38 protein-coding genes and 3 pseudogenes are annotated in these 45,439 nt (G+C 70.5%); 22 read left to right on the top strand and 19 right to left on the bottom strand.

Features of this window, described 5'->3' with window-relative positions:
* The 11 genes and pseudogenes from AC07AB_RS16055 to AC07AB_RS16005 all read left to right on the top strand — a co-directional run.
* A pseudogene (locus tag AC07AB_RS16055) lies at positions 1-437 on the top strand (hypothetical protein); the annotation flags it as partial.
* A gap of 64 nt (positions 438-501) precedes the next feature.
* Positions 502-1,221, top strand: coding sequence for a Flp pilus assembly protein CpaB (gene cpaB, locus AC07AB_RS16050; protein WP_478566264.1), 720 nt, complete (start codon positions 502-504; stop codon positions 1,219-1,221).
* A gap of 14 nt (positions 1,222-1,235) precedes the next feature.
* The gene (locus AC07AB_RS16045) at positions 1,236-2,942 is read left to right on the top strand and encodes a CpaE/TadZ family protein (protein ID WP_478566261.1); all 1,707 of its coding nucleotides are present in this window, start codon (positions 1,236-1,238) and stop codon (positions 2,940-2,942) included.
* Positions 2,939-3,493, top strand: a complete 555-nt coding sequence (locus AC07AB_RS16040; RefSeq protein WP_478566258.1) for a TadE/TadG family type IV pilus assembly protein — start codon at positions 2,939-2,941, stop codon at positions 3,491-3,493. Before AC07AB_RS16045 ends, AC07AB_RS16040 begins: the two co-directional genes overlap by 4 nt.
* Positions 3,490-4,857 (top strand): CpaF family protein, encoded by a 1,368-nt coding sequence (locus AC07AB_RS16035; protein ID WP_478566255.1) that lies wholly within the window; start codon positions 3,490-3,492, stop codon positions 4,855-4,857. Before AC07AB_RS16040 ends, AC07AB_RS16035 begins: the two co-directional genes overlap by 4 nt.
* 6 nt (positions 4,858-4,863) lie before the next feature.
* Positions 4,864-5,811 (top strand): type II secretion system F family protein, encoded by a 948-nt coding sequence (locus tag AC07AB_RS16030; protein ID WP_478566252.1) that lies wholly within the window; start codon positions 4,864-4,866, stop codon positions 5,809-5,811.
* A gap of 17 nt (positions 5,812-5,828) precedes the next feature.
* The gene (locus tag AC07AB_RS16025; RefSeq protein WP_478566249.1) at positions 5,829-6,716 is read left to right on the top strand and encodes a DUF5936 domain-containing protein; all 888 of its coding nucleotides are present in this window, start codon (positions 5,829-5,831) and stop codon (positions 6,714-6,716) included.
* Positions 6,717-7,386: 670 nt separating this feature from the next.
* Positions 7,387-7,554: pseudogene (locus AC07AB_RS16020) on the top strand (pilus assembly protein TadG-related protein); the annotation flags it as partial.
* A 27-nt stretch (positions 7,555-7,581) separates the two neighbouring features.
* Positions 7,582-8,091, top strand: coding sequence for a hypothetical protein (locus AC07AB_RS16015; protein ID WP_478566331.1), 510 nt, complete (start codon positions 7,582-7,584; stop codon positions 8,089-8,091).
* A gap of 31 nt (positions 8,092-8,122) precedes the next feature.
* The gene (locus AC07AB_RS16010) at positions 8,123-8,701 is read left to right on the top strand and encodes a hypothetical protein (protein WP_478566246.1); all 579 of its coding nucleotides are present in this window, start codon (positions 8,123-8,125) and stop codon (positions 8,699-8,701) included.
* Positions 8,698-9,336, top strand: a complete 639-nt coding sequence (locus AC07AB_RS16005; RefSeq protein WP_478566243.1) for an OmpA family protein — start codon at positions 8,698-8,700, stop codon at positions 9,334-9,336. The genes AC07AB_RS16010 and AC07AB_RS16005 overlap by 4 nt, the downstream gene beginning before the upstream one ends.
* A 59-nt stretch (positions 9,337-9,395) precedes the next feature.
* Here the strand turns inward: AC07AB_RS16005 and AC07AB_RS16000 are convergent, their stop codons facing one another.
* The 4 genes from AC07AB_RS16000 to AC07AB_RS15985 form a co-directional block, all read right to left on the bottom strand.
* The gene (locus AC07AB_RS16000; RefSeq protein ID WP_478566240.1) at positions 9,396-9,869 is read right to left on the bottom strand and encodes a hypothetical protein; all 474 of its coding nucleotides are present in this window, start codon (positions 9,867-9,869) and stop codon (positions 9,396-9,398) included.
* 92 nt (positions 9,870-9,961) lie between these two features.
* The gene (locus AC07AB_RS15995; protein ID WP_478566237.1) at positions 9,962-11,641 is read right to left on the bottom strand and encodes an alpha/beta hydrolase; all 1,680 of its coding nucleotides are present in this window, start codon (positions 11,639-11,641) and stop codon (positions 9,962-9,964) included.
* On the bottom strand, positions 11,638-11,946 hold the full coding sequence (locus tag AC07AB_RS15990) for a hypothetical protein (RefSeq protein WP_478566234.1): 309 nt from the start codon (positions 11,944-11,946) through the stop codon (positions 11,638-11,640). The genes AC07AB_RS15995 and AC07AB_RS15990 overlap by 4 nt, the downstream gene beginning before the upstream one ends.
* 223 nt (positions 11,947-12,169) lie before the next feature.
* Complete coding sequence (locus AC07AB_RS15985; RefSeq protein ID WP_478566231.1) at positions 12,170-13,099, bottom strand: hypothetical protein; 930 nt, start codon at positions 13,097-13,099, stop codon at positions 12,170-12,172.
* 201 nt (positions 13,100-13,300) lie between these two features.
* Here AC07AB_RS15985 and AC07AB_RS15980 point away from each other — a divergent pair, with 201 nt between their 5' ends.
* Entirely contained in the window at positions 13,301-14,596 is a 1,296-nt protein-coding gene (locus tag AC07AB_RS15980) for a hypothetical protein (RefSeq protein ID WP_478566228.1), read from the top strand.
* 41 nt (positions 14,597-14,637) lie between these two features.
* On the opposite strand, the gene AC07AB_RS15975 is transcribed toward AC07AB_RS15980, so the two are convergent.
* Positions 14,638-14,985, bottom strand: coding sequence for a DUF192 domain-containing protein (locus tag AC07AB_RS15975; protein WP_478566225.1), 348 nt, complete (start codon positions 14,983-14,985; stop codon positions 14,638-14,640).
* A gap of 54 nt (positions 14,986-15,039) precedes the next feature.
* On the opposite strand from AC07AB_RS15975, the gene AC07AB_RS15970 reads away from it, so the two are divergent.
* Entirely contained in the window at positions 15,040-15,771 is a 732-nt protein-coding gene (locus tag AC07AB_RS15970; RefSeq protein ID WP_478566222.1) for a prepilin peptidase, read from the top strand.
* 735 nt (positions 15,772-16,506) lie between these two features.
* Here AC07AB_RS15970 and mgrA read toward each other — a convergent pair.
* A complete protein-coding gene (gene mgrA, locus AC07AB_RS15965; protein ID WP_478566219.1) occupies positions 16,507-17,517 on the bottom strand; it encodes an L-glyceraldehyde 3-phosphate reductase in 1,011 nt (336 codons plus the stop codon).
* Between the two features lie 110 nt (positions 17,518-17,627).
* Here mgrA and AC07AB_RS15960 point away from each other — a divergent pair, with 110 nt between their 5' ends.
* From AC07AB_RS15960 to AC07AB_RS15945, 4 genes are all read left to right on the top strand, one after another.
* The gene (locus AC07AB_RS15960; protein WP_478566216.1) at positions 17,628-18,389 is read left to right on the top strand and encodes an isoprenyl transferase; all 762 of its coding nucleotides are present in this window, start codon (positions 17,628-17,630) and stop codon (positions 18,387-18,389) included.
* A 398-nt stretch (positions 18,390-18,787) separates the two neighbouring features.
* On the top strand, positions 18,788-20,110 hold the full coding sequence (locus AC07AB_RS15955; RefSeq protein WP_478566213.1) for a PhoH family protein: 1,323 nt from the start codon (positions 18,788-18,790) through the stop codon (positions 20,108-20,110).
* A 412-nt stretch (positions 20,111-20,522) separates the two neighbouring features.
* Positions 20,523-21,242 (top strand): aggregation-promoting factor C-terminal-like domain-containing protein, encoded by a 720-nt coding sequence (locus AC07AB_RS15950; protein WP_478566210.1) that lies wholly within the window; start codon positions 20,523-20,525, stop codon positions 21,240-21,242.
* Between the two features lie 145 nt (positions 21,243-21,387).
* The gene (locus tag AC07AB_RS15945; protein WP_478566207.1) at positions 21,388-22,944 is read left to right on the top strand and encodes an AI-2E family transporter; all 1,557 of its coding nucleotides are present in this window, start codon (positions 21,388-21,390) and stop codon (positions 22,942-22,944) included.
* Positions 22,945-23,282: 338 nt separating this feature from the next.
* Here the strand turns inward: AC07AB_RS15945 and AC07AB_RS15940 are convergent, their stop codons facing one another.
* On the bottom strand, positions 23,283-23,816 hold the full coding sequence (locus tag AC07AB_RS15940) for an alkyl hydroperoxide reductase (protein WP_478566204.1): 534 nt from the start codon (positions 23,814-23,816) through the stop codon (positions 23,283-23,285).
* Positions 23,817-23,822: 6 nt separating this feature from the next.
* On the bottom strand, positions 23,823-24,377 hold the full coding sequence (locus tag AC07AB_RS15935) for a peroxiredoxin (RefSeq protein ID WP_478566201.1): 555 nt from the start codon (positions 24,375-24,377) through the stop codon (positions 23,823-23,825).
* Between the two features lie 146 nt (positions 24,378-24,523).
* On the opposite strand from AC07AB_RS15935, the gene AC07AB_RS15930 reads away from it, so the two are divergent.
* Positions 24,524-25,468 (top strand): LysR substrate-binding domain-containing protein, encoded by a 945-nt coding sequence (locus tag AC07AB_RS15930; protein WP_478566325.1) that lies wholly within the window; start codon positions 24,524-24,526, stop codon positions 25,466-25,468.
* A gap of 165 nt (positions 25,469-25,633) precedes the next feature.
* Here the strand turns inward: AC07AB_RS15930 and AC07AB_RS15925 are convergent, their stop codons facing one another.
* The 5 genes and pseudogenes from AC07AB_RS15925 to AC07AB_RS15905 all read right to left on the bottom strand — a co-directional run bounded on the left by AC07AB_RS15925 (position 25,634) and on the right by AC07AB_RS15905 (position 30,710).
* Complete coding sequence (locus tag AC07AB_RS15925) at positions 25,634-28,051, bottom strand: ABC transporter permease (protein WP_478566198.1); 2,418 nt, start codon at positions 28,049-28,051, stop codon at positions 25,634-25,636.
* Complete coding sequence (locus AC07AB_RS15920) at positions 28,048-28,734, bottom strand: ABC transporter ATP-binding protein (protein ID WP_478566195.1); 687 nt, start codon at positions 28,732-28,734, stop codon at positions 28,048-28,050. Before AC07AB_RS15920 ends, AC07AB_RS15925 begins: the two co-directional genes overlap by 4 nt.
* The gene (locus AC07AB_RS15915) at positions 28,731-29,255 is read right to left on the bottom strand and encodes a PadR family transcriptional regulator (protein ID WP_478566192.1); all 525 of its coding nucleotides are present in this window, start codon (positions 29,253-29,255) and stop codon (positions 28,731-28,733) included. The genes AC07AB_RS15920 and AC07AB_RS15915 overlap by 4 nt, the downstream gene beginning before the upstream one ends.
* 250 nt (positions 29,256-29,505) lie before the next feature.
* Positions 29,506-29,793 (bottom strand): annotated as a pseudogene (locus AC07AB_RS15910) (type II toxin-antitoxin system antitoxin); the annotation flags it as partial.
* Complete coding sequence (locus AC07AB_RS15905) at positions 29,739-30,710, bottom strand: SPFH domain-containing protein (protein WP_478566189.1); 972 nt, start codon at positions 30,708-30,710, stop codon at positions 29,739-29,741. The gene AC07AB_RS15905 and the pseudogene AC07AB_RS15910, both read right to left, overlap by 55 nt.
* A 241-nt stretch (positions 30,711-30,951) precedes the next feature.
* Here AC07AB_RS15905 and AC07AB_RS15900 point away from each other — a divergent pair, with 241 nt between their 5' ends.
* A complete protein-coding gene (locus AC07AB_RS15900) occupies positions 30,952-33,186 on the top strand; it encodes a transglycosylase domain-containing protein (RefSeq protein ID WP_478566186.1) in 2,235 nt (744 codons plus the stop codon).
* 135 nt (positions 33,187-33,321) lie between these two features.
* Here the strand turns inward: AC07AB_RS15900 and AC07AB_RS15895 are convergent, their stop codons facing one another.
* From AC07AB_RS15895 to AC07AB_RS15875, 5 genes are all read right to left on the bottom strand, one after another.
* Positions 33,322-34,788, bottom strand: a complete 1,467-nt coding sequence (locus AC07AB_RS15895) for a catalase (RefSeq protein WP_478566183.1) — start codon at positions 34,786-34,788, stop codon at positions 33,322-33,324.
* Between the two features lie 235 nt (positions 34,789-35,023).
* Complete coding sequence (locus AC07AB_RS15890) at positions 35,024-37,252, bottom strand: SpoIIE family protein phosphatase (RefSeq protein ID WP_478566180.1); 2,229 nt, start codon at positions 37,250-37,252, stop codon at positions 35,024-35,026.
* Positions 37,253-37,309: 57 nt separating this feature from the next.
* On the bottom strand, positions 37,310-37,984 hold the full coding sequence (locus AC07AB_RS15885; protein ID WP_478566177.1) for a class I SAM-dependent DNA methyltransferase: 675 nt from the start codon (positions 37,982-37,984) through the stop codon (positions 37,310-37,312).
* 158 nt (positions 37,985-38,142) lie between these two features.
* Positions 38,143-38,829, bottom strand: coding sequence for a cytidylyl-2-hydroxypropylphosphonate hydrolase (gene fomD / locus AC07AB_RS15880; protein WP_478566174.1), 687 nt, complete (start codon positions 38,827-38,829; stop codon positions 38,143-38,145).
* Between the two features lie 76 nt (positions 38,830-38,905).
* Positions 38,906-40,330: a class II fumarate hydratase gene (locus AC07AB_RS15875; protein ID WP_478566171.1), complete on the bottom strand. Its 1,425-nt coding sequence runs from the start codon at positions 40,328-40,330 to the stop codon at positions 38,906-38,908.
* Positions 40,331-40,438: 108 nt separating this feature from the next.
* On the opposite strand from AC07AB_RS15875, the gene AC07AB_RS15870 reads away from it, so the two are divergent.
* Positions 40,439-41,965, top strand: coding sequence for a ricin-type beta-trefoil lectin domain protein (locus AC07AB_RS15870; RefSeq protein WP_478566168.1), 1,527 nt, complete (start codon positions 40,439-40,441; stop codon positions 41,963-41,965).
* A gap of 113 nt (positions 41,966-42,078) precedes the next feature.
* Here the strand turns inward: AC07AB_RS15870 and AC07AB_RS15865 are convergent, their stop codons facing one another.
* Positions 42,079-43,779: a fumarate hydratase gene (locus tag AC07AB_RS15865; RefSeq protein ID WP_478566165.1), complete on the bottom strand. Its 1,701-nt coding sequence runs from the start codon at positions 43,777-43,779 to the stop codon at positions 42,079-42,081.
* A 280-nt stretch (positions 43,780-44,059) separates the two neighbouring features.
* Here AC07AB_RS15865 and AC07AB_RS15860 point away from each other — a divergent pair, with 280 nt between their 5' ends.
* Together AC07AB_RS15860 and AC07AB_RS15855 are read left to right on the top strand one after the other, a co-directional pair.
* Positions 44,060-44,689 (top strand): DUF1707 SHOCT-like domain-containing protein, encoded by a 630-nt coding sequence (locus tag AC07AB_RS15860; RefSeq protein WP_478566322.1) that lies wholly within the window; start codon positions 44,060-44,062, stop codon positions 44,687-44,689.
* A 281-nt stretch (positions 44,690-44,970) separates the two neighbouring features.
* Entirely contained in the window at positions 44,971-45,327 is a 357-nt protein-coding gene (locus AC07AB_RS15855; protein ID WP_478566162.1) for a WhiB family transcriptional regulator, read from the top strand.
* Positions 45,328-45,439 lie beyond the last annotated feature (112 nt).

Genomic DNA, 45,439 nt, shown 5'->3' with positions numbered 1-45,439 from the left:
GTTCTGCCGTACTCTCCTGGCCGTCCCCACCCCTCGTCCTTTTCGACGGCGCCCTTCCCCCCCCCCCCCCCCTCCTCCCCCCCCCTCCCCCCCCCCCCCCCCCCCCCCCCCCCAGACCCGGCCACGAGGACTGGGTCACGGACGTCCTCGCGCCCGCCTGGCGCGTACAGGCCGTCCAGGAGACCGCGCTGCCCGCCGAGTCGGCGCGCTGGTGGGCCACCCGCAAGACCGTCGAGTTCGCCGCCGCCATCCCGGACGCGACCGTGCTCTACCAGCTGGTGGCATCCGTGCGCAGAGAGGAGTGCCGCTGGTGCGGCCTCGAACTGATCGGTGACCGCTGCGCGTTCTGCTCCGCCGCCGTGGAGCGCGCCGAGCCGCCCGGACCGCGCGCAGCCGCCCTCGCACCATCCGTACGAGCCGCCCTGACCAGCCGGTAGGCCGCCGACCAGCGAGCCGCCGACGCCCCGCCGGCCCACGTCCCCGAACGAGGTTGCCCGTCCCATGAATTCACGCCAGCGCCGCGGAGTCATCCTGCTGCTCCTGTCGGTCCTGTGTGCCGTCGGCGCGTTCGTCGGGGTGTTCTCCGTCCTCCACGACGTGGAGTCGAAGGTCGGCCCGGAGACCACGGCGTACCGGCTGAAATCGGATATGCCCGCTTACAAGGCCCTGGACACCGGCCAGTTCGAGCGGATATCGATGCCCAAGCGCTGGCTCCCGGCCACCGCCGTCACCGACCTCGGCGACCTGCGCGGCAAGATCGCCGTCACACCGCTGCGCAAGGGCTCGCTGCTCCAGGACGACATGATCGTCTCGCGGCCCGCGCTCCGGCCCGGCCAGCAGGAGATCGCCATCATGATCGACGCGGCGACCGGCGTGGCCGGGAAGCTCAACCCCGCCGACAAGGTCAACATCTACGCGACCTTCGACGGCAAGGAACAGGGCACCAAGCCCGTATCCAAGATCATCGTCAGCGGCGCGCAGGTCCTGGCCGTCGGCAAGCTCACGGCGCTCGACCCCAACACCGACCACAGCTCCAACCCCACCACCCGGCGCGCCGGGGAAGCGGTCCCCATCACCTTCGCCCTGGACACCAAGGACGCCCAGCGCGTCGCGTACGCGGAGTCCTTCGCCTCCCACGTCCGCCTCGCCCTCGTCGCCCCCGGCGGCGACGACACGATCAGCCCGGGCGACCGCACCTACACCCTCGACGGCGACAAGTAGAGGCAGGGGACACGGTGACGATCAGAATCCTCGCGGCCGTCGGCGACCCGGACGTCGCCCGCGCCATCAGCGGGACGCTCGGCCAGCTCCCCGGCGTCGAACCCATGGAGCCGGCCGACGACTCCGCCCGCCTCCTCGACGTCCTGGCGGCCCTGGCCGCCATAGCCGTCGAGGAGCTGCCCGAAGTCGTCCTGGTCCACGAACGGCTCGGACCCGTCCCGGCCCTGGAGGCCATCCGCGAAGTCGCCCTGCGCTTCCCGGCCGTCGGCGTCGTCCTCGTCACCGCCGACGCCGGACCCGCCCTCTACTCCGCCGCCATGGACTCCGGCGCGCGCGGCATCGTCGCGCTCCCCCTCTCGTACGACGAACTCGGCACCCGCGTCCAGGCCGCCGCGCACTGGGCGACAGGTGTCCGCCGCCACCTGGGCGCCGGCCCCGAGGGGGCTCCCGCCGGGGCCGGGGGGCGGCTCGTCGCGGTGATCGGCGCGAAGGGCGGCGTGGGCACCACGGTCACGGCCGTACAGCTCGCGCTCGCCGCGCACTCGGCGGGCCGCAGCGTGGCGCTCGTCGACATGGACCTCCAGTCCGGCGACATCGCCTCCTATTTGGACGTCCAGTTCCGCCGCTCCATCGCCGACCTGGCCGGCATCAGCGACATCTCGCCGCGCGTCCTCCAGGACGCCGTCTTCCCGCACCCCACGGGGCTCGCCCTGCTGCTCGCACCGGGGGAGGGGGAGCGCGGCGAAGAGGTCGGCGACCTCGCCGCCCGGCAGATCATCGGCGCCCTGCGCGCCCGCTACGACCTGGTCGTCATCGACTGCGGCACCCAGATCACCGCCGCGGGCGCCGCGGTCGTCGAAGCCGCCGACCTCGCTCTCCTCGTCACCACCCCGGACGTGGTGTCCGTACGGGCCGCCAAACGCATGGTCCGGCTCTGGGACCGGCTCCAGATCCGCAAGGCGGAGGACACCACGACGGTCGTCAACCGCCACACCCGCGGCGCCGAGATCCAGCCCTCGCTGGTGGCCCGGACCACCGGCACCCGCACCGCCCGCACCCCGATCCCCGCGGGCTACAAGGAACTGCAACCGGCCGTCGACTCCGGCCGCATGCAGGACCTGGACGCCAAGTCGGCCGTCAGGCAGGCGCTGTGGGCGCTGGCCGGCGAGCTGGGCCTGATCGAGGCGCCGGACGGCGGCGGACGCCCCGCGCGCGGCGGCAGCCATGCCGACCGCTCCGCCGAGCGCGCGTCCGTGACGGCCGGGCTGCGGCGACGCCGGGCCATAGGGAGCGGCGGTGACGGCGAGGGAACGGGCGCGGACCAGCTCTCTCCCGTGCCCACCGGCAAGTTCCGCAAGCGCCTGGGCGGTGACCGGGGGCAGGTCGCCGTGGAGTTCGTGGGCGTACTGCCGCTGGTGCTGGTGGTGCTGGTGGTCGTCTGGCAGTGCGTCCTGGTCGGCTATACGTACTCACTGGCCGGAAACTCGGCGGACAAGGGAGCGCGCGCGGGCGCCACGGGAGGCGCGGCGGCCTGCTCCGGCGCGGCCCGCGAGGACCTGCCGGGGGCGTGGTCCGCGGGGACGGTCGACTGCGGCCCGGCCGGGGACATGGCGCGGGCGTCGGTGGACCTGAAGGTCCCGGTCCTCTTCCCCGGCGTACTCGACTGGCCATGGTCGGTACGGGGCTCGGCGGCGGCTCCCAGGGAGGACCCGCGGTCATGACGAGGGCTGAGCGGGTGGGGGGCGCCAGGGGCGGCTCGTACGGCGACGGGGCCGGACCTTGCCGCGGAAGGGGCGGGCCGGGGCGCCGCCGCCCCACCGGCCGCTCCCGCCCCGTCGGCCCCGCGCGTCGCTACCGGCGCTGCGACGTGCTCCGGGGGAGGCGTGGCCGACCGCACCGGGCCCACCGCGACCGGGGCTCCGCCGCGATCGAGTTCCTCGGGTTCCTGCCCCTGCTGCTCGTCATCGGGCTGGCCGCCATCCAGCTGGGCCTGGCCGCGTTCGCCGCGCAGCAGGCCGGGAGCGCGGCGCGGGCCGCGGCCCGTACGGCCACGCTCGACGACTCCCGGATGTCGCCCGGGGCCGCGGGCAAGGCCGCCGTGAGCGGCTGGCTGGCGAGCCGCACCGACGTCGGCGCGGCGCTGTGCGACGGCGGCGGGCAGACCACCGGCAGCGCCACCGTCGAGATCCCCGCCGTCCTCCCCTTCGACTTCGGTACGGCCACGCGCACCGCCACCATGCCCTGCCCCGCGGACCCCAGGAGCACCCCATGAGCCTACGGGCGCGAATCGCCGCCCCCGAAAGCCCCGCGGACGGGCGGGAGTCGAGCCATCTCGTCCCCGTCTACCGCGCGAAGCTCCTCGAAGAGATCGACCTCGCCGAGATGTCCTCGCTGGCGGCGGCCGAGCGGCGCAGCCGCCTGGAGCGCGTACTCGGCCACATCATCAGCCGCGAGGGCCCCGTCCTGTCCACCGTCGAACGCGACCGGCTGATCCGCCGCGTCGTCGACGAGGCGCTCGGCCTCGGCGTGCTCGAACCGCTCCTCGAAGACCCCTCCATCACCGAGATCATGGTCAACGGGCCCGACCAGATCTACGTCGAGCGGGCGGGGAGGGTCGAGCCGGTGCCCGTACGGTTCGCCTCGCACGAGCAGCTGATGCAGACCATCGAGCGCATCGTCTCCACCGTCAACCGCCGCGTGGACGAGTCGAATCCGATGGTCGACGCCCGGCTTCCCTCGGGCGAGCGCGTCAACGTCATCATCCCGCCGCTCGCCCTCAACGGCGCCACCCTCACCATCCGCCGCTTCCCGCGCGCGTACACGCTGCGCGAGCTGATCGGCATGGGCACGCTGGACGCGACGATGCTGACGCTGCTGGGCGCGCTCGTACGGGCCAAGTTCAACGTGGTCGTCTCCGGCCCGACGGGCTCCGGCAAGACCACCCTCCTGAACGCGCTCTCCGGCCTCATCCCTGAGGGCGAGCGCATCATCACCGTCGAGGACGCCGCCGAACTCCAGCTCCAGCAGGCGCACGTCATCCGCCTCGAATCGCGCCCGCCCAACGTCGAGGGCAACGGCCGCATCACCATTCGCGACCTCGTACGGAACTCCCTGCGCATGCGCCCCGACCGCATCATCGTCGGCGAGGTGCGCGGCGGCGAGACCCTCGACATGCTCCAGGCCATGTCCACCGGCCACGACGGCTCGCTCGCCACCGTGCACGCCAACAACGCCGAGGACGCGCTGATGCGGCTCCAGACGCTGGCGTCCATGTCCGAGGTGAAGATCCCGTACGAGGCGCTCCAGGACCAGATCAACAGCGCCGTCGACTGCATCGTCCAGCTCACCCGCGCCGCCGACGGGACACGGCGGGTCAGCGAGATCGCCATCCTCGACTCGCACGGGCACGAGGACTACCGCATCGCCACCGTCTCCCGCTTCGACGCCGAACCGATGGGCGCGGACCGGGTCGTACGCGGCCGGTTCGGCCACTTCCCGATCCCCGAGCGGGTCGCGGAACGGCTGCGGCTGGCGAACGAGCCCGTGCCGCCCGGCTTCGGCATCGCCGCGTTCCCCGCGGAGCTGCACACCAGAGAGGCGAGGCAGTTCCACACCAGAGAGGCAGGTCAGAGGTAGCCACCCATGGACGATCTCGGCAAACTCGCACAGCTGACGGTCGGCACCGCCCTGGTGTGCTGCGCGCTGGCCGTCGCGGGCGTGCAGGTGTACGCGGCCGGCAGGGCACAGCGCCGCGCGCTCATCGACCGCCTCACCGGGTCCCCGGCCCTGCCCCCGGCCGGCCGCGCACGGCACTTCGCGGCCTTCGACCGGCGGCTGCGCGCCACCCGCGCCGGCCGGCGGCTGACACGCCGCCTCGCCTCGACCGGGCTGGCGGTGACGCCCGGCGAGTTCACGGTGTACACGGCGGGGGCGGCGATCGGACTGTGGCTGGTGGCGGCGGGGGCGCTCGCGCCGTTCTTCGGACCGCTGGCCGCGATCGTCGCCGTCTGGTCGGCCTTCGCGTACCTCGGCTGGCAGCGGCGCAAGCGCATCGAGAAGTTCATCGGCCAGCTCCCCGAACTCTCCCGCATCCTCGCCAACGCCACCCAGGCCGGGCTGGCGCTGCGCACGGCGCTGAGCATGGCGGCCGACGAGATGGAGGCCCCGGCCGGCGAGGAACTGGCCAAGGTCTCCGACAAGCTGGCGATCGGGCACTCCATCGACGACGCGCTGGGCGAACTCGCGGAACGCCTGCCGTCCCGTGAACTGATCGTCCTGGTCACCACGCTGGTTCTGGCGAACCGCGCGGGCGGCGCGGTCGTCAGCTCGCTGCGCAACCTCACGCAGACGCTGGAGGAGCGCAAGGAGACGCGGCGGGAGGTCCGTACACAGCTTTCGCAGGTGACCGTGACGGCCTACGTCGTGCCGCTGATGGGCATCGGCACGCTGCTGCTGATGGACCGGATCGCGCCGGGCTCGATCGACCGGATGACGGCCTCGTTCCTGGGCAAGGCGGCGGTCGTGGCCGCATTCGGCCTGTACGGGCTCGGCTTCTTCCTCATCCGGCGCATGTCGAAGATCGACGTCTGAGGAGGCGGCGACCACCCATGGAACTCCTGCTGGCCCTGGTCATCGGCGTCTCCGTCGCGGGCATCTGCTACGGCATCGCCCTCTACCGCAGCGAGGTGAAACTCCCCGCCGACCTCGCCCTCGCGCTGGAGGTCGGCGCGACCCGCACGACGGTGGTCGGCTCCGCCGTGGACCGCCTCGGCATGCGGTACGCGCCCCTCGTGCTGCGCCTCATGGGGGACAAGCGGGTCGAGCGGGTCAGACGGCGCATCGACCGCGCGGGCAACCCGGGCGGCCTGACCGTCGACCGGTACGCGGCCCGGCGCGCGGTCTACGGCGGGCTGGGCTTCGGCGGCGCGCTGGTCATGCTCGTACAGGGCCGGCTGCTCCTGGCCCTGCTGCTGATCGCCTTCGGCCTCTTCTGGATCGAGGTCGGCATCTGGGCGGCGGTGCGCGAACGCCGGGACGCGATCGAACGGACGCTGCCCGACTTCCTGGACGTACTGGCGGTGGTGGTGAGCGCGGGGCTCAGTTTCCGCCAGGCTCTCGACCGCGTGTCCGAGAAATACGAGGGCCCGTGGTCCGACGAATTGCGCATCACCCTGCGTCAGATGGATCTCGGCGTAAGCCGCCGTCAAGCCTTTGAAGAGCTACGCAAACGCAATGACTCCGAGCAGGTCGCCCAGTTCGTCACCGCCTTGCAGCAGGGCGAGGACCTGGGTTCGCCGATCGTGGAGACGCTCATCAGCATCTCCAACGACATGCGCCGCACCGACGCCCAACTGGCCCGTAGGCGCGCCGCCCGGGCCGTGCCGAAGGCCACGATGGTCATCACGACCTTCATGGTCCCGGGAACGATGATCCTGCTCGTGGCGGGCTTCTTCCTGGGCTCCGGCATGGATTTCGGCTCCATCGCGGGGGATTGACCGCCAGCGCCTACCGAGAGGACCCCCACATGCCCCCCCTTCCGCCGCCCCGCCCCCTCCCCGCCTCCGCCCGCCCCTGCCGCTTCCCCGCCGCGCCCCGCACCGGTAGGAACTCGGCCGACTTGCGCCAAGCACCTTCGCGTCTGCAACCCCGTGTGGGACAGTCATGGACCGAGAACTCCTCCACGGGCGTGGCCGAGCGGGGGTGAGAACGATGAGCCGCGAGATGCGTAAGAAACGCATGGGGTCTGTGGTGTTCCAACTCCCCGAACGGGGAAGGGAATGGTGCCGGGTGCACTGTTCCGCGCCTGGTGTTTCGGCGTACTTTTCTCGTGTCACGAGCGGCATGACGGGGACGCACACCACGCGGACTGACTCGCCGGACCGGCCGAGGCGGCCCGGCCATGGAGGGGAACACGATGGGCAAGCGCTTCTGGGGAGTCCGGGTGATCCGGGGAGTTCGAGGAGTCCAAGGAGTTGGGGGAGTCCGAGGAGTTCGGGGAGTTCGGGGAGTTCGGGGATCGGCTCGGAGAGGCGACCGGGGCCAGACGTCGATCGAGTATCTGGGGATCATCGCGGTGGTGGTGGCGATCATCCTGGTGCTGACGACGACGGACTTCGGCACAATGATCGCGAGCGCCATCACCAACAAGATCAGCCAAATCACTGGCTGACCGCCGCGAAGTTCGTACGGATTCGCGGTGACCGGGGGCAGGCATTCCCGATCTACATCACAGCGGCGGCCGGCCTGCTCTTCCTGGCGCTGCTGTTCTTCGCCGTAGGACAGGCGGGGGCCGCGAAAGGCGGTGCCCAGACCGCCGCCGACGCATCGGCGCTCGCCGCGGCCCAGAGCTACCGGGATCAAGTGCGCACCACGCTCATCGAGGCAATCGGCGGCGGCGCCCCATGGGACGACATCGTTCGCGGCGACCGGCCCCCCTTCGGGCAGGAATGCGCCGACGCCGCCGAGTTCGCCGCGGCGAACGGCGCTCAAGTAAGCGCCTGCGACGCGGCCGGCCCGCCCGTGTCGTTCACGGTCAGCGTCGAGTCGCTCAAGTCCGTGGGCAAGTCCGCTGTACCGGCCACGGAGACCACCCACGCGAAAGCCACGGCGAAGGCCGTCGTCAGGCCCCGTTGCAGCGTCATCGCGAGCGAGCCGCCGCCCGAGCCGAAACCGAGCGGCGAGGGCAGGGACACGGACGAAGAGAAGGGCGATGGCAAAGGCGAGGAAGGCGACAAGGGCGCCGACGGCGGCGGGGCGGACAAGAAGCCGATCGAACTCTCCTGCTCCGACGGGAAACTGACCATCGACCCGGAGCACCTCGAATCCTTCCCGGCTGCCAAGGACCTCTTTACCGTGCATCTTGCCGACTGACCGTCGACCGACGAGCGAAGGAACGCCCCTCATGAGCAATCGGCACATGACGAAGGCCCGAAGGAGCGCGGCTGCCCTGGCCTTCGCGGCCGGTATGGCCCTCGCTGTGACCGGCTGTGGCGGTGACGGCTCCGGGCAGAAGTCCGAAGGCGGGTCATCCCGGAATTCCCCCGCTCCCCGGGGCGAAGGGAAGAACAAGCCCGCCGCCCAGGCGGCCGAGACGATCGGCGAGATCAAAGGGCCGGACGGCATCGCGGTCACCATCAACTCCGCGAAACGGGACAGCGGCGGATTCGTCACTGTGAACGCGACGGTCACGAACCACGGGGACAAGCCCTTCACGCCGCTCACTTGGCGATCCAAGGAGACGGAGATGAAGTCCCAGTCATCCGTGTCCGGGGCGTCCCTCATCGACTCCGCCGGGAAGAAGCGCTATCTCGTACTCCGCGACACGGACGGCGAATGCCTGTGCACGACGGGGCTGGTCAACATAAGGCCCAACGAGAGCCGCCCCATCTTCGCCCAATTCCCGGCCCCGCCGCCAAGTGTCACGCAAGTCGACTTCCAACTCCCCTCCATGCCCACCGTCGACATCAAGATCTCCGGATGAGCGTCCCCATGACCACGCCCCGGTCCACCCGCCACGGCACGCTCCTCACCGTCGCCCTCGCCACCACGCTCATGGCCGTGACCTGGCCGTTCTCGGTCGCCCGCGCCGACAGCGGCCCCGGCGCCCAGGCCGGCTCCAAGCCCCCGGTGAAGATCGACGGCACCGACCCGGACCTGAAGATGCGGGATGGTGCCAAACTCGCACCCGGCCGGGTCCTGGACATCAAGTCCGTCGTCGAGACCGACAACGGCGACGAACGCCGCGAGGACACCAACGTCAACGTCACCTTCGCCCTCCAGGCGGAAGTGCTCTTCGCGAAGGACAGCGACAAGCTCAGCAGCGAGGCCAATGCCCGTATCCGGGCCATCGCCGACGAGATCAAGAAACTGAACGCCACCAGCCTCCGCGTCTTCGGCTTCACCGACAACCTCGGCTCCGCCGCCCACGGCATCGTCCTGTCCAAACAGCGCGCCGACGCCGTCCAGCGCCAACTCGCCCAGGATCTGGGCTCGTCGTCCATCTCCTACCAGATCCGCGGCTACGGCGAGGGTTACCCCATCGCCGATAACTCCACCGAGGACGGCCGAAAGAAGAACCGTCGCGTAGAGGTCAGCTTCCCGCGCTCAAAGGGCTGACTGACGTTCTGACAGGTCTGACAGAGGGGAGCACGGCGGGTCGCAGGTGTCCCGCCATGTCACTGATGGCTCTGCGTCGCGCCCGGTGGGATCATGCAAGGGGAGTTGATCCCAAGTGCGATCTCTTGATATTTGTCGTCGATCTTCGCGGATTCGATCCCGATGAAGAACCCCTCCTTCGCCGGCCGTGCCTCCAGGATCATGCCCTGCTTCCCGGCCTTGTGCGGCCGTTCAGTGGTGATGGTGTACCCCTGGTCCACCAGGGTCTTTCGAAGTTTTTTCGCGGCCTCGTTGTGCTGCTCCGGAGGGACCGTCACCCACGCGCTGTACATCAATACGAATCTATCGTCCGTGGCCTCCTCACCGTTTTTACCCGTACACCCCAGAAAACTGACGTCCGGGTGACGTGAGTTGATGGGTTTACCTATTACTTTCGCCAGACGCTTGGTGAAATCGCGGGCCCAGTCCTGTGCGTGCTCCTGACTCATGCGGGGCAGTGGGTCGTTCTTGCCTTTTTCGCTGGCTTCGGACATGCATCCCCCCAGTGTCCATACGGCGATAGTCATCGCGATAATTGCGCGAGACGCTTTGAACGCGGCACCTCGGGCAGGGTTCCGATTGAGCATCACTTGATTCCTTGCGGGACATTGGGGAAGGGGTTCGGGATGTTTCCGGAGTAGTGATCCGGATTCCTGGCCGGGGTGGAGGAGATGGGCTCGCCAGTGATGATGCGTCCCTGGTTGGTCAGGCTTTCACTGGGTTGGCCTCCGGTGGAGTCCCAGTAGCCGCTATGCCCGCTGGTGTCCACTTTGAAGTGCTGTGCGCCAAACGTATCGTTCCGGGTGTCGCTTCCCAGGGCAGTGCCGGCGAAATTGTTGATGATGGGATCATCTTTTGCCGCGCCGATATATACGTGCTTGGGGTCGATATTCAGCTCCCTGGCGTGCTCCACCGTCATACCGGGGCTGCCGACCGCGATAATATTGTCGGCGCCCAGGCCATGCCCGCCTGCCGCTCCCGCGCCAACTGTCGTGGATCCATAACTGTGGCCTATGACAGTGAGGTTGCTATGGTGAATCCCTTGTGCGGCCCGCGTGCCCGCCGTAAAGTGTCGCAGCGCTTCCCCGCCTTCCTTGGCGCGATCCTGAGAGATGACTCCGATGTCTATATCAGAATCGGCCAATTTCTCGTTGGGCGGGTCATAGTCGAGCCAGGAAATTACCGCGGTTGATTCGTCGGGGTGAATCTTGTGTGCAGAGGCGCGGAGCGAATTGATCCGGTCTATCTCGCCCCCCGTCCCCCTGAGGTCCGAGTTGACCCCGGGAACCAGCACAGCGGTGTTCTTCGCGGTGTCGGGGTTGCCCATGGCGACGATGGCTCTGCCGTCGCCTTTGGGCCGGAGCTTCAGTAGATAGAGCTCTTTCCCCTTGGGCGCTCCGTCGGCGGCGTTGAGCTTCTCCTTGAGGGCTCGAAGTCCGTCCTGTTGCTTGTTGAACTCGTCGGTGTTGATGGCGTGGTCCGGCGGCGCCGGATTGAGGTACTGGTCCAGCAGAAGACGGTTGGCGTCGTCGCGGGCTACCGCCGGCAAGCCGTCCAGGGCGCCAATCTGTTTCGGGTACATCGCGATGTACGTCTGCTGCTCGTCGTGGCTGAGGCCCTTCCACCACTCGGCGTTCTCTTTGACGTCCTTGCCGTCCGGAATGCCGTACGCACCGATGCCCAAGTCCTTGGCCACGTCGCGCGCCTCTACTGCCGTCTGGCCGAGTGCGTCCTCCTCGTCCAGCAGTTGCGCCCGGACCTCACCGATCGCCTTTTCCCCGTCGTCGCTGGCCTTCTTCGCGTCTTTGATCGCCTGGTTGATGTTGTCCTGATGGCCTGTCATGGCCTTGGTGTAGTCAGGCAGCACCGTGGCCTGGTCAGGGTCGTGGCGGGCGTCGAGCAGCCATTGGGGCAGCGAGACCTGCCCTGTGGTGTCGTCGATGACGTAGTCGTCCTGCTCCGCGCTCTTGATGGCGTTCTTCAGGTCCGTCTGCGCCTGCTTCATCCTCACGCGGGTGGTGTCCAGGACCTGGGCTATCAGAATCGCATCCACATGCGCCGCCTCAAGCTGCCCCTGGAGGCTGTCCAGGACCGGCTTTCCCGCCTTGGCACTGTCTCCGTGCCACTTGGCCAAGGGGCCGGTGACGTGTCTGCGGTGGTCTCTGTGCGCGGTTTCGAGCTTGCCTGCCAGGGACTCCCAGGCCGAGGTGGCCGTCTCCAGGTCGGTGACGTCGAGCTTGAGCAGAAGGTGATAGGGAGTGCTCACCGCTTCAGGTCCCCCGAGAATGTGGTGTAAATGTCGTGGTCGTTCCATGTGTGCATGTCGGCGATGTCCCCGAGCAGGTCTCCGCTTCTGGCGATGCGCTTGCGCATGGCGCCCAGTGCCGTCTCCCATTCCTCGGCGCTCGTCTCCAACGCCTTCCCGAAAGACCAGCCTTTCAGGGAGCTCGCCGCGTCCTTGCTCTTGTTCACCGCCTTCTTCACGCGCGGTTCAAGGCCCCTGGCTATGCGGCCGGCGGCTCCAGCGCTTGCCCGCAGGTCATGCGGAGGGATACCCAGCTTGTCGCTCACGGCGCCCCCTATCTCTCTGCCGATGCCGCACAGGACATGGCGTAGCAATGACATCCGACCGGCCAACACGCGCACCTTTCAGTGGCGTTCGACTTTGTGATGGGTAGTCAACTCTCTCAGTTGGCATCCACTGACAGCACGGACGGCGTCCCTACGCGCATGAGTACGGATGCTCATGGACTCAGCACCTCCCCGCTGCTATCGCCGTCCGTGGCCGGGGACGTCACCCCGGCCAGTCTCTGTCCAGATGGGAGAGGGCGTCCTGGACGGAGCGGATGAAGAGGCGGGGGCGGTACAGGATGTCGTCGCGGGTGAAGCGCAGGAGCCGGCGGATCTGCGGGGAGGACGTGAGTTCGTTGAAGCGGATGGTGTCTTCCTGGTGTGCCGCTCTGGAGCCGTGCCACGTGAACCCCTCGATCTCCACCGCCAAGCCCTGTTCACGGAAAAGGAAATCCACCCGCCGGGTGCGACCCTGCGCTGTGACCACCTCGGCTTGGGAATCGGGGTGCAGACCCGCTTCGTGCATCTCCAACCGCGCCTTGGACTCCGCCGGTGAGCCCGACGACGGGTCGGCCAGGGCCAGGGCCCGTTGGGCTGTGCCGGTCCGGGCGCGGCGCGGCCCGGCGGTGAGGGCGTCCGCCACCTGCCGGAGGTCCGCCATCCCCCTGGCGAACACCGAGTCGGCCGCGATGACCGCCGCGTGGCGGGGGAGAGTGCGGAGCAGGTCGCAGATGGTCCGTACGACAGTGGTGACCCGGATGCCGTCGACGTCCGTGATCTCCTCCTCGGCCAGTGGAAGGCGGTGCACCCTCGTGCCGCACACCCTGACCGCCCCCGCCCCCGCGCCCGAGGCGTCTGTCAGCTCTATGGGGTGGGGCCCGTGCTCCACCTCGATGCGGTGGGCGGCTGCCGCCGTGCGGTGGCTGGCGGTCAGCCGCGGGCGCTGCAACTGAATGGCCCGGAGTCTCAGCCGTAGATCGATGTCCTTTCCGGGCGCCGCCCACGCGCCCCGGTACATCGCGGTCCAGCCCGCCCGGCGCAGCAGGCGCGTGGCGCGCGAGGAGTTGAGGCCGAAGGCTGCGGCCTGCGAGGAGAAGAGGATGCCGCCCTGAGCCATCGCCAGATCGTGCAGGGTGTCGTTGTCCGCCGTCATTGCTCAAGCACAGCGCACCTTCGCGGCCTCCGCGACCCCTGTGGATAACTCCGGCCGCACGACGCGGCACCACGCCACACGACGCGGCACCACCCCAGGGAGCTCCCCCGCCCCGGCCACCTGCCTCCAAGTCGGGGTGTCCGGCACCGTGCTCGGTGGGCAGGATGGGCCTACCGGGGGATATTGGTGAGGGAGGCGGAAATGAAGGGCCGCAAGAGGGCGTTGGCGATGGCGGGGATAGTGGTGACGGGCCTCGGGCTCTCCGCCGGGCCCGCCGGGGCCGCCGGCGTCGTCGATGCCGACGGCGGGGCGCCGGCCTCGTACCGGATGGCCCCGAACGTCGCACCCGTCCGGGGCTCGGCGGCAGGTGACGCCGGTCCGCGGCTGCGTCCCGGCGCCCACACGTACAGGGACAGCATCAAGCCGGGCGAGAAGAAGTACTACAGCGTCGGCCTGGACGCCGCCTCCAACGCGTATGTGTCGGCCGTCGCCGTGCCCCGGCCCGGTGCCACGATGGGGCTGCGGGACGGCATCGACGTCTCGCTCCAGACCGCCGACGGCATGCAGTGCGGCATCAGCCACCACCGTGCCTTCCTGACGACGGGCGGGGCGTACCCCGTCAGCGACTACGCGGACCGCGTGATCAAGCAGGGTGGGGCCTGCCAGACGGCGGGCACGTACCGCTTCGTCGTCGAACGCGGGGAGGCCGCGGGCGGGGACACCGCGGCCATGCCCGTCGAGCTCAAGTACGCCTCCGTGCCCCTGCGCAAGCAGCGGCAGACCGCGAAGCCGCCGGGCCCCGAGCCCGTCGCCCCGTCCGGAAGCGCGCCCTCCGGCACTGCTCGCAGCATCTCCGGCGGTACCGGATTCAACGACGCCCCTGCCACGCCGAGCGGAGTGTGGACGGACACCATCCGGCCCGGCGAGACGCGCTTCTACCGTGTTCCCGTCGACTGGGGGCAGCGGCTCTACGCCGACGCGGAGTTCGGGGCGACGGCATCAGGGGGGTCCGCGGGGAAGGCATACGTGATCAACGGTGTGCGGATGGGTCTGAACAACACCGCGCGCGGCTACGTCGCCAACAAGACCGTCGGCTACCAGGGCAGACCCGCTGCCCTCTCCCTCGACACCGTCCCCGCCGACCCCGGCAACGCCTCCGGAGCCGCGCTCGCCGAATCGGCCAAGGCCATGCGGTTCGCCGGTTCGTACTACCTCCAGGTCAGCGTCAACCCCAAGGTCGCGGACGGGGGTTCGGGAGCCATCCCCGTCACGCTCCGGATCGACGTCACCAAGGGCGGCGAACCGAGGCCGACGCACAGCGCGACCGCCGGCGGCGGCGCCGCCCCGGGGGCCGGTGCCGGACAGCAGTCGGTCGGGGCGAGCGGCCGGAGCGGCGGGTTGCGGGTCGTCGGGTACGCGGGGGTCAGCACCGGTTCCGCGCTGCTGCTCGGGCTCGGCGGCTGGGCGGTCGCGGCGCGCCGCCGGGCCCGGGCTTAGCCCACGGACGCGGGCGGAAGGGCCCCGTTGACGCGCGCCGGTCAGGCGCGAACCGCTACGCGCACCCCCGCGTGCAGGCCCCAACGGGCCATCGCGCCCGCCTCCGCCTCCAGGATGTGGCGGGAGCGCGGGCGGGGTACGCCGAGACGCCCGGGGCGCATGGTGCGTACGGCCAGGACGGTCAACTCCCGGTCGAGGTAGGCGACGTCGATGGGGAACCGCATCCGGAAGGTGTGCACGCTCGTGGCGGGGGTGAGGAGCAGCGCGCCCCCGATGCCGTCACGGCCGAGCAGCCCGCGGGTACGGGCGCGGTACGACGCGGCGATTTCCAATGGCACTGCCACGTCGGGAAGATGAAGTTGGGATTTGCCGTCCTGCCAGCGGGCCATGGCATTCGTTCTATCAGACGGTCACGCCGCGCACCGGGTCCGTAGGCTCGGTTCGTGCACGCGCTGCTGCTGTTCCTCGCCCTGCTCTACGGCGCCGTCGCGGGGGCGCTCCTGCCGCGGCCCCTGTACCGGCTCGCCGTGGAGCCCGGTCGGCCGTGGCGTTCGGCGTGCCCGCGCGGGCACCCGATCGCGGGATGGGCGGGACGCGCGGTGTGCCCGCGGTGCCCGGTGGGCTTACGGGCGTACGGACCGGGGCCGTGGCGGTGGGCCGTGGCCACCGCCGTCGTGTGCGCGGCACTGGCGGCCGCGGTGGGGGCGCGGCCCGAGCTGGCGGTGTGGCTGCTCGCCGCTCCGGTCGGGGCGGTGCTGGCCGGGGTGGACCGGGCGGTGCGGCGGCTGCCGGACGTACTCACGCTTCCGCTGGCCGCCGGGGTGGCGGCGCTGCTGGGGCTGACCGTGCCGGTCCCCGGCGCCGCCGGGTCGTGGACGGGGGCGCTGCTGGGCGGGGCGGCCCTGGCCGGCGGGTATTTCGTGCTGTTCCTCATCAACCCGAGCGGTATGGGCTTCGGCGACGTGAAGTTGGCCATCGGGCTGGGGTGCGCGCTGGGCTGGTACGGCTGGAGCGTGCTGTTCGCGGGCGCGTTCCTCGGGTTGCTGCTGGGGTCGGTGTACGGGGTGTGGCTGATGGTGTCGGGGCGCGGGCGGCGCGGTACGACGATGGCACTGGGCCCGTACATGATCGCCGGTGCCTGGCTGGGGCTGCTGCTGGGCGGGGCGACGGTGTGACCGGAGTGACTGTTCGGCCGGGGGCGACTGTTCGGTCGGGCCGGCGGTTTGACCGAGACGGCGGTTTGACCGGGGCGGCGGGCGGCGCCGGTCGCACGGGGCGTCGACAGTGCGCTCCCGGGCGCGGGGCCGGGACGCCGGGCGTGGGCGGCGAAAGTCCTATAGGAGTCGCGGGGCGAACGCATGAACGCCTTGGATGTCCTGGTTGCGACTGAATTCGGCGCGGAGTAAACGAATTGCCGCATAAGGTAGTTCATACGGGCGTATGTGCCCTACAGTCGCTTACGCACTGCTCACACGCGACCGCTGGAAGTGCATCGCGCGGGCCTGCCTGGAATCTCCTGCCCTGGGAGAGGCGGACCCGCGTCAGGGAGACGAGCCACCAGCTGTCGCACGTGTGACGTCAAGGCGATGATGACGATGGGGGACGCTCTCGGGTGGGACGGCTGAAGGGGGCGCCGCGCGGGCCCGTTCTACGGCGTACGCCCTTCGGTGGCCGGGCGGGCGAGGGGTGAACCCGCCCCCGCGGAGCGCCCGGCGAAGATCGACTACGGCCCGGTCCGTCAGCGCGACACGCGCCGTCACCCGCGTCGATGCGCGGAGCACGTCCTCCGAGCGGTTATGGTGGAACCCCCCCCTCGGGCCGGTCCGTAACCCCCCCCCCACGGACCGGCCCGCTTTTTATGGGCCCCTGGTCAAGCCTCCTTTTTGCGACCCGCCCGCCCCGACGGCGACTCACCCGGTGCTCACCGCATGGGAGTCGATCTCCGCCAGCTCCTCCGAGGTCAGCTCCGGCGCGCCGAGCGCCGCCACGTTCGCCTCCAGCTGCCGCACGCTCGACGCGCCGATCAGCGCCGAGGTCATCCGCTCGTCGCGCAGCACCCAGTTCAGCGCGAGCTGGGCCAGCGACTGGCCGCGCCGCTTCGCGATCTCGTTCAGCCCGCGCAGCCGCCCCACGACCTCGTCGGTGAGCGCCTTCGGGTCCAGCGTCTTGCCCTGCGCGGCGCGCGAGTCGGCCGGGATGCCGTCCAGGTACTTGTCGGTCAGCATCCCCTGCGACAGCGGTGCGAAGGAGATGCAGCCCATGCCCTCCGCCTCCAGCGTGTCGAGGAGCGAGTCCTCCTCGGTCCAGCGGTTGATCATGGAGTAGGAGGGCTGGTGGATCAGCGCCGGCACGCCCATGTCGCGCAGCAGCCGCGCCGCTTCACGGGTCTGCTCGGAGGTGTACGAGGAGACGCCCGCGTAGAGCGCCTTGCCCTGCTGGACGGCGGACGCGAGCGCGCCCATCGTCTCCTCCAGCGGCGTCTCGGGGTCGAATCGGTGCGAGTAGAAGATGTCCACGTAGTTGACGCCCATGCGCTGGAGCGACGCGTCGAGCGAGGACAGCAGGTACTTCCGGGAGCCCCACTCGCCGTACGGACCGGGGTGCATCTGGTAGCCGGCCTTGGTGGACAGGACGAGCTCGTCGCGGTAGGCGCGGAAGTCCTGGGCGAACAGCTTGCCGAAGTTCAGTTCGGCCGAGCCCGCGGGCGGGCCGTAGTTGTTGGCCAGGTCGAAGTGGGTCACGCCCAGGTCGAAGGCGCGGCGCAGGATCGCGCGCTGCGACTCCAGGCCGCGGTCGTCGCCGAAGTTGTGCCACAGGCCGAGGGAGATCGCGGGGAGCTTGAGGCCGCTGCGGCCCGTACGCCGGTACTCCATGGCGTCGTAGCGTTCGCCGGCGGCGCGGTAATGCGAGGGGTCAGTCATGTTGATCTGCCTATCACGGAGTTGTGACAGGGCGGGTTGGGTGAGGGCCGTGTGCTGGCAGTAGGGTTGCGCCCTCGGGGCGATTGCCATGCACGGAGGGGCTAAAAGACGTGAACTTGCGCGACCTGGTGTACGGGCTCTACGCCCGCCGGGTGGAGAACCGCCTCGACCACGCCCAGGTGCCCAAGCACATCGGCGTGATCCTCGACGGCAACCGCCGCTGGGCGCGGGCCGACGGCCGTACGACCGAACAGGGTCACCAGGCGGGCGCCGACAAGATCAAGGAACTGCTGGGCTGGTGCGCCGAGACCGACGTCGAGGTCGTCACGCTCTGGCTGCTGTCCACGGACAATCTCGACCGGCCCGAGGACGAACTGCTCCCGCTGCTGGGCATCATCGAGAACACCGTGCGCGGCCTCGCCGCCGACGGGCGCTGGCGCGTCCATCACGTGGGCACCCTCGACCTGCTGCCCGAGCGCACCCAGACCGTGCTCAAGGAAGCCGAAGAGGCGACTTACGACAAGGGCGGCATACTCGTCAATGTCGCCGTCGGCTACGGCGGGCGGCAGGAGATCGCGGACGCGGTGCGCTCGCTGATCCTGGAGGCGGCGGAGCGCGGCAGTTCGTTCTCCGAGCTCGCCGAGATCGTCGACGTCGAGCACATCTCCAAGCACCTCTACACGCGCGGCCAGCCCGACCCCGACCTGGTGATCCGCACCAGCGGCGAACAGCGGCTGTCCGGCTTCATGCTCTGGCAGAGCGCGCACTCCGAGTACTACTTCTGCGAGGTCTTCTGGCCCGCTTTCAGGAAGGTCGACTTCCTGCGCGCGCTGCGCGACTACGCGGCGCGCCATCGCCGCTACGGCGGCTGACGGCCGCCCAGCGGCGCGGCACGGGACGGGGAATGCCGGCCGGTGCGCGGGTGACCCGTCCGGTCGTACGGGCCTCCGTACGGACTACGGCGTACGGGCTCCGCACGAAGCGGCCAGCGCGGTGATCGAATCGTTCACCTGCTCGTCGCATATGCCGTTGCATGGTCGCGCACGTTAGAGGGAATATCCCTGTCAGGTCGACGGTCTGTCCAAGATCGCCGAACTGCCAGTGGGCGGCATGGGGCCGCCTGCCCGGGAGGCCCTTTGCAAACGGACGACCGTGCGGATCGTACGGACGACGCGGAGGGCCGGCGTCCGGCCCTCGTAGGGCCAGGACCCGGTCCATTCCCGCGCGACGACGTCGCACCCCGACCTCTCCCGAGGGGGTTCGTCCACCCGTGGTGACCAGCAAGAAGCGCCGTGAGCACGACCGGCGCACCTATGTCCTCGACACCAGCGTCCTGCTGGCCGACCCAGGTTCGATGTCCCGCTTCGACGAGCACGAGGTCGTGCTGCCCGTCGTCGTGGTCACCGAGCTGGAAGCCAAGCGGCACCACCCGGAGCTCGGCTACTTCGCCCGGCAGGCACTGCGCCTGCTGGACGGGTACCGGGTGCAGTTCGGGCGGCTCGACGCGCCGATCCCGATCGGCGAGTTGGGTGGGACGCTCAGGGTCGAGCTCAACCACTCCGACCCGGGCGTTCTCCCAGCGGGCTTCCGGCTCGGCGACAACGACTCGCGCATCCTGGCGGTCGCACGCAACCTCCAGGCAGAGGGGCACGACGTCACCGTCGTCTCCAAGGACCTGCCACTGCGCATCAAGGCGTCGTCCGTCGGGCTGCTCGCGGAGGAGTACCGCGCCGAGCTGGCGATCACCGACTCCGGCTGGACGGGGATGACCGAACTGGCCGTCACCGCCGAGCAGGTCGACGAGCTCTTCGCCGACGAGAGCGTGTCCGTCCCGGAAGCGGCCGAACTGCCCGTGCACACCGGACTGGTGCTCCAGTCCGAGCGCGGCAAGGCGCTCGGCCGGGTCGCGGCGGACGGCTCCGTCCGGCTGGTGCGGGGCGACCGGGAGGCGTTCGGCATCCACGGCCGCAGCGCCGAACAGCGCATCGCCCTCGATCTGCTCCTGGACCCGGACGTCGGCATCGTCTCCATGGGCGGGCGCGCGGGTACGGGCAAGTCGGCGCTGGCGCTCTGCGCCGGACTGGAGGCCGTGCTGGAGCGCCAGCAGCACCGCAAGGTGATGGTCTTCCGCCCGTTGTACGCGGTCGGCGGCCAGGAGCTGGGCTATCTGCCGGGCAGCGAGTCGGAGAAGATGAGCCCCTGGGCGCAGGCCGTCTTCGACACGCTCTCCGCGGTGACCAGCGCCGAGGTGATCGAAGAGGTGGTGGGGCGCGGCATGTTGGAGGTGCTGCCGCTCACCCACATCCGGGGCCGGTCGCTGCACGACGCGTTCGTGATCGTGGATGAGGCGCAGTCCCTGGAGCGGAACGTCCTGCTGACCGTTCTTTCGCGGATCGGCGCGAACTCGCGCGTCGTGCTGACCCATGACGTGGCGCAGCGCGACAATCTGCGGGTCGGCCGGTACGACGGCGTGGTCGCGGTCGTCGAGAAGCTCAAGGGCCACCCGCTCTTCGCACACGTCACGCTGAACCGGTCGGAGCGTTCGCCGATCGCGGCGCTGGTGACCGAAATGCTGGAGGACGGGCGGATCTAACGGAGTTCGCACCCCAGGACGCCGCGCGGCGGAGCGCAGGAGCTTAGCCGCGCGGCGTCCTGCTGCGCTGCCCTTTCCGTTAAACAGACCCGGCAAACGGGGTGTGAGCTTTCCCACGCAACCGGGAATTGCCTAGGAGCGTGGAGTTCCGGCAGAGTCTGGGTCCTGTCAGGCCCCGCATACGGCACACGAGCACCCCCAGCGGTGCGACACCACAAGAACTGAACAGCGTCGCCGTATGCCGCCCGAGTACCACGCGGACCTCCTTCACCGGAGGGCCCACCGGGCCCGCGCCTCCTGTGACCAGCCGGCCCCACCGCTCTTCGGGGACCGGGACCAATCGGAGGCCAGCGCCAGGGGCACGATTGCGTCCGCACGGTCACCTATGCGGGCGACGCTGGAAGGAAACCGTGTGAGCCGGATTTCGGTCCGGGGATTCGCCGTGGCATCCGCCACCGCGGTCACCACAGTCGGCGCCGTCGTCGGTGTCGCTTCGGGCGACGAGCAAGGCACGACCAACCCGGTCGAGGCCACCGCCGCCGATTCGACCATCCTCGCGGACATCCCCACTGGGCAGAACGTCCAGGCGCAGACCGCTTCCCTGACGCAGCAGGCGGACACCCAGTCCGCGGCCGCGGCGTCCGATGCCAAGAAGGCCGCCGAAGCAGCCGCCCGTAAGAAGGCTGCCAAGGACGCGCAGGCCAAGAAGGATGCCGCGGCTGAGAAGGCGAAGAAGGAGGCCGAGGAAAAGGCGAAGAAGGAGCACGAGAAGAAGGAAGAGGAGGCCAGCCGCTCCGGTGGCCACGACGACCTCTCCAACCTCTCCGCCAAGGGCTCCTACTCCACCGCCGAAGTCAAGGCCATGGCGCAGCAGATCGTCCCGGCCGACCAGTTCCAGTGCTTCAGCAACATCGTGAACAACGAGAGCACCTGGAACTACAAGGCCGTCAACGCGTCCTCCGGCGCGTACGGACTCGTGCAGGCGCTGCCCGGTACCAAGATGTCCTCCGCGGGCGCCGACTGGCAGACCAACCCGGCCACGCAGATCAAGTGGGGCCTGAGCTACATGAACGACCGCTACCACAGCCCGTGCGGCGCGTGGGCGTTCTGGCAGGCCAACAACTACTACTAAGCCGCTCCGCTCACCATCACTTCGCCCCCGACCTCAACCGGTCGGGGGCTTCGTGTGTCTTCAGGGGCGACACGTGCCGTGCCGGAGGCCAGGTCACGGGTAACGTCGACCCGTATGGCCGCGGGGAGTGGGGTAGAGGAAGAGAATGTCCAGATTGCCAGAGTGGGTCGGCGGCTTGGGGGCCGGGCTGTCGCGGCTCGCCGAGCGGTTGGAGCAGCAGCGCAGGGAGGCGTCTGAGGACGCCGAGCAGGGCCGGCCCGACCAGGAGGGTCCCCGGTACGGGACCGAGCGCACCGGCTCCGCGCCGCGGGAGGCCGCGCCGGCCGATGAGGGGGACGCGGCGTCCGACCGTACGGGCGCGTTCGCCGAGCCGACCCACGACCTCGCCGACGAGGCCCGGCTGAAACGGTTCGCCGCCTCGCGGGAGAAGGACCGGGACGAAGTGACCCCGGTAGACCCGCCGCGCGACGACGCCGAGCCGCACGAACCGGAACACGTTCCCCCGCCGCCCGCCTACGCCCCGGCCGTGGCGCCCCGGCCGGACCCGGTCGCCGCCGTCCCCTGGGGCATGCGGGTGGCCGCCGAGGTCGGCTGGCGCCTGCTGGTGCTGGCGGGGTCGGTGTGGGTGCTGATGCAGGTCATCAGCAATGTGCAGTTGGTGGTGCTCTCGTTCGTCGCGGGGCTGCTCATCACGGCGATGCTCCAGCCGACCGTGGCGCGGCTGAAGCGGCGCGGAGTGCCGCGCGGCCTCGCCACCGCCATCGTGTTCATCGGCGGCTTCGTCGTCATGGGGCTGGTCACCTGGTTCGTGGTGTGGCAGGTGACGGAGAACATCGACGACCTCACGTCCAAGGTGCAGCACGGCATCACGGACCTGAAGCACTCGCTCCTCGACAGCCCGTTCCATGTCACCGAGGACCAGATCAACAACATCGCCGACAACCTGAGCAAGGCCATCGGCACCAACTCCAAGGACATCACCTCGGCCGGCATCGAGGGGGTGCAGGTCGTCATCGAGATGTTCACCGGCATCCTGCTGACGATGTTCTCCACCCTCTTCCTGCTCTACGACGGGCCGAAGATCTGGGGCTGGCTCCTCAAGCTGCTGCCGGGCGCCGCCCGTGAGGGCGTCGCGGGCGCGGGCCCGCGGGCGTGGGCGACGCTCACCGCGTATGTGCGTGGCACGGTGATAGTGGCCCTGATCGACGCGATAGCCATCGGCATCGGGATCTACTTCCTGGAGGTGCCGATGGCGGTGCCGCTGGCCGTGTTCATCTTCCTGTTCGCCTTCATCCCGATGGTGGGCGCCGTCGTCTCGGGCGCGCTCGCGGTGATCGTGGCGCTGGTGACGCACGGGGTGTTCACGGCGGCGATGGTGCTCGTGGTGGTTCTCGCCGTGCAGCAGATCGAGGGCCACATCCTGCAGCCCTTCATCCTGGGCCGCGCGGTGCGCGTCCACCCGCTGGCCGTGGTCCTCTCCGTCGCGACGGGCTCGCTGATCGCGGGCATCGGCGGCGCGGTGGTCGCGGTGCCGCTGGTGGCGGTGACGAACACGGTGGTCGGTTATCTGCGCGCGTACTCCAAGGAGCAGGCGCTGCGCGCCGCCCCGCAGTCGCACGCGCCGACGCCGGCGGACCGGGCCCCGGCGGCGGACCGGCCCTCGGCGGCGGACGGAGCCGGAGTCGCGAGGGCGAGGGAGTAAGGACCGGGGAAGCAGGGACGGGCGGCCTCTCCCGGGCATCTCCGGGCGGGGCCGCCCGTCGTATGTATCCGTCGGGCAGTTGTACTGGTCGGGCCATGGCGCTGTACGTACGGCCCGTGAGCCCTGGGGCCCGCGCGCACTGGTCCCCAGGGCCCACGGGCCGTACGTACGGAACACACGGGCCGTACGTACGGAAGCTGAGCCTCCACATCCCCTGTGCGCGGCGCGGAAGCGTACGGCCGCCACGGCGGCCGTACATGCGAAAAGGGGCGGTCCCGCCAGCGTCGCGCTGGTGGGACCGCCCCTCGCCGTTGAGCTGTACGCGGATGCGCCGCCCGTCAGCCGTTGAGGACGGCCTCGGAGTCGAGCGTGGCGCCGACGGCCTGCAGGACGGCGGCGATCTTGAACGCCTCCTGGATCGTCTCGCGGTCGACGCCGGCCTTGCGCAGCACCTGCTCGTGCGAGTCGAGGCACATGCCGCAGCCGTTGATCGCGGAGACCGCGAGCGACCACAGCTCGAAGTCGGCCTTCTCCACGCCCGGGTTGCCGATGACGTTCATCCGCAGGCCCGCGCGCAGGTTGCCGTACTCCGGGTCCGACAGCAGGTGCCGGGTCCGGTAGTAGACGTTGTTCATCGCCATGATGGCGGCGGCCGACTTGGCCGCGGTGTATGCCTCGGCGGAGAGGTTGGCCTTGGCCTCCGGCTCCAGCTCCTTGAGCACGCGCGGCGAGCGCGAGGCGATGGCGCAGGCGAGCACCGTGCCCCACAGCTGCTGCTTGGGCAGCTCGGAGTTGCCGATCACCGAACCGAGGTTCAGCTTCAGGTCCTTGGCGAAGTCCGGTACGGCGGACTTCAGTTCATCGAGTGCCATTCCTGGTCACTCGCCCGCGAGCAGCGCGACCGGGTCGAGGGTGTCCTCGCCCTTGCTCCAGTTGCACGGGCAGAGCTCGTCGGTCTGGAGCGCGTCGAGGACCCGCAGGACCTCCTTGGGGTTACGGCCCACGGAACCGGCGGTCACCATCGTGAACTGGATCTCGTTGTTCGGGTCCACGATGAAGACGGCACGCTGCGCGAAGCCGTCCTCGCCCTCGACGCCGCAGTCGCGCATGAGCTCGTGCTTGGAGTCGGCGAGCATCGGGAAGGGCAGGTCACGCAGGTCGGCGTGGTCCTTGCGCCAGGCGTGGTGCACGAACTCGGAGTCGCCGGAGGCGCCGAGGATCTGCGCGTCACGGTCGGCGAACTCGTCGTTCAGCTTGCCGAACGCGGCGATCTCGGTCGGGCACACGAAGGTGAAGTCCTTCGGCCAGAAGAAGACGACCTTCCACTTGCCCTCGTAGGTCTTCTGGTCGATCTGCGCGAAGGCCTTGTCCGCATCGAGGTCCACGCAGGCGGTCAGGTCGAACTCGGGGAACTTGTCACCGACAGTGAGCACGCGCTCTCCTTCAGACTTGCTGAGGAAACCCGTTACCGGAGTTTCCTGAGGGTTGGACGAGATCCACAGTGCCACAGGAGGCATTGATCAGTGAAATAGCTAAACTATGTGTTGTTGATCGGAGGTAGTTATCAGTGGCAGCGTCCATGACACCGGGGAGCAGGCCCCGGCAGCCCAGCCTCGCCCAGCTCCGGGCCTTCGCCGCCGTCGCCGAGCACCTGCACTTCCGCGACGCGGCGGCCGACATCGGCATGAGCCAGCCCGCCCTCTCCAGCGCGGTCTCCGCCCTGGAGGAGACGCTCGGAGTGCAGCTCCTTGAGCGTACGACCCGGAAGGTGCTGCTCAGTACGGCGGGTGAGCGGCTCGCGGCCCGTGCCCGTACCGTGCTCGACGCCGTCGGCGCACTGCTCGAAGAAGCGGACGCGGCGCGCGCCCCCTTCACCGGACCGCTGCGGCTCGGTGTGATCCCCACCGTGGCGCCCTACCTGCTGCCGACCGTACTGCGCCTGGTCCACGGCGCCTATCCCGCGCTCGACCTCCAGGTCCACGAGGAGCAGACCGCCTCCCTCCTCGACGGGCTCGCCCACGGGCGGCTCGACCTGCTGCTCCTCGCGGTGCCGCTCGGCGCTCCGGGCACCACCGAGATCCCGCTCTTCGACGAGGACTTCGTGCTCGTCATGCCCCATGAACACTGGCTCGCGGGGCGCGGCGACATCCCCCGTGAGGCGCTCAAGGAACTCGACCTGCTCCTCCTCGACGAGGGCCACTGCCTGCGCGACCAGGCTCTCGACGTCTGCCGCGAGGCGGGCCGCACGGAAGGCGCGGCCGTCACCACCAGCGCCGCGGGCCTCGCCACCCTGGTCCAGCTCGTCGGCGGCGGGCTCGGCGTGACGCTGCTGCCGCGTACCGCTCTGCGCGTGGAGACCGACCGCAACGACCAGCTCACCACGGGCTGCTTCGCGAACCCCGCGCCGTCCCGGCGGATCGCCCTGGTCATGCGCGCGGGCGCCGCGCGGCAGGGGGAGTTCGAGGAGCTGGCGGCGGCGCTGCGGGAGGCGCTGCGCGAACTGCCGGTGCGGATAGCGGCCTGAGTGCGTGACAGCGGTTCCGCGGTGCGGACAGCGGCCTGACGGCTGCGGCCTAATTGGGGCGGCGGGCGTCAGGGGCGGCGGTTGTGGGCGCCGGGGTCCGGCGCCGACCACGGGCCCCTGCGGGCGGCTGCCCGTAGGGGCCCGTAGGCCGTCAGACCGTCCCGGTCACTCCGTACGGAGTCCGTCCGGGCGCATCATCCGCCACAGCGGCGGCAGGCTGATCAGCGTCACCACCAGGATCACGGCGGCGCCGACGCCGGTCATGGGCAGGAACGTCAGCCAGTCGGTGGTCGAGCGGCCGAGCATCCGCATCAGCACCAGTCCCAGGCCCAGACCGCCCACGATGGCCAGGGCCAGACCCAGCACCACCGGGACCGCCGTCTGCCACAGCACGGACCAGGCCATGGTGGTACGCCGGGTGCCGAAGGCCACCAGTACGGACAGCAGACGCCTGCGTTCGCGCAGTTGCTCCAGCATGGAGACCAGCATGCTGGCCGCGATCAGCAGCATCGTGGCACCCGCGGCGAGGTACAGCCCGGTGCTGACGCTGTTGAACTGCTTGTCGCGCTGGAAACTCATGATCGTCCGCACGGACATCTGCGGGTCGATCCGCGCCGCCGTGTTACGGACGTAGTCGGCCGCGTCCGGCTGGTGCGGGTCGGTCTGGACGCTCATCCGCAGCACGGGGCTCAGCAGGTCGGCGGTGCGCACAGCCGAAGGGGTGGCGTAGATCCCCGACTGACGGTCCCCTCTGGGGTCGGTGCGCGCCTGGAGGGTCCGCGCCGACTTCGGCACGGTCCACGTCTTGGGCGCGGGCTTCTTCCCGTCGACATCCTCCGGCCGCAGGTTGACCTTCGTGCCGGGCTTCGCCGACACGGCGTCCGGGCTCCCGTTCCCCCGCACCAAGAAGGCGTCGCCGTCCTTGCAGGCCCCGGTCAGCCGCGCGATCTGCCGCAGCGTCGAGCAGTCACCGACCAGCAGCGTGTCGCTGGGTTTGAACTCCTCTCCCTTGCGCAGCGGCCCCGCCCGCTCCACGCTCGCCTCGATCGTGCCGATGACACCGGTCACGCCCTTGGTGGCCCGGAACTCGTCCAGCGTCTTGCGCGCCGCGACAGGGTCGTCCGTACGTGTGCTGACGTAGAGCTGCGCGCGCTCGCTGTCCATGCCCGTCGCCTTGCTGAAGTCGCCCTGGACGCCGGAGAAGAGCATCTGGAGCGCGATGGTGCCCGCCACCGCCACGGTGATGCCGCTGACCGCGCGCGCCGCCGTGCCACTGCTGAGCTGGAGCCGCCGGGTGGCCAGCTGCCAGGCGACCGGACCGCCCCGCAGCCGTCCCACCGCCGCCTCCACCAGCCAGGGCAGCAGCAGGGTCAGAGCGAGCAGCACCAGCGACGCGCCCGTGGCGACCTGGGCCGTCTTGACCTGGCTTCCGCCCCCGTTGATGCTCCCGGCCAACGGCAGCAGCAGCGCCAGCCCGAGGACCAGGACGGCCAGCCGCCACAGCAGCCGCCGCCGTCGGTCGCCGGTGCCGCGCACCACGCCGAGCGGCTCGATGCTGATGCCGCGCAGCGCGAAGAGCGTGACGGCGACGGCGGAGGCCGGAATGGCCAGCACAACGATGGCGGCGAGCCAGGGCACGGGGGTCACGTCGGCCGGGAAGACGTTGATGTCCCAGATCGTGACCGAGCCGATGAGCTCCCGCCCGAGCAGGAAGAACGCGGCGCCCAGAACCAGACCGAGCAGCGATCCGAAGAGCGCTTCCCCGGCGGCGATCCGCCGCGTCATCCGCCGGTCCGCGCCGACCAGCCGCAGCGCCGCGAGCCGCCGGTCGCGCTGTTCGCCGCCGAACCGCACCGCCGTGGCGATGAAGACGGCCACCGGCATCAGCAGCACCACGCAGGCCACGATGATCACGAGCACGAGCTTCGCGTCCATCGGCCTGGTGTCGCCGTACCCCTTCTCACCGCCGAAGTGGTCGGCGCGCAGGCCCTCTTCGGCGGGGCCGAGATCGTCGCTGCCCGCGTAGTAGATGAGTTCGCTGGGCCCCACCACGCCGTTGTCGGCGATGGTGCCGACGACGCGGTAGTTCTTCAGCCGCTCCCGCAGCAGCCCGCTCCCGGAGTCGCGCAGCAGGTCGCGCAGGGCGGGGGAGACGACCATCTCGCCGGGGCCGGGCATCTTCGCGACGCCGGGCGGTGCGGGCGGATGGGCCCCGTCGGCCTGGAACAGGACGCCGCCGATGTCGTGGTCGCGGAAGCCGGTTCTGTTGTCCAGGTAGCGGAAGGAGCGGTCGGAGGGGCGCACTTCCTCGCCCCCGAAGGAGACATAGCGGTTTTCTCCACGCTCGTTACGGGCGTCGAGGAGGCTGGGTATGGAGGACGCGCCCAGCAGTAGCGCCACGCCCAGCCCGACGCCGACCGCGGTCAGGGTGGTACGTATCCAGCCCTGGCGTCCGCCGCCCGCGGCGAAGCGGACGCCCATCATGAGGTCACGGGCCCAGGCGGCGAGCCCGCCGGGCGGCTTGCCCGGGGGCCGGCGGGCGCCGCTCCCCCGCTCGGCCGACACGTCGCCGAGGAGCGTCATACGGCCCCCGCCATGTCGCGGGCCTTGCCGTCGCGCACGACGACCTCGCGGTCGGAGTACGCGGCGACCCGCGCCTCATGGGTGACCAGCACGACGGCGGCCCGGGTCTCGCGGGCGGCGTGGGTGAACAGCTCCATCACGCGCTCGCCGTTGAGCGAGTCCAGCGCGCCGGTCGGCTCGTCGGCGAACAGCACGCGCGGCGAGGTGACCAGCGAGCGGGCGACGGCGACGCGCTGCCCCTGACCGCCGGAGACCTGACCGGGCCGCTTCGCGCCCACCTCGGCGACCTCCAGCCGCTCCATCCACTCCAGCGCGCGGGCCTCGGCGTCCTTGCGCTTCACGCCGGTCAGGCGGAGCGGCAGGGCGACGTTCTCCGCGCAGGTCAGCTCGGGGACGAGCTGGCCGAACTGGAAGACGAAGCCGAACTCAGCGCGGCGCAGCGCGCTGCGCTCGCCGTCCCCCATGTCCGACAGTTCGCGGCCGTCGAAGCGGACGGAGCCCGCGTCGGGCCGGACGATGCCCGCGAGGCAGTGCAGCAGCGTGGACTTGCCGGAGCCCGAGGGCCCCATGACGGCGACGACCTCGCCCGGGTGGATGGAGAAGTCCGCGCCGTCGAGGGCGGGTGTGGGCCCGTACGCCTTGCGCAGGTCGTGGGCCGAGAGCAGGGCGCCCGAGGGGGTCATGAGCGCACCGCCTTGGCGAGCTGGCCGAGCCGGGCGGCGGTCAGTTCCAGCCACCGCAGATCGGCTTCGAGGTGGAAGAGTGCGTGGTCGCAGATGAGCTGGTCCGCCAGCTCGCCGGTGCGCTTCTGCTGGGTCAGTTCGCGCATCAGGCGCAGGTGTTCGGAGCGCTGTACGTCCAGCAGGTCGTTGGCGTCGCGGTTGGTCAGCAGTGCCAGGACGACCTTGGTGTAGAGGGTCGACTGGAGGTACGGCTCGGGCGCCTCGGGCTGCGTCAGCCACTGGGCGACGTCGGTGACGCCCGCCTCGGTGATGGCGTAGCGCTTCCGGTCGGGGCCGCTGCCGTGCTCTATGCCGTCGACCTCGACGAGGCCGTTCTTCAACAGGCGCGACATCGTCGAATAGACCTGGCCGTAGTGGAGCGGGCGGTTCTGGCCGAAGCGCTCGTCGAAGGTCCGCTTGAGGTCGTAACCATGGCGTGGGCCGGACTCCAGGAGCCCGAGCAGGGTGAGGCCGATTGACATGCGGAGCACTCTACACCACGTGTATACGTGGAGTGTATAGCTGTGGATAAGTGGGTGTTTCCGCAGCTCAGAGGCGTATGTGGGAGAGGAGGTGTGTGTGATGAGGGCTGTGAGCGGGGGCGGCGCGGCCCGGGGCCTACTCGGCCGCCGGGCCGGGCCGCCGGTCCTCGGGCTCGGCGCGCTCCGAGCTCTCGGAGGTCCTTGGCGGGGCGTCCTTCTCGGCCCCGGCTCCGGTCCCCGCCGTGGCTCCGGCCCCCGCCCCCTGATCCCGCTTCGGCGGCCGGCCGCGGCGCGGGATCGCGCCCGCGCCGCCGGGCAGCCGTCCCGCGTCCGAGAGCGCCTTGCGCAGCAGGAACTCGATCTGCGCGTTGGTGCTGCGCAGTTCGTCGCCCGCCCAGCGCGCCAGTGCGTCGTGCACGAGCGGGTCGAGCCGCAGCAGCACCTGCTTGCGCTGCCGCGGCTGCCGCTTGGGGGTCTCCTCGGTCACTGGTAGAGGGAGCCCGTGTTCAGGACGGGCTGCACGGCGCGGTCGCCGCACAGCACCACCATGAGGTTGCTGACCATGGCCGCTTTCCGCTCCTCGTCGAGCTCGACGATCCCCTGGTCGTTGATGCGGCCCAGCGCCTCCTCGACCATGCCGACCGCGCCCTCCACGATCTGCCGCCGGGCGGCCACGACCGCGCCCGCCTGCTGGCGCTGGAGCATCGCGGAGGCGATCTCCGGCGCGTACGCGAGGTGGGTGAAGCGCGATTCGATGATGTGCACGCCGGCCGCCTCGATCCGGGCGCTCAGCTCGACGGCGAGCTTCTCGGTGATCTCCTCGGCGTTGCCGCGGAGCGAGAGGCCGTCCTCGTCGTGGGCGTCGTAGGGGTACTCGATGGCGATGTGGCGGACGGCGGCCTCGGTCTGGGTGGCGACGAACTCAAGGAAGTCGTCGACCTCGAACATGGCCTGCGCGGTGTCCTCCACCCGCCAGACGACGACCGCGGCGAGCTCGATCGGGTTGCCGTAAGCGTCGTTCACCTTGAGCACCGCGGTCTCGTGGTTGCGCACGCGGGTCGAGATCTTCTCCCGGCTGGTGAGCGGGTTGACCCAGCGCAGGCCGTCGGTGCGGATGGTGCCGCGGTAGCGGCCGAAGAGCTGGACGACGCGGGCCTCGCCGGGCGCCACCATGTTCACGCCCCGCATGGCGAAGAGCGAGCCGACCAGGAGCGCGATGCCGATGACGACCAGCGGTACGCCCAGCGCCTGGCGGCCGCCGGAGGCCATGGCGCCGCCGCCGATGGCGAGCGCGATGCCGACGAGCACGCCGACCACGCTGAGCAGCAGGCCGAATCCGCCGTTGATGTCGTGGGCCGGGGTCTCGCGGACGCGCGGCGCGGGCATCTCCGGACCCTCGGCGCCGCCCGCGGGCCCCGCGGGGCCGTTGGCGGGTGCGGTGTCGGCTGTGGACATGGTGGTCCCCCCGTTTCTGACGTGGTGTTCCGACGGTGCGGACGGTCCGTCCGCACCTAGCAAACTGATATCACTTTACACCCTGGCACAGGTGTATGAATCTGGGACGGCTACGGTTCCAGCGGGACGCGTGCTGTATGTCACGTGTGGTAAAGGCTCCTTCGATGAGCTTTTGGTGACAGATGCGGTGTTAGTTTCTTGAGCTGGGTTTGGGGGCGGACAGACTGGAGCTACGGGAGCGATGGGCCGAGCGGAAGCGCGGAAGGCGCAGAAGAAGGGCGCCCGCAGAGTAAAAGGCAAGGCGGGCGGAAAGAACGGTAAAAAAGGCGGGATACGTCGCTTTTTCACCTGGAAGAAGCTGCTCGCCTACTTTGTAGCTGTGTGTGCGCTCATTGTGGGTGGCGCCATCGGGCTCTACTGGTACGTGGACGTGCCGGACGGCAACCCCGCGGCCAAGGAGCAGAGCAACGTCTACAAGCTGAGCAACGGCGAGGTGCTGGCCCGAAAGGGCACCACCAACCGTGAGTCCGTGCCGCTCTCGAAGATCCCGCTGGACGTCCAGCGCGCTTTCGTCGCCGTCGAGAACAAGAACTTCTACGACGACGACGGCGTCGACATCAAGGGCACCACCCGCGGCGTCCTCAACACCCTGATGGGGCGCGGCAAGCAGGGTGGTTCGACCATCACCCAGCAGTACGTCAAGAACTACTACCTGGGCCAGGAGCAGACCGTCACCCGCAAGGTGAAGGAACTGATCATCTCCCTCAAGGTCGACCGCGAGAAGGCCAAGTCCGACATCCTCGCCGGGTATCTGAACACCAGCTTCTACGGGCGCAACGCCTACGGCATCCAGGCCGCCGCCCGCGCGTACTACGGCAAGGACGTCGACAAGCTCTCCATCGAGCAGGGCGCCTACCTGGCCGCGCTGCTCCAGGCGCCGAGCCAGTACGACATGGCGGTCGCCGGCCCGATGGGCAAGAAGCTCGCACTGGGGCGCTGGAACGACTCCCTGAACAAGATGGTCGAGAAGGGCTGGCTCGACAAGGGCAAGCGGGACGCGATGAAGTTTCCGCAGCCGATCAAGCCCAAGCCCGAACCCGGGCTCTCGGGCCAGACCGGCTATCTGGTGAAGGCGGCCAACGACGAGCTGCGCAGGTCCGGCATCTCGGACCAGGAGCTGGCCGCGGGCGGCTGGACCATCACGCTCAACATCGACCCGAAGAAGCAGAAGGCGCTGAAGGCGGCCGTCAAGGGCGAGGTCCTCGACAAGCTCGACCCCAAGAAGCGCAAGGCCGACCGGGACGCGCAGGTCGGCGCGGCCTCCGTCGATCCGAAGACCGGCAAGATCCTCGCGATGTACGGCGGCTCGGACTACTTCAAGCACTACACGAGCAACGCCACCCGCGAGGACTACCAGCCGGCCTCCACCTTCAAGCCGCTCATCCTCGCCGCGGCGCTCAAGGACGGCGCCAAGACGCAGGACGGCCTGCCGATCAACGCCAACACCATCTATGACGGGACCAGCGGTCGGCCTGTCAAGGGCAGTACGACGGCGTTCGCACCGCCCAACGAGGACAAGACGGACTACGGCCCGATCAACGTCCAGAAGGCGATGAACAACTCCGTCAACTCCGTCTTCGCGCAGATGGCGGTGGACGTCGGCCTCGACAAGGTCAAGCAGACCGCCATCGACATGGGCATGAACGCCAAGGCGGGCGGCTTCGACGTACGGCCCGCCATGTCGCTCGGCGTGATGGGCGCGAGTCCGGTGGAGATGGCAGGCATCTACGCGACGCTCGACCAGCACGGCAAGAAGGTCACGCCGACGATCGTCAAGTCCGCGACGAACCAAATCGGCGGCAAGGCCGAGATCAAGGACCCGATCGGGGAACAGGTCATCCCGCGCGAGACCGCCGACTCCGTCACCCATGTCCTGACCGGTGTGGTCGACGACGGTACGGGCTCCGCCGTGCAGAACGCGGACCAGCAGGTGGCGGGCAAGACCGGTACCTCCGACGACAACAAATCGGCCTGGTTCACCGGCTACACGCCCGACCTCGTCACCTCGGTCGGCATGTTCGGCGAGGGCGAGGGCGGCAAGCAGGTGACCCTTGGGGGCACCGCGGGCAAGAAGCGCATCAACGGTGGTGACCTCCCGGCCAACATCTGGGCCGCGTACACCAAGCAGGCGCTGAGCGGCGAGTCGCCGTCCAAGTTCGACCTGGCGGAAGGCTCGGCCCTGGAGCCCCCGCCGACCAACACCGCGACGCCCCCGCCGCCGACGCATTCGGCGACGACTCCGCCGCCGACGCATTCGGCGACGACTCCGCCGCCGACGCATTCGGCGACGATCCCGCCGCCGACGCATTCGGCGACGATCCCGCCGCCCAGCCATACGACGACGACCCCGCCACCGACACACCCGCCGACGTCACCGACGGGCGACGGCTGGCCGGGCGAGGACGACTGGGGCTGAGAACACGCGCCGGGCCCCGCCGATCCACTCGGATCGGCGGGGCCCGGCGGTTCGCTGTCGGGACGTCGCTCGTAAGCTCCAGCGGGCCTCCATACGGTCGCCCGTATGGAGGCCCGGCCTACGCCCGTACGGCCGTCAGGCGCCGTTGACCTTGGTCGCGATGCGGTCGCCGACCGCCTTGTCGATGTTGCGCCAGTACTGGAGGGCCCGCTCGGCCACCGGCTTGCTGACGCCGTCCTTGATGTGCCCGGCGACGTTGTCGACCAGCCGCTCGCGGGCCGCGTCGTCGAGGACCTGGCGGACCATGGTGCCCGGCTGGGTCCAGTCGTCGTCCTCACGGTGCTGCCGGTACGCCTCGCGGACCATCTCGCCCGCCGCCGCCCACCCCGCCGGGTCGCCGTAGGTGCCGGTGTCCGCGTCCGGGCCGCCCTTGGAGTTCGGCGCGTACGGGGCCGACGCGCGGGAGGGCACGTACCGCATCGGGCCGTCCTTGGAGTAGGAGTTGACGGGCGAGTGCGGGCGGTTGGGCGGCAGCTGCGCGTAGTTGGGGCCGATCCGGTACCGGTGGGTGTCCGGGTACGAGAAGAGGCGGCCCAGCAGCATCTTGTCCGGGGACGGGCCGATGCCCGGCACCAGGTTCGAGGGCTCGAACGCCGCCTGCTCGATGTGGATGAAGAAGTCCTCGGGGTTGCGGTCGAGCGTCATCCGGCCGACCTCGATCAGCGGGTAGTCGCCGTGCGGCCACACCTTGGTCAGGTCGAAGGCGTTGAAGCGGTAGTCCGCCGCGTCCTCGAACGGCATGACCTGGACGTACATCGTCCACGAAGGCGCGTTGCCGCCCGCGATCGAGTCGAACAGGTCCCGCCGGTGCACATCGGCGTCCGCGCCCGCGAGGTGGTCGGCCTCTTCCTGGGTGTAGAACTCGATGCCCTGGTCGGTCTTGATGTGGTACTTGATCCAGAACCGCTCGCCGCCGCCGTTGACCCACATGTACGTGTGGGAGCTGTAGCCGTTCATGTGGCGGTAGCTCTTCGGCACGCCGCGGTCGCCCATCAGCCAGGTGACCATGTGCGCCGACTCGGGGGACAGCGTCCAGAAGTCCCACTGCATGTCGTGGTCGCGCAGACCGTTGTCGGGGCGGCGCTTCTGCGAGCGGATGAAGTCCTGGAACTTCATCGGGTCCTTGACGAAGAAGACCGGGGTGTTGTTGCCCACCAGGTCGTAGTTGCCGTGCTCGGTGTAGAACTTCAGCGCGAAGCCGCGGGGGTCGCGCCAGGTGTCCGGGCTGCCCTGCTCGCCCGCGACGGTCGAGAAGCGGGCCAGCATCTCGGTGCGCTTGCCCGGCTGGAAGAGATCCGCCTTGGTGAACTGGCTGACGTCATTGGTGACCTCGAAGGTCCCGTACGCCCCGCTGCCTTTGGCGTGCACCACCCGCTCGGGGACCCGTTCGCGGTTGAACTGGGCCATCTTCTCGATGAGGTAGTGGTCCTGGAGCAGGACCGGACCGGTGTCGCCGGCGATGGTCAGCGAGTGCTCGTCGCTCTCCACCGGGATGCCGACGTTGTTCGTCGTGTACGGGGCCTTGGGCGCGGAGTCGGGCATTCGGAGCGCCTCCGTAGGGTGCGCGGGAAGGTGAGGGCCAGGCCCCACGGTCCCGTCCGGCCGGCCGGACCGGGGGGCGTGCGTCCCGGACCCGGCCCGGGCGGCCGGACAAGGCCGACGGGGCGTGGTGTGCTCTGTCCACGAAAGCAGTCAACTCCGCCGACGGCATGTCGGCAACAGCTTGGAACGGGTCCAAGTCCGTACGCGTGCGAGTTCTGGACAACCCGTGCGAGTCCTAGACACCCGCCGGTATCGGGAGCTCGAACCAGACCACTTTCCCCGCGCTCAGCCGCGTCGCGCCCCACCGCCGCGCCATCTTGTTGACCAGATACAGCCCCCGGCCGCCCTCGTCCGAGGGCCGCGCCTGCCGCAGCCTCGGCAGCTGCGGCACGTCGTCGCCCACCTCGCAGCGCAGTACGTCCGTACGCAGCAGCCGCAGCGTGATCGGCCGTTCCGCGTACCGCACGGCGTTGGTGACCACCTCGCTGACCAGCAGCTCCACCGAGTCGGTCAGCTCCTCCAGACCCCAGCGCGTGAGCGCCCGGCGGGCGAGGCGGCGCGCCTGGCCCGCCGTCTGGGCGCGGGGGTCCAGGAACCAGTACGCCACATCGCTCGGCGCTATCCCGTCGAACCGTGCCGCCAGCAGCGCGATGTCGTCGTCCCGGTCGCCCGGGCCGAGCATCCCCAGCACCTCGTCGCAGAGCGGCTCCAGCGGCGGCGGGTTCGGACCGGTCAGCCGGGCCGTCTCCGTCAGCCGCTCCCGCAGCTGCTCGATGCCCGTCCACACGTCCCGGATCCGCGACTCGACGAGCCCGTCCGTGTAGAGCAGCAGCGTCGCGCCCGCCGGCGCGTCCAGCTCGACCGCCTCGAAGTCCACGCCGCCTACGCCGATCGGTGCGCCCGGCGGTACGCGCAGCACCTCGGCGCGCCCGCCGCGGTGCAGCAGCAGCGGCGGCGGATGACCGGCATTGGCGATCACGATGCGGTGGGCGACCGGGTCGTAGACCGCGTACAGGCAGGTGGCCATCCGGTCGGTGCCCAGCCGCTGCGCCTGCTCGTCGAGGTGGTGCAGCACCTCCTGCGGCGGCAGGTCGAGCCCCGCCAGGGTCTGCGCGGTGGTGCGCAGCTGGCCCATGATCGCCGCGGAGGTCATCGAGTGGCCCATGACATCGCCGACGACGAGCGCCACCCGGTTGCCGGGCAGCGGGATCGCGTCGTACCAGTCGCCGCCGACGCGCGCCGTCTCGGCGGCCGGCAGATACCGGCTGGCGAGCCGGACGCCCGTCGGCTGCGGCAGGGAGTCCGGCAGCATGGTGCGCTGCAGCTCGTCCGCGATGTAGACCTCACGCCCGTACAGCACGGCCTTGTCCACGCCCAGCGCGGTGTGCGTGGCCAGCTGCGCCGCGACCAGCAGGTCGTCGCTCTCGAAGGCGGGCCGCTCCGGGCGCCGTACGAACACGGCCGCGCCGATCACCCGGCGGCGGCCGCGCAGCGGCGCGAGGATCGTACGGTGCCCGTCCGGCACCCGGCGGGCCTCGCCCAGCAGCTCCGGCAGCGCGGCCCGCGCCGCCGTGGAGTCGCCGAACACGGGCCGTACGCCGCGCAGCACCTCGGCCAGCGGGCCGCCCATGACGACCTCGCACCGCTCGGTGGCACCACCGGCGAGCGCGGGGCTCAGATCCGGCTGCGGGGGCAGCAGCGGCAGGCGTACGCCGTCGGTGTCGGCCTCCTCGGGTATCCGGTCGGTGCGCCGCAGCCGAAGGACGACCGGGTCCACCGGCCGCTCGTCGCCCACGGGCAGCGGGTCGCGCAGATAGACGAGGATCGCGTCCGCGAAGGTCGGCACGGTCGCCCGGCAGAGTCCGAGCACGATCTCGTCGAGGTCGATGCCGCGCGCGATGCGGCGCGTCGCGGCCCCCACGAACCGCAGCCGCTCGCCGCCGGTGCCGCCGGCGGTGGGCCTGCCCTCGCGCGGACCGCGGGGCCCGCCCACCTCGGAGAGCGGGTGGCCGCCGGGCGGCGGCGCGGGCAGCGGCCCGGCCGCGTCGGCGTGGGCACCGCCCGAGGCGTCCGAACGGGCCGCCTCGTGCCCGGCCGGGTGCTCCGCGCGCCCGGCGGCACCGCGGCCCGCGCCGTCCGTACGGTCCTGCGGTGGGGCCGTACGGCCGTCCGGTACGGGCTTCCGGGCGGCGGGGGACACGGGGGCGTCCCGGTCCTCGCCGTCGGGGCGGGCGCCCCGGGACGCACCGTTCGCGGCGCGGCCGTCGGCGCTGTGCGCGGCCTGGGCCGTGCCGTCCGGGCGGTCGGCGCCGTGCCGGGGCGGACCGGGCTCCGGCGCCGGGGCGGCGGACCGCGGTAGCGCGGCGCGAGGGTCCAAGGCCGCGCCGTGCGCGCCGTCCTGACCCGCGGTCGCGCCGGAGGCAGCGGGCTGCCGTTCTTCGTGGGAGGTCGGGTGCTCCGTCACGCGTGAGGTTCCATCCGTCCGGGGCCGTACGCCCATTCGCCGCGGGCGCACCGAGTGTCAGGCGCGTCGCAGATTGAGGAAGAGCTGGATCTCGGGTGGTACATCCGTGCTGGCCGGGGCGTACGCGTGCGAGTCTTCCCCGACGACATCGAAACCCGCATCACGCACGACTCGGCGCAATTCGTCCCTCAGGTAACCGGATACCCGGATGGTGTTGCCGAGGAACGGAATTGAAAAATCGTTCACGTCGGCTTCCACCATGCCGAGCGCCAGCAGCCCCTCGGGCCGCAGCATCCCATGCAGCATCCGCAGTGCGTAAGGGATCTCGGGGCGGGGCAGCATCAACAGGGTGAAGAAGGCGGCGATGCCGTCGAAGGTGCCGAGCCGTCCGTCCCGCAGCTCGGCGATGTCCGTCTGGTGGAACTGGGCGCCCGGCACGTTGTCGCGCGCCAGCTTGAGGATGCCGGGGGAGATGTCGACGCCGACCACCTGGTGCCCGGCCTCGCTCAGCCGACGGGCCGTGGGCAGGCCCGTACCGCAGCCGAGGTCGAGGACGCGGGAACCGCGCGGCAGCGCCGACGCCAGCCAGTCGCCCGCCGTGAGCTGCCCGTCCTTGTGCGGGAAGGCATCGTCGTAGCGGTCGCCGATCGCGTCGAACGCCTCGGCCTGACCGGTGCGGTCCAGCCCCGCGCGGGCATATCCGTCATACCCCTGGTTATTGTCACCGCTCACGGCTCCGCCCCTTCTGTGGCCGCTTGTGGTCCTGTTCGACCGCTCGTCAAGTGCCGTGCTTCATTCGAGAGTTGCCCGTGCTCGCACGTGTTCTCCGCTCCCGCACGGGGTTCCGGAGGACGATCCTACGGTTGCCGTGCGGGGACGCAGCAAGAGGCTCATGCCCGGACGCGTGCCGGAGTGCGGTCCCAGTCCGCCGGGAGCTCCGGCACGGTCCACGCCGGGTCCGGCCGCCAGTCCTCCCAGCCCGCCGAGAACGGAGGGCCCCAGCCGTGGATCACCTCGACCGCCGAGCGCCCCGCGGCCCGTACCCGGTCCGCCTTGGCCGGCGACATCAGACCGACCCGCTGCGCCTGTTCGAACTCGTCCTCGTCCTTCCATTCCCAACTGCGGTCCGGGTAGACCGAGATATCGAGGAAATGGTCCTCGGAGTCGACACCCCCGGCCCAGCGGGCGAGCGGCTCCTCAAGGTTCACGTACCAGTCCTTGAAGCGCCAGCCGCGCTCCCAGAACAGCCAGACCGACCACGGCTCGCCCGGCCGGGCGAGCTTGAGCACCCCGGCCCCGAACCAGCGCGAGCGCGTGGTCGTCCGCGGCTTCGTATAGCGCGTGCCCAGCGGCTCGCGGTGGACCGGCGTGCCGTCGGCGAGCAGCGGCTTGACGCAGTCCGTGCCGGGCGCCATCCACACCGCCAGCAACTCGTCGGTGTCCTGCACGACGGTGACGGGGCGGCAGATGTGAATGCGGTCGCAGGCGTTGTCGCGGTATCGCCACAGGACGTGTTCCCCTGGCGCCCAGTGGGCGATGTCTGCCGTTCCCGTCGTCTCCATCGTGTCCGCTGTCATGCACAGATCTTAGGTGCCACCCCCGTCAACCGGCCGTGATCTGCGCCGCACGCGCGTCCCAGGCCCTCCGCGGACGCTACGGCCGGGTCATGCGCAGCACGTCAAGGGCCTCGTCGAGCTGTTCCAGGGTCAGCAGCCCGCGGTCCACATAGCCGCTTTCGAGCACCACTTCGCGGATCGTCTTGCGCTCCGTGAGGGACTTCTTGGCGACCTTCGACGCCTCCTCGTACCCGATGTAGCGGTTGAGCGGGGTCACCACGGACGGTGACGACTCGGCGTACTCGCGGGCCCGTTCCGCGTTGGCGGTGATCCCGTCGACCGTGCGGTCGGCCAGCAGCCGCGAGGCATTGGCGAGCAGCCGCACGGACTCCAGGATGTTCTTGGCGATCACCGGGAGCATCACATTGAGCTCGAAGTTCCCGGCCGCGCCCGCCGTGGCCACGGTCAGGTCGTTGCCGGTCACCTGCGCGGCCACCATCAGCACGGCCTCCGGGATGACGGGGTTGACCTTCCCCGGCATGATCGACGAGCCGGGCTGGAGGTCGGGCAGTGCGATCTCGGCCAATCCGGTGCGCGGGCCCGAGGCCATCCAGCGCAGGTCGTTGGAGATCTTGGTGAGCCCCACCGCGATGGTCCGCAGCTGGCCGCTGGCCTCCACCAGGCCGTCGCGCGCGCCCTGCGCCTCGAAGTGGTTGCGGGCCTCCGTCAGGGGCAGTCCGCTGGCCCGGGCGACCTCGGCGATCACGGCGGCGGAGAAGCCGGGCGGGGTGTTGATGCCGGTGCCCACCGCGGTGCCGCCGAGGGGCAGTTCGGCCAGCCGCGGCAGGGCGGCGCGCAGCCGCTCCACGCCGTAGCGGACCTGGGCGGCATAGCCGCCGAACTCCTGGCCGAGGGTGACCGGGGTCGCGTCCATCAGGTGCGTACGGCCGGACTTGACGACCTCCGCGAACTCCTCGGCCTTGCGCTCCAGCGACTCGGCGAGGTGGTCCAGCGCGGGGATCAGATCGCGGGTGACCGCGGCGGTCGCGGCGATGTGGATGGAGGAGGGGAAGACGTCGTTGGAGGACTGGCTGGCGTTGACGTGGTCATTGGGGTGCACGTCGCGGCCGAGCCGCTCGGAGGCGAGGGTCGCGATGACCTCGTTGGCGTTCATGTTGGACGAGGTGCCGGAGCCCGTCTGGAAGACGTCCACCGGGAAGTGGTCGTCCCAGCGGCCCTCCGCGACCTCGCCCGCCGCGGCCGAGACGGCTTCCGCCGTGTCCCGCTCGACCACGCCCAGCTCGGCGTTGACCTTGGCGGCGGCCGCCTTGATACGGGCCAGCGCCTCGATGTGGGCCCGCTCCAGGCGCGCTCCGCTGATGGGGAAGTTCTCCACGGCGCGCTGGGTCTGCGCCCGCCACTTGGCGTGCGCGGGCACCCGCACCTCGCCCATGGAGTCGTGCTCGATCCGGTAAGAGTCCCCGTGCTCGTCCCGGGCGCTGTCACTGCCTTGGCCGGCCATCGTCAGCCACCTCCTGTGAAGAAGAGCGTTTGTCTGGTTCGTGGTGTTCCCAACCACCACTACTTGCCAGTAAATACCTGAGGCAACAACTGAAACCGGGGAGGCTCCATGCAACCACGCAGCAGACCCAGGACGAGGTGTGCCGTCGCGGCCGTAGCAGCGGTCGCGGCGGCGCTGGGCGGGATGGCGGCGACCGCCCCCTCCGCCCAGGCCGCGCCCACTCGCGCCACGGCCGCCACCCCCCTTCCGCCGGACCTGGAGAAGATCCGGGCGAGCGAGGCCGCCAAGCTGTACGGCGACCCCGCCGAGCGCCCCCTCGACCAGCGCAAGTCCTCGCTCATCTCGCTCGGTGACAGCGAGATCTCCGGCGAGGGCGTCGGCACGTACGAACCCGGCACCAACGGGCCCGACAACTGGTGCCACCGCTCGCCGGACTCGGCCATCCACCGCACCGGCATCGCGGCCGACGTGACCTACAACGTCTCCTGCTCGGGCGCGTACACCGGGAACATCAACATCGGCGGGTCCAAGCAGTATCCGGACGAACTGGTGCAGAGCGACAGCCTCGCCGTCAAGGCACGCAACACGAAGATCAAAATGGTGCTGCTGGTCGCCGGAGCCAACGACGACCTCCAGTTCGGCCCGGTCATGACCGACTGCGTCGTCCGCTGGTTCACCCTCCAGGGCGCCTGCGAGCCCAAGTACCAGCCCGGCTGGCAGGCCCGCGTCGACGCCCTGGTGCCCAAGGTCGAGAAGACCGTACGGGACCTGCGCACCACCATGACCGGCGCCGGCTACGCCGACGGCGACTACCAGCTCGTCGTCATGGGCTACCCCAGCCCCATCGGCCCCGACGTCGAGGACAACCCGCACTATCCGGGCAAGCTCCCGGGCGGCTGCACCGGCTACACCTCGGACGCCGCCTGGGGCCGGAACACCTCCGTCCCCGCCTTCGAGCGCGGCATGCGGAAGGCCGCCCAGGACACCGGCGCCGTCTACCTGGACAACTCGCGGCTCTTCCACGGCCACGAGGTCTGCATGGAGGACACCTGGGCGCGCGGGCTGCACGTGGACCTGTCCAACCCCTTCCCGCCGGACTCCAACTCGGTCCGGCAGTCCTTCCACCCCAACGAGCGCGGGCACGGCGCCTTCGCCTCCTGCCTGACCCAGCTCTACCGGTCCGGCTGGCGGGAGGCGGGCTGTTCGGACCCGGCCTCCACCGGCGAGCCGCGGCTCTACAAGGGCGCCTGGGACGACGCCTACCGGCCGCTGAAGAACGCGGCCACCGGCACCTGCGTCGACGCGTACGGCGCGAGCAGCCGCAACGGCACCGAGGTCGGCGGCTGGGACTGCGCGGGCCAGCGCAACCAGAGCTGGTGGTACGACGCCGAGCGAGGCTCGGTCCACACCGCGCTGACGCAGGACCGCTGCCTGGACGTGCCCGGCGGGAAGTACGACGCCGGGGCCGCGCTGGTGCTGTGGAACTGCCACGGCGAGGGGAACCAGAAGTTCACCGAGTCGGCGGGCACCATCCGGCCGGCGGCCGCGCCGGGGCTGTGCCTCACCCTCGCGGCGGCCAAGGACCCGCTGCGGCTCCAGAAGTGCGACGGGTCGGCCGGCCAGAAGTTCGCGTAGCGCGCCGGGGGCCCGCGCCGCGCGCCGCGAGTCCGGGCGGGCGGCGGGGCGTCCACGTCGGGCGCCCCCGGCTCACCCCGCCGAGATCGGCGTGGGCCGGGGGCGCCCGTACGTCACGTCGCCTGGCGGACCGGGATGCTGGTCACGAACGGCTGGGCCGGGGCCGGGTCGACGAAGAAGTCGTTGCCCTTGTCGTCCACCACGATGAACGCCGGGAAGTCCTCGACCTCGATCCGCCAGACCGCCTCCATGCCGAGCTCCTCGTACTCCAGGACCTCGACCTTCTTGATGCAGTCCTGCGCGAGCCGGGCCGCGGGCCCGCCGATGGAGCCGAGGTAGAAGCCGCCGTGCGCGTTGCACGCGGCGGTGACCTGCCCGGAGCGGTTGCCCTTGGCGAGCATCACCTTCGAGCCGCCCGCGGCCTGGAACTGCTCCACGTACGCGTCCATCCGGCCCGCCGTCGTCGGCCCGAAGGACCCGGACGCGTACCCCTCGGGGGTCTTGGCCGGGCCCGCGTAGTACACCGGGTGGTCCTTGAGGTACTGCGGCATCTCCTCGCCCGCGTCCAGCCGCTCCTTGATCTTCGCGTGTGCGATGTCGCGGGCGACGACCAGCGTGCCGGTCAGCGACAGCCGGGTCTTGACCGGGTGCTTGCTCAGCTCGGCGAGGATCTCGTCCATCGGCCGGTCGAGGTCGACGCGCACCGCCTCCAGGTCCGGCCCGGCGCCCTCGGTCAGCTGCTCGTCGGTCGTCTCCGGCAGGAAGCGCGCCGGGTCCCGCTCCAGCTGCTCCAGGAAGACGCCCTCGGCGGTGATCTTCGCGACGGCCTGGCGGTCGGCGGAGCAGGAGACGGCGATGGCCACCGGGCAGGACGCGCCGTGCCGGGGCAGCCGTACGACCCGTACGTCGTGGCAGAAGTACTTGCCGCCGAACTGCGCGCCGATGCCGATCTTCTGCGTCAGCTCGAAGACCTTCCGCTCCAGCTCCTGGTCGCGGAAGCCGTGCCCGGCCGCGGAGCCCTCGGCGGGGATCTCGTCGAGGTAGTGCGCCGAGGCGTACTTCGCGGTCTTCAGCGCGAACTCGGCGCTGGTGCCGCCGACGACGATCGCCAGGTGGTACGGCGGGCAGGCGGCCGTGCCCAGCGAACGGATCTTCTCCTCCAGGAACTTCATCATGCTCGCCTCGTTGAGGACGGCCTTCGTCTCCTGGTAGAGGAAGGACTTGTTGGCGGAGCCGCCGCCCTTGGCCATGAAGAGGAACTTGTACGCGCCGCCGTCGGTCGCGTACAGCTCTATCTGGGCCGGCAGGTTGGTCCCGGTGTTCTTCTCGTCCCACATGGTCAGCGGGGCCATCTGCGAGTAGCGCAGGTTCAGCTTCGTGTACGCGTCGAAGATGCCGTGGCTCAGGGCCGCCTCGTCGCCGCCCTCGGTCAGCACGTTCTGCCCGCGCTTGCCCATCACGATCGCGGTGCCGGTGTCCTGGCACATCGGCAGCACGCCGGCGGCCGCGATGTTGGCGTTCTTGAGCAGGTCCAGCGCGACGAACCGGTCGTTGGCGCTGGCCTCCTGGTCGTCCAGGATGCGCCGCAGCTGCGCGAGGTGGGCGGGGCGCAGGTAGTGCGAGATGTCGTGCATGGCCTCGGCGGCGAGCTTGCGCAGCGCCTCCGGCTCGACCTTGAGGAACGTACGGCCGTCGGCCTCGAAGGTGGAGACGCCCTCGGAGGTGACGAGACGGTACGGAGTGTCGTCCTCACCCAGGGGGAGAAGATCCGTATAGGAGAACTCTGGGTAGGGCGGGCGGGAGACAGGGGGCATTACGGCCATTCCTCACTCGGCGGACTGCGGCAGCTGACGTCCTCGGCAGCGCCCACCAGCCTAGAACCCGGCCGGACGGGGCCGGTTGTGAGGTAAGGCTCAGTGCGGCCCGGCGCCCACCTGTCGCGATCTATCGCGTTTCGCTACTCTGTTGCCCGTGGATGAGTCTTCGCTCGAAAAGCGACCCCAGCAGCCGGAGCGGCCGACCGCGCCCCAGGACGGTCCCGTGGTCCGGTTCCAGAAGGGGCCCCAGGACCGGCCGGCGGCACCGCCGGTGGCCATGGACGAACGAGCGGGCGGCCCGGAGTTCCGCGCCTCCGACGCCGACCGCGACCGGGTCGCGGACATCCTGCGCGAGGCCCTGGCCGAGGGGCGGCTCACCGCCGACGAGCACGCCGAGCGGATCGGCTCGGTGTACGCGGCCAGGACCCTCGGCGAGCTGGAGCCGATCGTCCGCGACTTGCCGGCCGACGACCGGCGGACCGCCCGCCCGGAGCCGGCCGCGACCGCCGGCTACGGCCCGCCGCCGCACTCCCGCACCAACGCGGCGGCCGAGAACCTCATTGCCGTCTTCGGCGGCGCCTCGCGCAAGGGCCGCTGGCGGGTGGGGCGGCGCACCAACGCCTTCGCCGTGTTCGGCGGCGTCGAGATCGATCTGACCGAGGCGGTCTTCGATCAGCAGGAGATCGTCATCAACGTCACCGCGATCTTCGGGGGCGTGGAGATCAAGGTCCCCGAGAATGTCTCGGTGCGTTGCGCGGGTACAGGCATCTTCGGCGGGTTCGACGTCGTCAGCCAGGAGGCGGCCGACCCCGACGCGCCGGTCGTCGTCATCACCGGGTTCGCGGTCTTCGGCGGCGCCGAAGCCAAGACCAAGCGCGGCAAGCGGCTGAAGAACCTGCGGGAATGACCGGCCGGGCGGGCGCGGACCGGTTGGCCCGCGAACGCCGGGCCGGCCGCCCGCACTCGCCTAACGGACGGAAACGGCGTGTCGAACGCATATCGAGCACAAGCGGAACGCACGCCGTGCGTCCGGCGGCGGTCGCGAAGGCAACGGTGTGCATAAGCGCACGCACAGCGGGTAAGGCTTGGTGCACATCGTCTCGCGTACGGACTGGGGATGCGCGTTGTCGTACGCAGGGAGGCGGGCAAGGGTGACTCAATCGGTCAAGCCGTCGTCAGGAGTAGACCGTGCTGCAACCGCATCAGCCCCTGCAGGAGGCCGCCGTACCATCCCAGCGGATTCATCCCCGGGATCAGGCCGGCCCCTGGCACTCGGAGGCGGTATGCCGTCGGGATGAGGCCGGACTGTTCTTCGCTCCGTCCAAGGAGCCCACGGCAGCCCGACTGTCGCGCGAAGAAGCCGCCAAGCGGGTCTGCGCGCGCTGCCCGGTCATGGTCGAGTGCCGGGAACACGCACTGTTGCAGCCCGAGCCCTATGGGGTATGGGGCGGGCTGACCGCGGCCGAGCGCCGCGTCGTACTGGCCCGCAGGCGCCGCCGCGAGGCGGAGCTCCAGCGCGCCACCAGGGTCGCCGCCGCCGGTTGACCGGCGGCAGTGTTACGGGCCGGGGGGGGGGCGAGGAGGGAAGGGGGGGGGACGAGGAATGCGGGAGGGGGGGGGGGGGGGGGGGTCAGGGGGACTCTGGGTGGTGTGGGGT

The sequence above is a fragment of the Streptomyces sp. NPDC044033 genome (assembly GCF_056434425.1).
This window is presented reverse-complemented; position numbering and strand designations above follow the sequence as displayed.

Coding starts and splice junctions, on each gene's coding strand:
- cpaB (WP_478566264.1), top strand. CDS start 502: ATGAATTCACGCCAGCGCCGCGGAGTCATCCTGCTGCTCCTGTCGGTC.
- AC07AB_RS16040 (WP_478566258.1), top strand. CDS start 2,939: ATGACGAGGGCTGAGCGGGTGGGGGGCGCCAGGGGCGGCTCGTACGGC.
- AC07AB_RS16035 (WP_478566255.1), top strand. CDS start 3,490: ATGAGCCTACGGGCGCGAATCGCCGCCCCCGAAAGCCCCGCGGACGGG.
- AC07AB_RS16030 (WP_478566252.1), top strand. CDS start 4,864: ATGGACGATCTCGGCAAACTCGCACAGCTGACGGTCGGCACCGCCCTG.
- AC07AB_RS16025 (WP_478566249.1), top strand. CDS start 5,829: ATGGAACTCCTGCTGGCCCTGGTCATCGGCGTCTCCGTCGCGGGCATC.
- AC07AB_RS16010 (WP_478566246.1), top strand. CDS start 8,123: ATGAGCAATCGGCACATGACGAAGGCCCGAAGGAGCGCGGCTGCCCTG.
- AC07AB_RS16005 (WP_478566243.1), top strand. CDS start 8,698: ATGAGCGTCCCCATGACCACGCCCCGGTCCACCCGCCACGGCACGCTC.
- AC07AB_RS16000 (WP_478566240.1), bottom strand. CDS start 9,869: ATGTCCGAAGCCAGCGAAAAAGGCAAGAACGACCCACTGCCCCGCATG.
- AC07AB_RS15985 (WP_478566231.1), bottom strand. CDS start 13,099: ATGACGGCGGACAACGACACCCTGCACGATCTGGCGATGGCTCAGGGC.
- AC07AB_RS15980 (WP_478566228.1), top strand. CDS start 13,301: ATGAAGGGCCGCAAGAGGGCGTTGGCGATGGCGGGGATAGTGGTGACG.
- AC07AB_RS15975 (WP_478566225.1), bottom strand. CDS start 14,985: ATGGCCCGCTGGCAGGACGGCAAATCCCAACTTCATCTTCCCGACGTG.
- mgrA (WP_478566219.1), bottom strand. CDS start 17,517: ATGACTGACCCCTCGCATTACCGCGCCGCCGGCGAACGCTACGACGCC.
- AC07AB_RS15945 (WP_478566207.1), top strand. CDS start 21,388: ATGTCCAGATTGCCAGAGTGGGTCGGCGGCTTGGGGGCCGGGCTGTCG.
- AC07AB_RS15940 (WP_478566204.1), bottom strand. CDS start 23,816: ATGGCACTCGATGAACTGAAGTCCGCCGTACCGGACTTCGCCAAGGAC.
- AC07AB_RS15930 (WP_478566325.1), top strand. CDS start 24,524: ATGACACCGGGGAGCAGGCCCCGGCAGCCCAGCCTCGCCCAGCTCCGG.
- AC07AB_RS15925 (WP_478566198.1), bottom strand. CDS start 28,051: ATGACGCTCCTCGGCGACGTGTCGGCCGAGCGGGGGAGCGGCGCCCGC.
- AC07AB_RS15920 (WP_478566195.1), bottom strand. CDS start 28,734: ATGACCCCCTCGGGCGCCCTGCTCTCGGCCCACGACCTGCGCAAGGCG.
- AC07AB_RS15915 (WP_478566192.1), bottom strand. CDS start 29,255: ATGTCAATCGGCCTCACCCTGCTCGGGCTCCTGGAGTCCGGCCCACGC.
- AC07AB_RS15905 (WP_478566189.1), bottom strand. CDS start 30,710: ATGTCCACAGCCGACACCGCACCCGCCAACGGCCCCGCGGGGCCCGCG.
- AC07AB_RS15900 (WP_478566186.1), top strand. CDS start 30,952: ATGGGCCGAGCGGAAGCGCGGAAGGCGCAGAAGAAGGGCGCCCGCAGA.
- AC07AB_RS15895 (WP_478566183.1), bottom strand. CDS start 34,788: ATGCCCGACTCCGCGCCCAAGGCCCCGTACACGACGAACAACGTCGGC.
- fomD (WP_478566174.1), bottom strand. CDS start 38,829: ATGACAGCGGACACGATGGAGACGACGGGAACGGCAGACATCGCCCAC.
- AC07AB_RS15875 (WP_478566171.1), bottom strand. CDS start 40,330: ATGGCCGGCCAAGGCAGTGACAGCGCCCGGGACGAGCACGGGGACTCT.
- AC07AB_RS15870 (WP_478566168.1), top strand. CDS start 40,439: ATGCAACCACGCAGCAGACCCAGGACGAGGTGTGCCGTCGCGGCCGTA.
- AC07AB_RS15865 (WP_478566165.1), bottom strand. CDS start 43,779: ATGCCCCCTGTCTCCCGCCCGCCCTACCCAGAGTTCTCCTATACGGAT.
- AC07AB_RS15860 (WP_478566322.1), top strand. CDS start 44,060: ATGGACGAACGAGCGGGCGGCCCGGAGTTCCGCGCCTCCGACGCCGAC.